The 57,671-nt window shown below is 38.9% G+C and carries 39 protein-coding genes (1 of these 39 running past the window's edge); 9 read left to right on the top strand and 30 right to left on the bottom strand.

Features of this window, described 5'->3' with window-relative positions; genetic code table 11:
* From EFD62_RS12045 to arfA, 17 genes are all read right to left on the bottom strand, one after another.
* A protein-coding gene (locus tag EFD62_RS12045) for a carbohydrate-binding protein (RefSeq protein ID WP_128706200.1) crosses the window boundary here: on the bottom strand, positions 1-1,422 show its 5' portion. It extends 1,413 nt beyond the left edge of the window; only the first 1,422 of its 2,835 coding nucleotides appear in the window; the start codon lies at positions 1,420-1,422; its stop codon lies beyond the left edge, outside the window.
* Between the two features lie 61 nt (positions 1,423-1,483).
* The gene (locus EFD62_RS12040; protein WP_069195291.1) at positions 1,484-3,643 is read right to left on the bottom strand and encodes a carbohydrate-binding protein; all 2,160 of its coding nucleotides are present in this window, start codon (positions 3,641-3,643) and stop codon (positions 1,484-1,486) included.
* Positions 3,644-3,744: 101 nt separating this feature from the next.
* Positions 3,745-5,259, bottom strand: coding sequence for a carbohydrate-binding protein (locus EFD62_RS12035; RefSeq protein ID WP_128706199.1), 1,515 nt, complete (start codon positions 5,257-5,259; stop codon positions 3,745-3,747).
* Positions 5,260-5,398: 139 nt separating this feature from the next.
* Positions 5,399-8,296, bottom strand: a complete 2,898-nt coding sequence (locus EFD62_RS12030) for a carbohydrate-binding protein (protein WP_128706198.1) — start codon at positions 8,294-8,296, stop codon at positions 5,399-5,401.
* Positions 8,297-8,322: 26 nt separating this feature from the next.
* Positions 8,323-9,933 (bottom strand): family 43 glycosylhydrolase, encoded by a 1,611-nt coding sequence (locus tag EFD62_RS12025; protein WP_128706197.1) that lies wholly within the window; start codon positions 9,931-9,933, stop codon positions 8,323-8,325.
* Between the two features lie 28 nt (positions 9,934-9,961).
* A complete protein-coding gene (locus EFD62_RS12020) occupies positions 9,962-13,009 on the bottom strand; it encodes a carbohydrate-binding protein (protein ID WP_128706196.1) in 3,048 nt (1,015 codons plus the stop codon).
* 660 nt (positions 13,010-13,669) lie between these two features.
* Entirely contained in the window at positions 13,670-14,896 is a 1,227-nt protein-coding gene (locus tag EFD62_RS12010) for a DUF6688 domain-containing protein (protein WP_235832643.1), read from the bottom strand.
* A 106-nt stretch (positions 14,897-15,002) separates the two neighbouring features.
* Positions 15,003-15,677, bottom strand: a complete 675-nt coding sequence (locus EFD62_RS12005; protein ID WP_069195296.1) for a hypothetical protein — start codon at positions 15,675-15,677, stop codon at positions 15,003-15,005.
* Positions 15,662-16,525, bottom strand: a complete 864-nt coding sequence (locus EFD62_RS12000) for an ABC transporter ATP-binding protein (RefSeq protein WP_069195297.1) — start codon at positions 16,523-16,525, stop codon at positions 15,662-15,664. Before EFD62_RS12000 ends, EFD62_RS12005 begins: the two co-directional genes overlap by 16 nt.
* A gap of 40 nt (positions 16,526-16,565) precedes the next feature.
* On the bottom strand, positions 16,566-18,566 hold the full coding sequence (locus tag EFD62_RS11995; RefSeq protein ID WP_128706195.1) for an ABC-2 family transporter permease: 2,001 nt from the start codon (positions 18,564-18,566) through the stop codon (positions 16,566-16,568).
* A gap of 39 nt (positions 18,567-18,605) precedes the next feature.
* Positions 18,606-18,929: a hypothetical protein gene (locus EFD62_RS11990; RefSeq protein WP_235832642.1), complete on the bottom strand. Its 324-nt coding sequence runs from the start codon at positions 18,927-18,929 to the stop codon at positions 18,606-18,608.
* 386 nt (positions 18,930-19,315) lie between these two features.
* Complete coding sequence (locus tag EFD62_RS11985; RefSeq protein WP_128706193.1) at positions 19,316-21,328, bottom strand: FtsX-like permease family protein; 2,013 nt, start codon at positions 21,326-21,328, stop codon at positions 19,316-19,318.
* Positions 21,321-22,088, bottom strand: coding sequence for an ABC transporter ATP-binding protein (locus tag EFD62_RS11980; protein ID WP_069195300.1), 768 nt, complete (start codon positions 22,086-22,088; stop codon positions 21,321-21,323). Before EFD62_RS11980 ends, EFD62_RS11985 begins: the two co-directional genes overlap by 8 nt.
* A 162-nt stretch (positions 22,089-22,250) precedes the next feature.
* Positions 22,251-23,234: a sensor histidine kinase gene (locus EFD62_RS11975; RefSeq protein ID WP_128706192.1), complete on the bottom strand. Its 984-nt coding sequence runs from the start codon at positions 23,232-23,234 to the stop codon at positions 22,251-22,253.
* A gap of 1 nt (position 23,235) precedes the next feature.
* The gene (locus EFD62_RS11970) at positions 23,236-23,907 is read right to left on the bottom strand and encodes a response regulator transcription factor (RefSeq protein ID WP_069195302.1); all 672 of its coding nucleotides are present in this window, start codon (positions 23,905-23,907) and stop codon (positions 23,236-23,238) included.
* Positions 23,908-24,318: 411 nt separating this feature from the next.
* Positions 24,319-25,200 carry a hypothetical protein gene (locus EFD62_RS11965; protein WP_069195303.1) on the bottom strand — a complete coding sequence of 294 codons (882 nt, stop codon included), beginning with the start codon at positions 25,198-25,200 and terminating at the stop codon, positions 24,319-24,321.
* Positions 25,201-25,289: 89 nt separating this feature from the next.
* Complete coding sequence (gene arfA / locus EFD62_RS11960; RefSeq protein ID WP_069195304.1) at positions 25,290-26,801, bottom strand: arabinosylfuranosidase ArfA; 1,512 nt, start codon at positions 26,799-26,801, stop codon at positions 25,290-25,292.
* Positions 26,802-27,081: 280 nt separating this feature from the next.
* On the opposite strand from arfA, the gene EFD62_RS11955 reads away from it, so the two are divergent.
* Positions 27,082-28,119, top strand: a complete 1,038-nt coding sequence (locus EFD62_RS11955) for a ribosomal protein L7/L12 (RefSeq protein WP_069195305.1) — start codon at positions 27,082-27,084, stop codon at positions 28,117-28,119.
* A 308-nt stretch (positions 28,120-28,427) separates the two neighbouring features.
* Here EFD62_RS11955 and EFD62_RS11950 read toward each other — a convergent pair whose 3' ends face one another.
* The 3 genes from EFD62_RS11950 to EFD62_RS11940 all read right to left on the bottom strand — a co-directional run bounded on the left by EFD62_RS11950 (position 28,428) and on the right by EFD62_RS11940 (position 38,156).
* Positions 28,428-29,867: a S8 family peptidase gene (locus EFD62_RS11950; RefSeq protein ID WP_128706191.1), complete on the bottom strand. Its 1,440-nt coding sequence runs from the start codon at positions 29,865-29,867 to the stop codon at positions 28,428-28,430.
* Between the two features lie 74 nt (positions 29,868-29,941).
* Positions 29,942-37,288 (bottom strand): InlB B-repeat-containing protein, encoded by a 7,347-nt coding sequence (locus EFD62_RS11945; protein ID WP_128706190.1) that lies wholly within the window; start codon positions 37,286-37,288, stop codon positions 29,942-29,944.
* Positions 37,289-37,613: 325 nt separating this feature from the next.
* The gene (locus EFD62_RS11940) at positions 37,614-38,156 is read right to left on the bottom strand and encodes a hypothetical protein (protein ID WP_128706189.1); all 543 of its coding nucleotides are present in this window, start codon (positions 38,154-38,156) and stop codon (positions 37,614-37,616) included.
* A gap of 549 nt (positions 38,157-38,705) precedes the next feature.
* Between EFD62_RS11940 and EFD62_RS11935 the strand changes: the two genes are divergently transcribed.
* Positions 38,706-39,428 (top strand): LytR/AlgR family response regulator transcription factor, encoded by a 723-nt coding sequence (locus EFD62_RS11935; RefSeq protein WP_069195309.1) that lies wholly within the window; start codon positions 38,706-38,708, stop codon positions 39,426-39,428.
* Between the two features lie 7 nt (positions 39,429-39,435).
* On the top strand, positions 39,436-40,707 hold the full coding sequence (locus tag EFD62_RS11930) for a sensor histidine kinase (RefSeq protein ID WP_069195310.1): 1,272 nt from the start codon (positions 39,436-39,438) through the stop codon (positions 40,705-40,707).
* Here the strand turns inward: EFD62_RS11930 and EFD62_RS11925 are convergent.
* On the bottom strand, positions 40,700-42,511 hold the full coding sequence (locus EFD62_RS11925; protein ID WP_128706188.1) for a WG repeat-containing protein: 1,812 nt from the start codon (positions 42,509-42,511) through the stop codon (positions 40,700-40,702). The genes EFD62_RS11930 and EFD62_RS11925 overlap by 8 nt on opposite strands.
* A gap of 13 nt (positions 42,512-42,524) precedes the next feature.
* The gene (locus tag EFD62_RS11920; protein WP_069195312.1) at positions 42,525-42,989 is read right to left on the bottom strand and encodes an RNA polymerase sigma factor; all 465 of its coding nucleotides are present in this window, start codon (positions 42,987-42,989) and stop codon (positions 42,525-42,527) included.
* A 427-nt stretch (positions 42,990-43,416) separates the two neighbouring features.
* On the opposite strand from EFD62_RS11920, the gene EFD62_RS11915 reads away from it, so the two are divergent.
* Complete coding sequence (locus tag EFD62_RS11915; RefSeq protein ID WP_069195313.1) at positions 43,417-43,998, top strand: RNA polymerase sigma factor; 582 nt, start codon at positions 43,417-43,419, stop codon at positions 43,996-43,998.
* Positions 43,999-44,000: 2 nt separating this feature from the next.
* A complete protein-coding gene (locus EFD62_RS11910) occupies positions 44,001-45,404 on the top strand; it encodes a GerMN domain-containing protein (RefSeq protein WP_069195314.1) in 1,404 nt (467 codons plus the stop codon).
* A 201-nt stretch (positions 45,405-45,605) separates the two neighbouring features.
* Here the strand turns inward: EFD62_RS11910 and EFD62_RS11905 are convergent, their stop codons facing one another.
* The 4 genes from EFD62_RS11905 to EFD62_RS11890 form a co-directional block, all read right to left on the bottom strand.
* Complete coding sequence (locus tag EFD62_RS11905) at positions 45,606-47,345, bottom strand: methyl-accepting chemotaxis protein (RefSeq protein WP_069195315.1); 1,740 nt, start codon at positions 47,343-47,345, stop codon at positions 45,606-45,608.
* 19 nt (positions 47,346-47,364) lie between these two features.
* On the bottom strand, positions 47,365-47,880 hold the full coding sequence (locus EFD62_RS11900; protein WP_069195316.1) for a chemotaxis protein CheW: 516 nt from the start codon (positions 47,878-47,880) through the stop codon (positions 47,365-47,367).
* Positions 47,881-48,502: 622 nt separating this feature from the next.
* Complete coding sequence (locus EFD62_RS11895) at positions 48,503-49,015, bottom strand: DUF2812 domain-containing protein (RefSeq protein WP_069195317.1); 513 nt, start codon at positions 49,013-49,015, stop codon at positions 48,503-48,505.
* On the bottom strand, positions 49,012-49,329 hold the full coding sequence (locus tag EFD62_RS11890; RefSeq protein ID WP_069195318.1) for a PadR family transcriptional regulator: 318 nt from the start codon (positions 49,327-49,329) through the stop codon (positions 49,012-49,014). The genes EFD62_RS11895 and EFD62_RS11890 overlap by 4 nt, the downstream gene beginning before the upstream one ends.
* A 159-nt stretch (positions 49,330-49,488) precedes the next feature.
* Here EFD62_RS11890 and EFD62_RS11885 point away from each other — a divergent pair, with 159 nt between their 5' ends.
* Positions 49,489-50,670 (top strand): FtsH/Yme1/Tma family ATP-dependent metallopeptidase, encoded by a 1,182-nt coding sequence (locus EFD62_RS11885; RefSeq protein ID WP_128706187.1) that lies wholly within the window; start codon positions 49,489-49,491, stop codon positions 50,668-50,670.
* A gap of 118 nt (positions 50,671-50,788) precedes the next feature.
* Here EFD62_RS11885 and EFD62_RS11880 read toward each other — a convergent pair whose 3' ends face one another.
* Positions 50,789-51,619, bottom strand: a complete 831-nt coding sequence (locus EFD62_RS11880) for a hypothetical protein (RefSeq protein ID WP_069195320.1) — start codon at positions 51,617-51,619, stop codon at positions 50,789-50,791.
* Between the two features lie 272 nt (positions 51,620-51,891).
* On the opposite strand from EFD62_RS11880, the gene EFD62_RS11875 reads away from it, so the two are divergent.
* The 3 genes from EFD62_RS11875 to EFD62_RS11865 all read left to right on the top strand — a co-directional run bounded on the left by EFD62_RS11875 (position 51,892) and on the right by EFD62_RS11865 (position 54,329).
* Positions 51,892-52,743 carry a transporter substrate-binding domain-containing protein gene (locus EFD62_RS11875; RefSeq protein WP_069195321.1) on the top strand — a complete coding sequence of 284 codons (852 nt, stop codon included), beginning with the start codon at positions 51,892-51,894 and terminating at the stop codon, positions 52,741-52,743.
* Between the two features lie 67 nt (positions 52,744-52,810).
* Positions 52,811-53,521 (top strand): amino acid ABC transporter permease, encoded by a 711-nt coding sequence (locus EFD62_RS11870; RefSeq protein WP_069195322.1) that lies wholly within the window; start codon positions 52,811-52,813, stop codon positions 53,519-53,521.
* A complete protein-coding gene (locus tag EFD62_RS11865; protein ID WP_069195323.1) occupies positions 53,505-54,329 on the top strand; it encodes an amino acid ABC transporter ATP-binding protein in 825 nt (274 codons plus the stop codon). Before EFD62_RS11870 ends, EFD62_RS11865 begins: the two co-directional genes overlap by 17 nt.
* 852 nt (positions 54,330-55,181) lie before the next feature.
* Here the strand turns inward: EFD62_RS11865 and EFD62_RS11860 are convergent.
* The 3 genes from EFD62_RS11860 to EFD62_RS11850 all read right to left on the bottom strand — a co-directional run.
* A complete protein-coding gene (locus EFD62_RS11860) occupies positions 55,182-56,267 on the bottom strand; it encodes a protein-glutamate methylesterase/protein-glutamine glutaminase (RefSeq protein ID WP_128706186.1) in 1,086 nt (361 codons plus the stop codon).
* Positions 56,267-57,079, bottom strand: coding sequence for a CheR family methyltransferase (locus EFD62_RS11855; RefSeq protein ID WP_128706185.1), 813 nt, complete (start codon positions 57,077-57,079; stop codon positions 56,267-56,269). Before EFD62_RS11855 ends, EFD62_RS11860 begins: the two co-directional genes overlap by 1 nt.
* Before the next feature lie 154 nt (positions 57,080-57,233).
* The coding region (locus tag EFD62_RS11850; protein WP_206659757.1) for a methyl-accepting chemotaxis protein at positions 57,234-57,671 on the bottom strand (438 nt) is incomplete at its 5' end.

The following is a 57,671-nucleotide window of genomic DNA, read 5'->3' as shown; positions in this document are numbered from 1 at the left end:
AAAATCTCCGGTAACAGGCAGCTCCCAAATCCCGGTCTTGTCTTGGTTTCCGAAACTAACTTGAACGCTACTCTCGCTTGTGCTTGCTACACGCAGCGAGAGGTCGTAATAGCCTGGATGCCGAACTCGTATGGTATATTCGAGCCATTCTCCATCAGAAATCCATCCGACATTGTAACCACCACCAATATCTGAAGTCTTCTCAATATCTACCTCTTCATCCGGGCGGTACTGTCCTCCGATATTCACTGAATCTGTATCATAATAGGAGATACCATTTCCTCCCCAATCAAAGTCTTCAGCTTCGATACGTGTTGTACCGGTCAAAAAGTTATTGACCCATGTTGTGGTTTCCCTAGCCAATCCCCCATTACCGTGCACACCGCGTGCCACTGGCCAGTTCCCGTAGTCAGGAGTCCACGAAAGTCCGGCATTTTCAACCAATGCTGAATAGTATTCCGGCTTTGTAACATCATCGGACACACCGATAGGAGGAACATATTGGAAAGTGAGCCAAGAGACTCCCAAGCGCTCCAACTCGTAGGTAAGTTCGACGTCAAATCCACCCCTTCCGCTTCCCCAAGCACCTGCAGCATATTCAGTCATAAAGCAGGGATAACCAGCTTTTAAAAGCTCCTCCACTGCGATGGTGGTTTCTTCCCAGCCCGCATATCCATGAAACGCCACAGCCTCGTTAGTCCACACTGCGTTTTCGTTGCCAAAAACCGCCCTGTTGAAAGCACGTATATCCTTCAAGGCTTCGGTTGCTCCTCCCTTGCCCCCAAACACCGCATAGGAAAAGAGTAATACTGGTGTTTCCGGTGCATGAGTACGGATAGTCTTATAAACATCAATTTCCATATCAACCGCACCGGGAGGATTCGCTGTCGGAGAAGAGTACGGCGGCCCCCATGCCACAGGCTCGTTATGTATTTCATACAATACATGCGTCTCTTTTGCATAACGAGGCGCATAGAAGTTCCAGAAATCCTTGGCCCATCTTGCATTATGATTCCCATTGTTGGCACCGTTACCTATGGTTATTACCAGGTAAAGACCGGAGTCCTTTGTCCTTTGCACTATTTTATCAATTTCATTAACTGCATATCCTGGGGATGTACTTCCTGCACCAGGATATTTGGGGTCAAAGCACTCCGCGTACAGGTGCACAGCATTGAATCCTAGTTCCTTAATTCTCTCAAGCTGGTCATTGGGAGCTGCCGCCGTCCATTCCGTAGAAACGAATGGACCGCGTAATGGCTGCCCATTGTCGCCTACAAATGTAGTCATAGCTTCATTGAGACGTGGCCGTCCGCGCTGAGGGCTTGCATTCACCTGGTTTGGAAAAAGTCCAAGTATGCTTACAACAATTGCAATAATTGATACAAATGCAACTGTTCTAAGTTTCATATTTGTTTTCATAGATTTAGAAACCTCCCTAATAATAAAGCTTAATTTTATTATAGCACATTTTTACTGTGCTCTAAAAAACCGTTATAATGCGAAGTATATATCTTTTTAATAAAGTAAAATCGGTAGAACTTACTTTGCTATCTTTGTTTACATCGGCATTTAAAAGGTTTTCTCCTGTAAGCTCTATTATACCAAGCAAATGCCTTTTTAACAGCTGAAGGTCTGTCGAGTTTATACTTCCGTCACCATTTAAATCACCCAAATACCCATCATTGTTTCCTTCAATAAAAGTAAACCAATTCAGATTAAACAAGTATCCACTACCACCAGTAAATTTTAAATAAAGATCATGGGTTCCTTTTACTTCGCTAACATCACAAGTCACAGTGCTCCATGTCTGCCAATCTCCTGTTCCAACTACAGGACATGTCCCTATCAATGGACCATTAATACTATCAAGCCTAAGCTCAATATTACCTCCGTCAGCTGCACTGGCAACTCTGGCCTGAAAGCTTTCTGCACCACTACCGAAATCAATGTTTTTGTAGACAACATAATCCCCATCCTCTATATAACCTATATTCTCTCCACCTTCCGAACATTTTTCGATCTGAATCCCCAAATGATTATTGTAGCTTTCCGCTTCAATTTTCGTAAAAGCCTGTCTCGGACTGGGAGTCGGTGTGGGTTGGGGAGTGTGATTATCACCAGGTATATCATTTAACCGAAACCAATCAACATCCATATACCCGGAGCTTCCATTAGGGTTAAAATTCATAATGGCATACTGTTCTCCCTGAAATGTTCCATATTGCCAATCAAAGCCCATAGTTATTGATGGTCCGAGCTGTTGCCAATCTCTGTTATCATCTTTCCAAAAGAACTTTGCCTGCTTATTTATGAAGTTCATTTCTATCCTAAAATACAAGATATCAGAAGTTATATTGTTTACAGTTGCCTTTACAACCTCCTCCTCTGTCATTATTATACGTTTAGGATTCCTAGTAACGGCTATATAACCCCGTGGATCACCCAGCATTCCCAATCCGCATATATCTCCGGGCTGCATACCACTACAATCAATTTTAATGGTGCCTGTACTAATGGGCCCCTGACCTTTTTGAGTCAAGCTGTTTCTGGCATTCCAAAAATCCTTCGCAGTGACAGCTTTTAATCTCAATGAAGATCCGGTTAATGACCATTTTGAATTATCCGGATTATGATTCCACATCCACTGAAGTCCTAAAGAATCGGAGTTGAATTCATCTGAAGCTGCTGGAACTTTTATGGGTTTATCCTGTATTGGTTTTGTATATTTCGATTCAACCTGACCTATGAATCCCGGCCTGCCGAATTTAGGCCAGCCATCCTGCCATGTAATAGGGCATATTCTGGTGGGGCGACCGATTGCACCGTCATCTTGGTGAAGATAGCCCCAGTAACTGCCGTCGGGCAAATCCACAATACCCCCCTGATGTCCCCCTTTTCCGGCAGTGCATAGGGTTATAGTTTCACCATAAGGGCCCCATACATTATTTGCCCTTGAACATACCAATCTTTGTGCCGGTACGGCGTTAAACAAATAATACCTTCCGTTGACTTTCGACAAATGTGCGCCTTCAACATTTTTATAAGAAAGAATTACTCGTGGTGATCCTACTGTGACACTTAAGTCGGAATTCAACTGCACCATTCTTATCTGGTTCTCCCAAGCTCCGCCATAAACTAGATAAGCAGAGCCGTCATCATCAATAAACAAGCAGGGATCAAAGTAACTGCCCCCAAGAAGATTGTAATTCCACGGACCAGCCACATCTTTGGCGTAATAAATACGGGTTCTTTCCCCATTGGGAGTAACCGCCACATAAAATGTTCCGTTCTTGTAGGCTATGGAAGGAGCATAGCAGCCATTGCCGTACTTTGTACCTCCCTCTAAGTTGTACGCTTTGTCACCGGTAAACGAGGATATGCAATGACCGGCAATTTCCCAGTTAACTAAATCTTCCGATTTTAAAATAACTAACCCAGGTACACCTACAAAGGTAGAGGAAGCCATATAAAAATAATTGTCAACCCTGATTATACTCGGGTCTGGGTAATCGGCATACAACGGTGGATTGTTAAACGTTCCGTCTCCGTTGTCAGATTGCCAGCCATAGACAAAAATGCTTTGTAAAAGTAGCATACATAATACCAATAGAATCGCAGTGGCTTTTTTTGTAAATAACATATTAAAAACCCCTCATAAAAATTTTCTTACTCGGCAAGCATTTCTATTAACGCATTTTATACCGAGCTTTGGATTGCAATTAATTTGTAAGCAATATCTTATTAAGGAAAAACGGATATAATACGCAGTATATATCTTTTTAATAAAGTACAGTCGCTAGAATTTACACTTCCGTCTCTATTTACATCTGCATTTAAAAGGCCTGTTCCTGTAAGCTGTCTTTGGCGGAGTATATGCATTTTTAGCAGCTGAAAGTCTGTCGAGTTTACTTTTCCGTCATTATTTACATCACCCAAAAGCTGATTAGGTGTTGGTGTTGGTGTTGGCGTCGGGTCTGAATCGGCTGGAGTGAACTTCCACCAGTTCATATTGATTAGATAACCGCTACCACCCGTAAATTTTAAATAGAGATCATGAGTTCCGCTTAAGCCGCTGACCTCGCATGTTGCATCAACCCATTCCTGCCAACCGCCAGTACCCACAACCGAACAGGTCCCTACTAAAGGACCGGTAATACTGTCAATCCTTATCTCGATTTTTCCTCCACTGGAAGCACTCGCTACCCTGGCCTGAAATTTTCCTGCTCCGTCACCGAAATCTATATTGGTATAAGCAACATAATCCCCATTCTCTATATAACCTATATTCTGTCCGCCTTCACTGCAGCTTTCATTCTGTATTCCCAACATGTTATTGAAGTCTTCCGCTTCGATACGTGTAAAAGCTGACCTTGGGGTCGGTGTCGGTGGTGGTGGCGCATTATAATCTGTAAATCCCGCCTGTTCTGCCATTTGGAGGAAATTCCACAAACCCGGTTTCCAAACACCAAAATCGTGTCCTCCTCCCGGGATAAGCCAATAGGTATGGTTAATATTATTGGCAGAGCAATATTCGTGTACCCTTTGACCGAATCCCAACAGATAATCACTGGTTCCACATGCGATGAAGAATAATTTCAACTTTTGCCTTGCAGCAGCCCCTCCATCAGGAAACAGCCTCTCATTGGAATAGGTATTGGGAGCCGAAGAAATAGGACCTATATAGGCAAATTTGTCCAGATTCGTCAAACCAATATTAAAGGATTGACCTCCTCCCATTGAAAGACCGGCAATTGCCCGATGTTCACGGTCTGTATAAACGGAATAGCGCGATTCCACATAGGGAATAAGGCAATTAATTAAATCCTTTGTAAAGTTTTCGTAACCGTCACTTATCCCCGTTCCCGCTGCGTTAGTGTTGGGTGTAACTATTATCAAAGGCTTGATTTTTCCCTCAGCAATTAGGTTATCCGCAATTATATTGGTTCTGCCGCCCCCTTCCCAGAACCAATCGTTTTCACTTCCCCCTATGCCATGCAATAGGTACAAAACGCTATACCTTTTATCGGTCGAGTATCCCGGTGGCAGATAAATTTTTGCGGGCCGAGTACTGTTTGTTGCTGTAGAATAATAACTAATATTAACAACCTGCCCCCTTGGGATACCATTCCTTACCTGGTCATATCCCGATGGCGGCATACTTGGCAGCGATGCTGCCGATGAAATGTTTACTGTGGTGCCTAAATGTGTTATAAGCACCAAGCAAATTAATAATACGCTAAAAGCTTTTCTTGACATGTTTTGCCTCCCCTTTTTATTTTTATTTTTTATTAAAATTTGTCTTAATGAAAATCAGTTCCATCAACATTTGGTTTCACTTCTTCCATTTCATAGTTATTTATCCGTGACATAATACTTTTTATGTTCAAAATATGACTTAAAACTTAGGTATAATGCGAAGTATATATCTTTTTATTATAGTAAAATCGCTCGAATTTACTTTGCCGTCTTTGTTTACATCCGCATTTAAAAGATTTTCTTCTGTAAGCAAAGTTATGCGGAGTAAATGCCTTTTTAATATCTGAAGATCTGTCGAGTTTACCTTTCCGTCACCATTTAAATCGCCCAAATACTCATCATTGTTTCCTTCGACAAAGGTAAACCAATTCAGATTAAGCAGGTAACCGTCGCCACCTGTAAATTTTAAATAAAGATCATGAATTCCCTTTAGCCCACTGACCTCGCACGTTGCATCAACCCACTCCTGCCAATTTCCGTTTCCTACAACAGTACAAGTCCCTACTAAAGGACCGGTAACACTGTCAATCCTCAGCTCTATATTGCCTCCATCGGTAGCGCTAGCTACTCTTGCATAAAAACTTGCTGCCCCGTTACCAAAATCAATATTCTTATAAACAACATAATCCCCGTTCTCAATATACCCTACATCCTCTCCGCCTTCGCTGCACTCTTCGGTTCGGACTCCCGATTGTCCGTTGTAGCTCTCTGCCTCAATCCGGGTAAAGGCCGATTGCGGTTCGGTAGACGGAGGATTGGCAGAACCGCTCACTCTCAATATTGCTTCCGATTCTCCGATTTTTACACCTTGTGAATTAAGTATGAATAACTTGTACGTTCCGGCAGTGTACGGAGCAATAATAGAAGTTGCATCTCCTGCCGCCTTGGTCATGGTAGCACCTTCAACAAAGCTTGTTGTCCCAGAAGGCGCAAACCATACTGTATTTGAAGGGTCCCCGCTGCTCCTTATATTTATAATTGACCCAGCTTCTGCAGCACAGCTTGCAGGAAATACATAATCCTGTGTTGGCAGCAAGCCCTCGGGCATGATTCTTCTATATTCCTCTTGAATCCCCGAATTCAAACACACATTATACTGCTGCAAAGGCCATACATTATCCGAAACGGCAACAGGAGGGTCAATTTTGCTGTTTGGAGGGTTTATTCCCATTTTGCTTACCGTTGCATAGGTCCTTAGGATTGTCAGATTGTGTTTTGCTCCAAAATCTTCGCAGTTGATGGTATATTTTACTCCCGGGTCAATATCCAGTACGTTGTCATTTTCAATTATATATGCAGTACCTTCATCGTTATGCAAGCCATAAGTGGGACCGTATACCGCCGGAGGAATACCCTTTATATAATTCTCGTTGATATTTGTACCCGGCATCTGACCTATAGTATATATTGCTCCGCTGTCATGAAGCCTAGATAAAGTATCAATAACCCTGTTGTTATTTATTGTGTTGTTTTTGCACGTAGTCGAGTCGGTAAAATTACACCATCCCCATCCCAAATGTATACCATTGTAGGCTGTCTTTTGAACATGGTTATAGGTTATTTCAAGACTGTCTACAAAGTACGCTGTTATGGCGGCACATCCCCCGAACCCCGGGACCATGCTTATGTCGTACAATACATTATTTGAAATGGTATTATTCTTACAAACACCTTCAACTCCAGAAGGATATTTTGCACGGTTTGCACGGTTTCCACCGTCTCCTATATAAACATGCTGCGGATGACCTACTGTTATCCCGCTTGATGTGATATCGGTAATATAGTTGCCGATGAGCTTGGAGTTTATAACATCGTTTACCATGGAAATCCCGTCGGCACCGCTATGCTTTACTACATTTTCAATAAAATCTATGGAATCACAATTCCTTAGATTGATCATTCCCGGTAATGTATCAACAAGATCATATTTGGTGTTGTGCCAATTATCGTTATAAAAGGCTATAAAAGCTTGTGAAGCCTGGCATGTTGATTTACCCCGTGAACCTCCAACATCTACAAGGTTATAATCGGTATGTGCAAAGGTGATGCCCTGGAAGGTTATATTTTTAACCCTGTTTGAAGTTGATGTTCCGGCAATCTCAATGAGTTTTTCAACCACCGGTACCCAAACATCGGCAGTCTCCATATTTTCCCCCGGCCGTATATAGTAATAAAGGGTTTTTTCTGTCTTGTCAAAATAGAATTGTCCCGGATAATTTAGAAATTCAAAAGCATTATAAATTGTATGGGTGCCGGAAGCAGTAAAAGCCGCGCCCCACCCAGGGGTCTGTGCTATTGATCCATAAGGCTGTTGCAAAAGAAGCACCCTGTAACCATTGGCTGTAATTACGTCTCGGGTACAAACAATATTCTCATTCCATGTAGTACCGTTTACTATCTCAAGATCATCCTTGTTACGAGTAATTTCAGGTACTTCTGACAAATCGTACCTCACCCCATCACTCTTGCTGCCACTTGTCCATGCCCAAGGGGCTTGTCCGGCAGTAACGGAATAAGTTCCATGTCCTCCTCTGGCAGTTACCCTCTTGCTGGTCATCGAAGCCCTGGCATCATTTACATACAAGTTTCGCAATTTTGTCGAACGATTTAACTTTGCCTTGTATATATTGTCACTATGCCGCGTCCAACCTGTAACCTTTGTTGCACCGTTTAATACAGGCGTTTCTCCAGGATATGCCTTGTAATAAATCCTATATCCGTTTGTTCCCGAATCTTGAGGACCAAACGTAATTGTATCGGTAATATTATAGGTGCCACCCCGAAGATATACATAAATGTCTCCTGTCATATTACTATTAATGGTTCGAACTATGTCTCGAGCCTTGGTTATTGTCTTAAAGGGCGCATCTATAGTGCCTGGATTGCTGTCGCTTCCATTGGGTGATACATAATAGATCACCGGTTCCGCCGCGTTTACTGTATGTATGGATAATAATCCGGTTGAGAAAACGGATACCAAAAACAGTAAAACTATCACCCCTATTATATGCCTTTTAATTGCGATTCTAGATAACATAATTCCACTCCCAAACTAATTAATATTTAACCTTCAGGAAAAACAGTTATAATCCGTAATATATATCTTTTCATTAGAGTAAAGTCGGTAGAGCCTACTTTGCCATCCTTATTTACATCCGCATTTAAAAGGCTTGTTCCTGTAAGAAGGTTTATACGGAGTAAATGCCTTTTCAACAATTGAAGGTCTGTAGAGTTTATACTTCCATCACCGTTTAAGTCGCCCAAATGCTCATTAGGTGTTGGTGTTGGTGTGGCTGATGGTGTCGGGTCTGAATTAGCTGGACTGAACTTCCACCAGTTTATATTAAACAGGTAACCGCTACCACCCGTGAACTTCAGGTATAGATCGTGTATCCCGTTTGCACCGGAGACCTGACAAGATTGAGTCTTCCAAGTCTGCCATCCGCCAGTTCCTGTAACAGCACATGTTCCGACCAACTTTCCCGTCGGGCTGTCAAGACGAATTTCTATGTTTCCGCCATCAGTTGCCGATGCTACTCTCGCCTCAAAGGATACCGCACCGGAACCAAAATCCACACCCTTAACCTTTATGTAATCTCCATTTTCAATAAAGCCTACATCCATTCCACCTTCGCTGCATTTTTCCGTCTCAATCCCTGAGCTCCAGCAGATGGTTTCAGCTTCGTTTCTTATATATGGATTTAAAGTGCCTATCTGCGCAGGTCCTTCTTTAGTCATATTAATCTTAGGGATTGTTCCGTCGGGATTATATTCAAACTGTTCCACGCAAACAGAACGGTGGAAACCTCCTCCTCCCGGCAAAGCAGCATTGTGGTAAAAGAAGTAAGATTTTCCTTTGTAATCAATTATCCCGGGATGATTTGTGAAGCTGCCTCCCTGAGTCGGCATTATTACGCCGCGATAGGTCCACGGTCCGGTAGGACTTGTGCTTGTTGAATATGCAATATGTTCGGGTATAGGACCTGCTGCAAACACCATATAATATAAATTGTTACGCTTGTAAAACCACGGACCTTCCTCATATGAAGTCGCTCTATCGTCTTTACTTCGGGTCCCGAAGCCTGATGTGGTAAGAGGCACTTTGACAATACCCCCCGAATACGAAATCATGTCCGGATTTAGCTTCACATAGAAAAGATCCGGGTTTCCCCAATACAGGTAAGCCTGTCCGTCATCATCAACAAACACGGTAGGATCTATATCACCCCAACCTCGGTCTATCAATGGCTTTCCCAGGGCATCGACAAACGGACCTGTAGGGCTATCCGATACTGCAACTCCAATCGCCTCTCCGCCGCCTTTCTTTGCCAGAGGAACGTAAAAATAAAATTTACCGTTTCTTTCTACACATTGCCCGGCCCATGCTTTACCGCTTGACCAACTGAAGTCTGTGTAGGACAGCACAGAGCCATGATCGGTCCAGTTTACCATGTCTACCGATGAGTAGCACCTCCATTCATTCATCGTAAAGAAGTTATCTATAAGAACATCCTCGTCATGGGTGGTATACAGGTAACATCTCCCGTTATATACCATCGGAGCAGGGTCAGCAGTATAGATTGTTTGCACTATCGGATTGTCCGCAAAACATGATGAAATATTAAGAGTCATAATCAAAATACTTGACAACAGCATTAAAAAAATTTTTTTCATTTTTCAAAATCCCCCCTTAAAATTAGACTTAATTATCAAAAGAAGATATTAGCTTCAATATATATCTTTTCATTAAAGTATAATCGGTAGAATCTACTTTACCATCTTTGCTTACATCCGCATTTAAAAGGTTTGTTCCTGTAAGAAGGTTTATACGGAGTAAATGCCTTTTTAACAGCTGAAGGTCTGTCGAGTTTACTCTTCCATCACTATTTAAATCGCCCAAATACTCATTTCCACTTCCTTTATCAAACGTAAACCAGTTCAGATTAAATAGATAACCCTCGCCACCTGTAAATTTTAAATAAATGTCATGGATTCCCCTTAGCCCTGTAACCTCACATGTTGCATAATCCCATGACTGCCAATCTTCAGTGCCGGTAACCGGACAAGTACCCACTATAGGGCCATCAATACTACCAAGTCTAATCTCAATATTACCTCCGTTTGTAGCGCTGGCTACTCTGGCCTTAAAACTTGCCGCCCCGTTACCAAAATCAATAGCCTTATAGACAACAAAATCTCCGTTTTCAATATATCCTACATCCTCCCCGCCTTCACTGCATTCTTCAGTTTGGATTCCCGATTGAGCATCGTAACTTTCCGCTTCGATTTGTGTAAAAGCCGACCTTGGAACAGGAGTCGGTTCAGGCTCTCCTCCGGTTGTCTCAATAATCACTCTGTCGGATGCCAATCCGTTCGAGTTGGCTGTTACTATAATAGTCCCATTGGTTTTGGTCGCTTGGACTATCACAAGGCACTTGCCACTAAAAGCCTTACGGCTGTTTGCCTTGTAGGGTTCTAAGCTTGTAGGATCTCCATTGTCGACTCCGACAATCACTCCCGGTCCGGATATGGAGAAATTCACCGTATTGTTTGCCGTCGGGACAGGCACATCGTTGCTGTCTACAATATTGGTTTCTATATATACCAAATCCTTACCATCAGCAGTAATAGATGTTCTATCCGGTTTTAACTGAATTTTTGCGGGATTCCCGGCAGTAATAACCTCGTCATAAACCACTGTCCCGCCTTTGATTGCTTTGGCACGGAGGGTGCCCGGAACCCAAGGAACATTCCACGAAACGTGGCCGGCATTTCCCATACTCTTTATTCCAAGGGAAGTGCCATTTAAAAATAACTCCACCGAATCGCAGTTGCTATAAGCCCATACCTCTACATTAGTCCCGTTCGACCAGTTCCAATGGGGCAGGATATGCACCATTGGCTTGTTACTCCATTTGCTCTGATAGAAATAATAGATATCTTTAGGAAATCCGCATGTGTCAACGATTCCAAAATACGAGCTTTTAGCTGGCCACTTGTAAGGTGTTGGTTCACCTATATAGTCAAATCCGGTCCAAACAAATTCTCCAAACATGTAATCTCGCCTGTTGATTTCGTGATATGACGATTCTGCACTGTTACCCCAGGCAACCACGCTGTTGTCATAAGACGAGCACTGGTTGTCCTTGTCGGTCAGTATATTTTCATTGGTGGGAGTTTTATAGACACCCCGGCTTCTTACCGCCGAACTTGTTTCACTGCCAAACATTATCCATTCGGGATGCTCCTTGTGTCCTTGGTCATACATAAAGGGAAAATAATTGTATCCCACTAAATCAAGAACACTTGCAACCTTTTTATAAGTTTCATCCCCCATATTAATGGCAAAACAACCCCATGTAACTGGGCGGGTAGTATCAATTTCCTTCACCCAATTTTTTAGCTTAGTGGCAGTTTCAACAGTAGCCGAAGGAATCTCATTGCCTATACTCCACATAATAACCGAAGGATGGTTGCGGTCTCTTTTAACCATATCCTGAAGATCCCTCTTGGCCCAATCTTTAAAATACAGATGATAGTCATTGGCAGTCTTTCCGGTTTCCCAGCAATCAAAAGCTTCATCCATAACCATTAGGCCTAATCTATCGCATATTTCCAACACTTGAGGATCCGGAGGATTATGTGAGGTACGAATAGCATTGCAGCCCATATCTTTCATAATCTGAAGCTGTCTTTCAATGGCACGGTAGTTAACTGCTGCCCCTAAAGCTCCCAAGTCATGATGAAGGCATACCCCTTTCATTTTCATATTTACACCGTTCAGAGAAAATCCTGTTGTGTTGCTAAAATTAAAATAACGGAATCCCATGGTGGACTTATAGGTATCAACCACATTTCCATCGACAACTACCTGAGTTTGAACGGTATAAAGGTATGGAGAATCAGGAGACCATAAATTAGGATTGGATACTGTAAGGTTCTGGCTAAATGTATTGTCACTACCTGCCGGTATGTTAACTGCTGATGATATATCGGATGCAACTTGATCGCCATTTGAATCTATAATTGTAGTCTTCAGGGAAACTGTTTTGCTCGAGCTGCTCTCGTTTAGCACTTTCGTGCTGACGTTGGCTGTAGCTGAACTTCTGCTTACAGTCGGCGTTGTTACAAACATTCCGCAATAATCAACATGGACTGGGTTCAGTACTGTCAGCCATACGTTGCGATAAATCCCGCTTCCCGAATACCAACGGCTGTTGGGCTGGTTGTTGTTGAGTTTGACTGCGATTACGTTTTTGCCACCTATGTTAAGGTATGGAGTCAAGTCATATTCAAAAGAACTATATCCATATGGACGAATACCCAGAAATGCACCGTTTATCCATACTTGGCTGTTCATATAAGCCCCATCGAATACTATGGAAACTTTCTTACCGGAATAATTTTGAGGCACGGTAAAGGTTTTTCTGTACCATCCGATTCCTCCATCTAGGTAACCCCCGGAATCTCCTGCTGGAGACCATTGATTAAAGGAATTGAAAATACTCCAATCGTGAGGCAATGTGACATCCGACCACTTGCTGTCATCATAGCTAATGCTATGACCATTGTTTACATCACCTTTATTAAACTTCCAACCTTCGTTAAAGCTTTGACCTCTTAATCCGTTGTAAATATCGGTTCCTTTTAATTCTACGTAAGCAGCCATTACCGGATATTGCAATTTAGGAATGCCTACCAGAATTAATGATAATGCTAAGAGGATAGATAGAATTGCTCTCTTTTTCATATAATTCCCCCTTAAAAATAATTATTTATGGCAAATATTTAAAATTGTATTGATTTCGCTACAACTCTTCTAGGATGTATAAATGAAGAATTCGGAAATAATATAGGTTCTCAAAAATATTGCATATTAAAACGTTGCTTGTTTGCCCCTGTTTTACTTTTACGAAAGTACTTATGTTTTTAAGTTGGGAATTTTAAGAGAATGTTAAATTTGATCTTTTTGCAGATAATAGGATTTTAGAATTATTAAGACTTGATTTGAATTTGGCCGATATTTTCTTTTTAATTTTGATAGCTTCTCGGATTTATGTTTGCCAAATTTTTCTTCTTGAAACACACTTAAAATTCACTATCCTTCACTGATATTATAATATATTTGAGAATAAGAGTAGCGAGACAGCCCATTAGCCATCTCGCTATCAAATTTAATTTATACTTGTTTTGTTATTTCCAAATTCGCAATTTCTATTTCCTAAAAACTGGTATCTGAATTTCAGTCAGCCAATCTTCCTCTTTTTTACCATTCCAAACACCGTCAATATAACTTTCCCTAGGGTTGCCCGCAACAGCATAGCCATTTTCCTCTATCCATCTAACACCTCCACTAATAGGAGAGTCAAGAAACAAATATAATAAATAATTTTAAAGAGGAGGCATGCCTTCAACGAGCTTCTATTTTAGTCCTTCCGGTATATTGCATTGCTATTCTGTTTTCAGGTTTGATATCAAAGGAATATAATACAATAAGGAAAAACCATTCAAGAGGTTTCATCAGAATATATACAATATCTGCCCTCCCTTTGGTTGTTATGTGCTTCGATAATGGATAGCCATACTTGTCGTATGCATACCTTATACGCTTGTGCAGCAAAGGGAACCTCTCCTGTATCAACTGTTCAAAAGCATTTGCAACACAAAGCTGCCTGTTTACCACTATTTTTACTCCATGCCTTATACCCATTCTTGTGGGTTTCACTAGCTTTTTATGTCCCTTTAGTGCAACTGTGCACAAATAATGCCCTGAGTAATCTTCAATTGGCGGCGGAGATATCTCTTGTGACAAAGTCCAATCACTGGTTTCAGTAAAAGCTTTTATAACCGAATCCGGTGACTGTCCGAACATTACAAGAATGACAAGCAATATTCCAAGTACAGGAATCATCAACACAAAAGCAGCCGTATACCACCCTATGCTTTTTGATAAAAACCTGTAGCAAAAATTCAACAACCTGTTCTCGTAAACACTTTCATTTTTGTTGCTGCTATTCATCTCCAAACTCTGCTGATTGGCGTCAAATTTATATTCACAAAACTCATCTTCTTTTTCCTCTGGATTCTTTATTTTCAACGCTATTATTTGCCTTATTAGTCTAATAGAACATAAAATATAATTTAAGGGGAACAACGTTAAATACAACGCCTCGTATGGCAGTAATGCACTTGCCGTAAAAATATTTTTAGAGATTTGGATAATAAAAATTATTCCTAAAGCCATCCCCAAATACATGGACGAAATACATAAAAGGGTTATAAAAGGAGGCAACTTTTCTTTTTTTATTCTCAATATCCAATATCCGATTATTGCAACAGCTGCAATTGCTAAAACAGTAGGCATATGCTTATATGAAATCGGTGTATGCAGTGTAAATTCATCTCTACCAAGAATGATCGGTTCCGTATATTCTTTAGCTTCCCAAGCGCCAAAAAGGAAGATAGTTAATGGTATGCCAAGAATAAATGTTAAAACATCTATAGCAAACTCCAGTATTTTTTTCTTCTTTATCAAATTCACTGTATTAAAAATAGTTATTAAGGCTGGTACCAAATATAAAAGACATAAAATTACCAGCAAAATTACTATTAATACGTATTCTAATACGGATTCCAACTTATTTAGCCTCCTCATCCGAATTAACCATAATATTACAATGCCACAAGGCAATTCACTATACAAGTACCCGCCTTCCGCAAGGACAAGGATATCTTTAGAACATTTACCTCATAAGATACTTACGTTGCTCTATAATGAAAGCTGACATAACATATAACACTATCCCTGTTACCCAATGAGCTACAGCATATTTCAACGAAGACTCAAAAGGTTTTGGATTAATCCATTGACATGTGTGCCAAAACCAACTAGCTCCTCCTCTATAAAAAAAGCTTATAGCCACCCACAAAACTGGAATACCGAAACCTATTATAAGGTGTCTGCTCAGTAAAAAAGCTACCATTCCCAAACCTGACACAAAAAAGAGGGCCCCTGAAATTAAAAACATATCAATGATGCCGTATGCAAGCCTTTGACCATCACTTATAGAATATATGAAATACAGCAATAACAAGACAGAACCAGTATATACTGCAAACAGTCTCAATATCCTAAGAAAACCGTATCTAAACCCGTCAATGGGAAGTGATAATATCAGCTCTTTGCTTTCCGGCTGTACAATCTCCAAATAAGGGGTCAGTATCCAAACCAATACGCCAACAACCGATATTACAAACACTGACGTCTGAAGCGAAATATATTTTGTTACGGCTCCTCCCATAAGTACAAGGTGGAATATCACAGCCGCGGCAAAGGCAAGCAATATAAAATACCCAGCATAGCTTACCGTTTTTAAATCAAAACTCAAAGGCACCATCTTATTTACGCGTTTATCCATGTCAAATAACCTTCCTCCACCGTTGGTTGAACCGTTTCTGCATCTTCCGACGGCTTTTCTTCCGAATAAACCCGAACTTCCAAATCATTATCGGCGTTGGTATTTGTTGAAAGTATCTTGTATTTACCATCTATTTTATAAAAATCATCGCTGCTTACAATTACTTTCCACACTTTTCCTTTTGCCATGTTTTCCAATTCTTCAAAATTGTCAAACTGCTTAACTTTACCGTTATTTATTAATGCGAGTCCGTCGCAATTGTTTTTAATGTCTTCAATAATATGAGTAGACAGTAATACAACCCTGTTTGCAGCGACTCTTCTTATAAATCCTCTGAACCTGATACGCTCCTCAGGGTCTAGACCTGCCGTAGGTTCGTCAACCATAATAAATGCAGGATTGCCCAACATAGCTTGCGCAATTCCCAGCCTTCTTTTCATTCCTCCTGACAAAGCTCCGACTTTTTTTCTTGCCTCATTACTCAAATTAACCTCAACAAGAACCTGTTCTATTTGCTTTTTACGCTCTGATGTACTTATACCTTTCAAAACGCCTATTGTATCAAGGCATTCTTCCACCGTTATGCTCTTGTAGCATCCGAATTCCTGGGGCAAATAGCCTATCTTGTAACGAAATTTGTCCATATTCTTCAAGATATCTTCGCCGTCAAATTCAATCTTTCCTTCATCCGGTGCTACAAGTCCTGCAAGAATCCTCATCAGCGTTGTCTTCCCCGCACCGTTAGGCCCCAATAAACCGTAGATTCCGTTTGAAATAAATAAATTGACAGAATCAAGAGCTCTTTTCTTCTTGTAACTTTTTGACAACCCCTCTATTTTTAATCTCATGCCTTAAAGTTCCTTTCTATCTCAAAATAAAGCTTACAGTTTACTTTGACTTATTTACTGTTACCCATTTTCTTAGTATTTCATATGCTATTTTGCTTATTTCTTCCTTGGACTCTGCTTTTATGAGTCTTTCAATTTCGTATACATCACTAAGGTCATTTTCCCATACTATCTGTTTTTCCCTGTCCTCGTCCCACCACTGTGAATAGTATTCTTCTAAATCTTTTTTTTCACCAGTTTCAGCTATTTCAATTAGTGTTTGAAATAAACATGGCGCAACACTGCTTTCTACAAACTCGCCTGTCCTCCAAAAACACTCAAACGCAAGCATTGGTCTTAAAAACTCACAACTTCTTCTTATACTATCTTCAGAAGCCAAATGTACCCATGAACTGTAATCTAAATATACTTCATCGTGATTAATACGAATTGATTCATTCAAATTAACTAAAAATACTTTATTATATTTATCACAAAAATTATAATCAGTCTCAATCCCTAATGAATTTTCAAATTCCTTTCTATACTCCATAAACAAGTCAGGTATTATGCCTATATACTCTTTGTAGAAATGATATATTGAAGGTGGAGCAACAAAATGTATTCCTCCAATATTTCCGCTTTTATAATCTCCCTGTATAACTAAAGGTCCGGTTACTTGACCGCTAAATTCCGTATCCATATCGTAGGATAAATTAGTTATTACATCTCCCCTGTGGCTTTTGAGTACAATATCATAAGGTTCTCCGTTTGATAAATTATTAGGCAAATAACCATGAGTAAGCACAGGAAGCATTACTTTATGTTTCCCTAATACAGGATACCAAGGAAAATCTGGCATCAATAATAATGTGTGATCCGTTATTTCTCCAAGCAAATAGGGGAGTTTTCCAGAAACATTAATTTCAATTTCTAATTCTCCCTTTAGAGGTTCTTGTATAACAATCCAATCCCCATCCCGGATAAACTCATTATACTCAGATCCGTTAACCTTCACATTTTTAACAGCAAGACTTCTGTATAAAGTAAATATTACGGGTTCCTTTCTAACATTATCAATATTAATTTTGGCATAATACTCCAGTAAATCTCCTTTGCTATCTCCTAACTCCAAATGAAGCAACTTTATTTCACCATTACAATACTCCGATTCAAGTCTTTCTTTAGCCTGCTCGAGTATTTCATCATTCCAAACGCTATGACTTATCTCCCACATTTGCCCTAGGGAGTGAGGTTTAGATGAAAACACTGCTAATGGTACTGCACTTATAAATAATAATATCGCTGCTGCTCCCGCAATTTTAGCTTTTGCATTTTTTAAATTTCGTGTTCCTAAACTAATTAAATTTACAAGAACATATATTGACATACCAAACATTAAAAACCACAATTTTCTTGATAATAATCCAATATTAAGTTCAAGTCCGTAATGTAAAAGACGTGAATCGCCATAGGGATCTTCAACAAATTGATTTAACATAAAAGATATCCCACTCGTTCTATTTTTTATTGGTGAAATAATATACCATATTAACAGCAAAACAGGCCATCCTATTTTCGGATTAAACGTTTTTTCCACTGAATAGGCAATAAGCCAAGTGGATATCATGGGCATATAAAAATTTACGAATATATAGGGTACAACTTGCAGGCCATACTTTCCCAATTCCTTTAATCCGTTATCCACCCAAACAGTACAGAATATTGCAAGTATCAAACAATAAGCAAAAGAGCAGACTGCCCATGTAAAAACCTTTGCCATCAGGCGTGTCCAGGCAGCCGGCAATGTATTTAACACTTCCTCAAATTTGGCGTCTTTATCCTGTCTGGCATTTATAACACCAAAGCATATCGACAAAATTGTCAGAAACATCATAACGAAGCCACTAGTTCTTAAAAATGAGAAATTATCAAGTGCATCTTTCATAATATAATACCCATAAAACATGTATAAAAAAGACAAAAACATGGGAATAATCAAATAGTATTTTTTCATAAATAATTTCATTTCAAGTGTAAATATTTTTTTGAAAACCATCATGATGCACCTCACAAAGAAGCATGCGACTAGACCTTTAGTTCAAGTCTCATGCTGAATTATTATGTATTGCTTATTACTGACAACTTCGAACTCTGCTTTACTCATAGCAACTGTAGTCCCTTCTATTTTTGCATAATACCCAACATTAATTTCTGTCAAGTCGAAATAAGATGACCAACTTGACCAAGAAGTAGCAGTGGTAGCCATTGATTTAAGTTCCTTATCAAACCAATTCTTTTGTACCCTTATTGCCGTTGCTGTAACTTTCAGCCCATTATCATATTTAACTCTTTGTCTTCCCTTTCCCGATGTACTCCACAATGCAACTAGATTGCCTGTGTTTGATTTTTGAGAATCAGTCAATGTAACACTTGATACTCCAATTATTGTTGCTGCATCAACAACGCTAGCAACAATAATACAAGCCCCTATTAAGGTAATGTTTTTCCTATTCTTTTTTAGTGAAAATAAACTTATTAATCATACAGATTGATGTATAATACATAACGCTTAAGCATCTTTTTGGTAACCGCTGGAACCGCTCCTTTCAATAGCAATCAAAAGCTGTAACAATTTAACACTCTGTCCACGAATGAATATATTATACCATAATACGTTATTTTATCCAATGCAATTGTGTATAGCTATCCTTATTGATAAAGTGAACTAAACAAAAACATAAATCCACCTGCAAAACACTTAAAACATGTGGATTTAGTCATTCATAATATATATTTAAATCTACTGCTTCATTCAGCACTCACAATCTTATAATAAGTTCGTGCAGTCAGCCAATATACAATACCGTATATCACAGCAAATCCCAATAAAGTTCCCAAGGTACAAAGCATCGTAAGTCCATTGTTCGTAAGAGAAAACAAACTCAGAAGCCGTATCATCAATCTAAAATCAAAGGCCACATGAATTGCTGATACTACCAACGGTGCAAAGAAAACTATCAGAATCTGCATACTAATAGAATGTTTAATATCCTTCTTGGGAAGCCCAACCTTTTGCATAATCTCAAAGCGTTCCTTATCCTCATAGCCTTCAGAAATTTGCTTGTAGTAGATAATCAAAACCGTTGCCATGTTGAAAAGAAACCCTAAAAACAAGCCTAGGAACAAAAAGCCACCGGTCATCGCATAAACTTCATATGAGTTTTGTGCCCTTGTAGTTACGTAAAGGAAGCTATAATCTCCTATGCCATTTGCTGAAGATAGACTACTAATCTCCTCGGCACATTTGATTTGAATCTCTTCTTTCTGATCAGTATCAATTATTGCTATCCATTTTAAATTACTGGCCATTTCGCCATAGGCAGACTTCTGCCCCTCATACAATGTTTGAAGTACCGCCTCATCCTTCACCACTCCGTAGCCGGTATCGACTATTGAGGTTAGACCGCCAGTCGTAGGAAAACTATTCAAATGTTCTACTATAGTAAAGTCAAAAGAATAATCACCGGACTCTATGCGAATATTTTCTTTATCTTTCATCGTATCACTGAAAAATAAGATTTCATTCTCCTTCAATTCCACTTTCTTTCCTGTTAACTTCATATAGTCCTCTTCGGTTATAAAGCATAGCTGTACATAATCGGCATTTAAACTTTTTTCAACGTTTGTGTGGTAATAATTTTCGCCTCTGCCTACCACAAAGGACAAAAAGGTATACTCTTCCAGTCTGGTTATGCTGCCGTTGTTTTTGCTTATGATATCATTTATATTTTCTACCATAATATCTTTTTGAAAAACGTTTTCTGCTTCTGTATTTATGGTAATCTCCGATATAATTTGTCCCGGATAAAAACTGTCAAGCATGTCCTCCGTACCTAAATAAAGTGAAAGAGTGCCCGATACCATAACCAATACCATCGTAGACAATATACAAATATTTGCAAGACCGACAGCATTCTGCTTCATACGGTATAGCATTCCGGAAATTCCAATGAAATTTTTAGTTTTATAATATAGCTTTTTATTCCTTCGAAGCTGCTTTAATACAACGATACTTACAGCCGTAAACAAACAATAGGTACCTACTATCACAAGAAATACAGCTAAAAAATAGATTGTAAGTGCCTGAATTGCCGTCTTTGTAGTTAAGGCTATATAGTACCCGGCCCCAAGGGAAAGGACACCAATCAAAGCCAGAAGCCATTTAGTTTTTGGCTCCTTTTCTCCCGCGCTGGAGCTTCTAAGCAATTCAATCGGCTTGGCTTTTCGAATCCGCACCAGATTAAAAAGCAGAGTAATACCAATAATTGAAGCAAATAATATTGTCGATGCTTTTATAGCCGCAGTAGAAATCGTAAAACCAAAGGGTATATCGAACCGAAGCAGTTTAAATAACGCAAGACTTACCAACTTATGAAGCAGTATGCCGCAAAGTAATCCGCCAACAATCCCAATAAGTGCTACATATAGGGATTCGTAGCAAAGGATCCATGCAATATGCCGTTTTTCCATCCCGAGCATGTTATATAATGCCAGCTCCTTATGACGCCGCTTCATGAGAAAGCTATTGGTATATAGCAGAAAAATCACAGCAAATATACCGATAATATTTATACCCAAAGACATCATGAGTTCCACATACGCCGCACCTCGCAGTTTAGCTACCCCTTCGTCTGACGCAATGGCACTTATAATATAAAATCCTGTCACTGTGCCGATAATAGTTAAAATATAGGGTAGATAAAACTTACCGTTTTTACGGATATTCTGCAATGCAAGAGAAGGAAACAAGCCTTTACGCATTCTTGTCACCCCCGGTAGTAAGCAAAGTCAAGGTGTCGGAAATCTTCTGATACATCTCATCATAGCCGGAATTGCCCCTATAAATCTGATGATATACTACTCCATCCTTAATAAACAAAACACGTTTTGCATGGCTGGCTGCTTTCACCGAATGGGTCACCATAAGAATAGTGTGTCCATCCTCATTAATTTTGCCAAACAAATGAAGCAGCTGATCCGTTGATTTTGAATCCAATGCTCCAGTAGGTTCATCTGCCAGTATGATTTGGGGATTCGTAATAAGGGCACGACAAACTGCCGTTCTCTGCTTTTGACCTCCCGATACCTCATAAGGATATTTCTTCAGAATATCTGTAATGCCTAGTTTCTCGGCCAGTGGCTTTATCCGCTGTTCCATTTCCTTATAATCCTTCCCGGCCAATACCAAAGGAAGAAAAATATTGTCTTTGATCGAAAAGGTATCCAGCAGGTTAAAGTCTTGGAAGACAAAGCCTATATTATCCCGGCGGAAGGCTGCAATATCCTTATCCTTTATTTTTGTCATATCCTTGCCCGACAACAGTACATCTCCGCTCGTTGGTTTATCCAGAGCCGCAAGAATGTTTAAAAGAGTAGTTTTCCCTGAGCCGGATTCCCCCATGATAGAGACATACTCCCCGGCATCTACTGAAAAGCTCACATCGGTTAAAGCCTGTACATGATTACCGCCAAATCGCGTCGTGTATATCTTTTTGAGATTTTTTACTTCTAACAATGACATCATAACAACCTCCTTAAAACTTCTACACTTATTTTAGCGGCAATAGCATACCTTCTTCCATCGATTTACCTTACAATATTAGTCCGTTCCTTACCTTTTTGTAAGCTTCAATATTTTAAAGGCAGGCTTTTTTATCCGAATCCGGCATTAAGTCTTATGATACTATACTTTGATACTTGTTCCCATTTCAATACGAACTGTAGTCCCTTTCCCAATTTCAGATTCAAAGGAGATCCGATGTCCCAGCTTAGTCAATATCTGCTTGGTAAGATATAAACCGATGCCTGACGCCCTTTTGTCAATTCTTCCGTTATAGCCGGTAAAGCCCTTTTCACAAATGCGAGGTAAATCCTCGGGAGCAATACCGATTCCCGTATCACTAATTACCAATGTGGTCTCATTCTCTGAATCGATTAAGATATATCCTTCATTTGTATACTTAATAGCATTAGATAGTATCTGCTCTATTGCAAAACAAAGCCATTTCTCATCGGTTAATACCTTGCACTTTAGTCTTCCCAGCCTTACGCTGATTTTTTTACGGATAAACATCGGTGCATATTTGCGCACCGATTGTTTTACCATCTCTTCCATATCGTATTCTTTCAGTAGGAAGTCAGTACTGTTGCTACCGAGACGAAGATAGGCCATAACCATCTCTACATACTGCTCAATCTTAAATAGCTGATCCTGTAGTTCATGATACTGCCGAGTCTCTTCACTCTGAAGAATTAGCCGCATGGCCGCAATTGGTGTCTTTATTTGATGAACCCATAGGGTGTAATAGTCCAACATTTCTGCTTTTTCCCTGTCACTTTTGGCCATATATTGTTGTTTATCATTAAATAAGGCTTGAACTAAAGCCATGTAGTCCTGTTCAATCTGATTCACATCCGCCGGAAGTTGATCTATTGAAATGGCAATATCTGCTTGAAGTTCAGATAACCTAAGATGCTTCTTTAAAAATATAATATAGTCATAAATCCCAAATATCAACATAATAACAAAGCATAGTAGACTCGCATAACCTACTGCCTCGATAGGTAAATCATATAGAGAGAATACTGCAGCAAAAATTATTACAAAAATAAAAAGCATTATTAGCAATTTTCTTTTTGATTTCAAATAAGCCAATAGTATCCCCATGTCATTCCACCGTATAACCCAATCCTTTTTTTGTAATAATAAACTCCTCTATCCCCACACTGGCAAGTTTCTTTCTAAGTCTTGCTATATTTACGGTCAAAGTATTCTCATCTATAAAATCATCCGTCTCCCATAGACGATACATTAAAGTGTCCCGACTTACCACTTTGCCCCTTTGCTCAAGCAATACTTGTAAAATTCGATGTTCGTTCTTAGTCAAATCCAGTTTATTTCCTTGATACATAAGGGAATAGTCCAATAGATTTAAAATTACTCCCTTGTGCTCCAATATATCAGTCCCATAGGTAAAATCATAGGTTCTCCGAAGGAGGGCCTGAACCTTTGCCACCAAAACCGCCAAATCGAAGGGCTTGGCGATAAAATCATCCCCTCCCATATTTATGGCCATGACAATATTCATATTATCCGATGCCGAAGAGATGAAGATAATCGGTACCTGAGATATCTTTCTAATCTCACTGCACCAATGATACCCATTATAAAATGGCAGTGATATATCTATAAGAACCAGATGGGGAGAAAACTCGGCAAAATCCGAAAGTACATTCTGAAAATCTGTTACGCAGCGGGTTATCATCCCCCAAGAAGCCAGATGTTCTTTAATTATGTTAGCTATTGTCGTATCGTCCTCAATAATAAGTATTTTATGCATCCTTTTTCACCCATGCTATTCACTTTGTTTAGTATTTAGATACTTTAATATTTTCCTGTTACTAATAGCAATATTTTATTTGTTATTATAAAAGGCGTCAATCTTCTCTTTATCTATTAGCTTGCTTCACAATTTTCGTCCATATCCCATCTTCTAACTGTCCATTTCAACAATAAAAGAGCTTATGATTGATACGCATTTGTCCATTTCCCCTGTAGCCTTATTTTTGTCCAAAACAGGTTTAAAAGTGTATTTACAGGTTATTCCATATCTCCACTAAACAAAAATGTATTATATATAATTGGTATAAAAATTAAGTATATTCTTTTTCTGTAATCAACCAATATGACTTAACCTATCTAAAGCTACTGCCAACATAGCGGATTTGTATGGCATCAAAGTAAATAGCTCTTAATTATTAACCAACCTATAAAAATTATCAATTCCACCAAAATAACTGCAATCTGTATTTCTATTTTTAAACAGCTTCAATACCCTTTCCCCAAAAAGTTTGACACTCAGCACCAAAGTTAAAATGCTTGCCGGCTGTTCTTTTTCCAGTATCTTTTCTAAATAATTAATTACAGCATCAGTATTGTAGTTTAGTGAATATATAAGCAGCAAAAATTTCTCATAAGATAGCCACTGCAATCTTTCATCCAATTCATAATTCAACAATACATATTCAACTAGGGCTATTACCTCGTTATATAACCCATGCTTTTTGATGTTTTTAACTCCCATTATGCAAAGGCAATCACACAACAATGAAAAATAATCGTCATCATTATACCCAGGTTTAGTATAAAAGCCTATCAAATCTTCAATAATTGATAAATAACTTTCATACTTACCGTTGAAATATTCATAATTTAATGGCTTTTTTAGATAAACATCAGCATATCCCGATAGAGTCATTATAATGTAAATTTTTACAACAATGTATTCTCCAAAATCTGAGACAAGACTATTAATTAAATGTGAATCCATTTCCAGTTTTGCTTCCTTAGAAATCATGCCCAGTCTTTGATTCCACAAAAAAACAAAAATATATGGCAAAACAAGTTCCGAATCAGTGTCTTTTATTCTTGTTAGTAGCTCTTTTTCAGATAAATATATTATATCTTTGTAAATACCGCCATAATACTCATCCGTTGCTTTTTCATATTTGCTAACAATCTCTATCGCTGAATCCCTTGAAAAAAAGTATATTAAATTCTCATAAAAAAAATATAATGTCGGTTTTGATATAATGTTCTCATCTTTATCTAATGGATAAAAGGCCTCTCTCATACTAATCATCACCTCATTCCATTCACGATTTCCATGGGCTCATTCCCCTAGGATAAAACCTTTCCCCAGATATTTGAAATATGTGTTCGTTATTTCCCCAGTCGAATTACATTCCAAGAAGCTTTATGAAGCATACTGGTTAAAATACCATCATCCAATGAGGAACGATCTGAGTTTTTCGGCTGTACCTGCTCGCCATTTACACTATTGCGTATTTTTAGATCCGGATGCTCCAAAACAATATGCTCCAGTAGACGATAATTTTTCATACCTCTAACATCCGATACAAGAACAATATCCTCATGAATATTTCGATTAACTGCAAAAATCGTAATCTCTTCTTCCTCTTCATTATAAATTGCAATACTCTCAATGTCGGTAACATTTTCATGTTTTGAAGTATCATGAAGTGGTGTATTGATTACCGGTTGAAGTACTATACCTCTGCCATATTTTGAAGCATGCACAAACGGATAAAATATGGTCTGCCTCCAAGCCGCCCCGCCATTTCTTTCAGTCACAATAGGCGCAATTACATTAATTAGCTGTGCCATGCATGCAATTTTGATTCGATTGGCGTGTTTCATAAGGGTAATAAGCATCAAACCGACAAGTAACGCATCTTCAAAGGTATATATATCCTCCAGTAAAGGTGGTGCTACACTCCATGGTTCATTCTGCATAATGTTTGCATCTTCGTTATTTGAGTGATACCATACATTCCATTCATCAAAACTTAAGTATATATCCTTTTTGCTCCTTTTCTTTGCCTTTATATAATCACAGGTGGCAATGACAGAACGTATAAATTCATCTAAATCATCGGATTTTGCCAAAAAATCAGCTGTGTCATTTTCTTTGTTTCCATAATACTGATGTAATGATATATAATCCACATAATCATAAGCATAATCCAGAACGGTTGCTTCCCATTGGGGAAAAGTCGGCATATCTTTTGAGGAGCTTCCGCAGGCAACCAACTGAATTTTAGGGTCAATCATTTTCATGGCCCTTGCAGTCTCTTCAGCAATTCGCCCATACTCATCCATCGTTTTATGTCCAACCTGCCACGGACCGTCCATTTCATTGCCAAGACACCATACCTTTATGTTATGGGGCTCCCTTACGCCATGCTTTATTCTCATATCACTATATTTTGAACCTCCAGGATGGTTACAGTATTCCAGCAAGTTACATGCATCCGAGATCCCTCTGGTGCCAAGGTTTACTGCCATCATTATCTCAGCATTTACTTTTTTACACCATTTTGCAAATTCATTAATCCCAACTTGGTTGGTCTCTATACTTCTCCAAGCCAAATCCAAGCGCTTAGGTCTATCCTCTACCGGTCCGACCCCATCTTCCCAGATATAATTGGATACAAAATTGCCTCCCGGATAACGAATGATTGGAACATTTAACTCTTTCACCAGTTCAATAACATCTTTACGAAAACCATCTTCGTCCGACTTGGGATTTCCAGGCTGATAAAGTCCGTCATATACGGCTCTTCCCAAGTGTTCTACAAAAGAACCATAGATATGTTTGTCTATCTCAGCAATTTTATAGTCTTTATCAATGGTCATTCTGGCTTTTTTCATTTTGCGCCTCCAAAGAATTATTATTCTACTAAAGGATATTACTTGCTATAAGTTGTACTCAGGTATTATTTTTTATCCGTTCCATTTTATTATAACATCTTTCTAATATTCAACAGTTTCCAATTCTAATTATGTTGTAACAAACAGAAATAGCCAAAGCTTTAGGTTGCTCTGGCTATTCTCAAAAGTAAATTAACTTATTGAAGAAATAAATTTATTATGGTAATATGAAAAAACAAATATTTATCTAAAAATTATGAGACAAAAGGAGTATCTGTCGATGAAACGAAATATACTGATTTTTTTAATGGTTATCATATTAGCGTTGCTACCCACTGCTTGCAATAAGAAAAGTTCTGATGGTGAAGTAGGCAATGAAATGCCAACGCCGACTCCAACAATTGCCCCCACTCCCACCACAGTTATAGATAATACCTCTTTAGTGAGTGATGATTTCTTTATGGAGATAGAAGACACATTTAGTATTATAGAAGGAGGCATGGTGGTAACAGGAACCATTGCATCGGGCTTTGTATCAAAAAATGCCGAAATTGAATTGCTTGATATTGAAAAAGGTACAAAGACAGTAACGGTCGGCGGAATTGAGCAATTTCGCAAGCTGATCGAAACGGCAAATGCCGGTGACACGGTAGGTATTCTTCTAGGTGATCTTTCCAGAGAAGATGTAGCAGCAGGTCAATTTCTCACAGCAAAAGGAATTATGCCACCGATTAATCAATACACTGCAAAGCTAATGTTTTCCGATGAAGCCTTCTTGAAAGATAAAATTATTCAAGGTTCATGCTATTTTTATGAAACCGACTCAAGTGCATATATATATTTAACCTCCGATGTTCCAGATGCTGATGGCTATGTGACTGCATATATCAAAATGATGCATAGATTCCCAATGAAAAAGGGCAGCGAATTTAAAGTTGGTGAAAGTGGCAACTTAATTGCATTAGGAATCGTAGACGAGTTGGAGCCAACTGATTTCAATGAGGTTGTGGAAAATATAGCCGGGAGCAGTACGCCAGAAAATGCATCTAACCCCACTAATCAGACCGCTGGGCTTGAAAATTACCCTCCAGACACACGTGTTATTGTAGAATTAACCCATTGTGGCTCTGAAAAGGTAAAGCTTATTAAAAAGATAAGAGAGTATACTGGGCTTGGATTGGTAGAAGCCAAGGCAATTGTAGATTATGCTCCATCAATTATTACCGATAATATCACCAAAGAAAAAGCATTAGCTCTTCAATCAGAATTAAGAGAAATTGGGGCAACCGTCACTATTCGTGTTTTTGAGGAAGAATAACTTTGCTATCAACATGCAAGAAAAAACATAATAAAAGCTCGAGACAGAGGCTAAAATAACAAGTCCCATCTACGTGGTGGGACTTGTTGAATCTTATAAAAAAACATCGAAAGAATAAATAAATATAGCATCTTAAAATAATAGCCTTGAACATAACCATCACTTGTTCCTTTTGCCCCGGGCATATCATCATTTAATCTGTCAGCGCTTTCTTCTGATATTGTGATTGCTCGTACCGTTTTATTGGTTACTATATTGCTACTACTATCCTTATTTGTTTTTCTATCCTTATCAGAACTGCAGCTATCTCAATGTCCAACGTCTACACTGTGATAAAGGTACACCACAATATGAGCCCGCGGTGCTTCCCTCATTGGAATAAAGTCGGTTTGAGCGGTGGCAAAGAAGCCATGGATATCCGCCCAAGCCACCGCATCGGTATAATAGTGTTCCCCAAGTCCTGCTGCCAGTCTACTTCGCCCTGCTGGATCGGGACAGTTTTTGGAGCGCCATAGAAAAGTTATAATCTGCGCCTCATTGCAAGCTTCACTAGGACTAAAAGTTGTGTCCGAAGTTCCAGAGGTAATTTCCTTCTCTACTGCCCAAAGAACTGCTTTATAAAAATAATCGGTTTCAGCTACATCAATAAAGGGGTTTTCTGTAAGCCTCGGTTCCGGACATCCAGCAGACCGCCATAGGAATGCAACTGTCTGAGCACGAGTACAGCTCATATCCGGAGAAAAAGTGGTAGAAGTGGTACCGCCGGTTATTCCGTTTTTCAAAGCCCACTCTACTGCTTGTCTGTAATAAGCACCCTCTGATACATCAGAAAAGGGTAGCTGTTTCCCGCTTTCAGCCCGTAATTTTGCTATTGCAGCATCCAGATCCATAACACCCCAACCGGATTCCTCATCATAGCCTTCATCACAAATATCCCGGGCGGTATTGCGCAAAAGCTGCCGTAGCTGATAGGGAGTTAAAGTAGGGTCGATAGCCAGTAAAGCTGCCGCAGCACCACTGACCCAAGCTGTAGAGTAACTGGTTCCATTTACTGTTACAGCTTCCCCCTTGAGATTAGCAGTTTTCAACTTTATGCCCGGTGCCAGTAAATCCACACCGCTGTGGCGGTTGGAAAAGAGAGCCGAGCCATCTTCCGTTGAATTGACAGCTCCAGCGCAAAGAACGGTGGAAAAAGCCCCCGGATAATAGCCTGTACCGTCACCATCGTTACCAGCACAGGAAACCACTAGCACTCCTCTCTGCTCAGCCCAAGCTACCGCATCCCGAAGATCAGGGGTATCAACCCGGGCTCCTGAACTGATGTTAATAATACGGCAATCATAAACATCCACCGCATCCCGGATAATCTGTGCCAGCATGGATAGGTCGCCTTTTACCGCTGCATCGTTCCCGTTTTTGCTGTAATAGACCAGAGGAACCAGCACAGCTTCAGGATAAAGTCCGGTAATACCTGCAGCCTCGCTGCCTGCGATGATAGCTGCTACAGCAGTACCATGGCCAACAGTGTCTTCAGTGGTGGCACCCGACAAAATATAGTTGCATCCCTCATCCAAATTTTTTTCGCTTATTGCGACGGTGGAAATTCCAGTATCAATGACGGCTATGCGTATCGATTCAGGCTCAGCAGCATAAGAAGGTGCGGTAAAAAGCATGACTGCCAATATTGCTGCAAAAAATACACGTACTTTCATGTACTCATCCTTTCTGTAAGAAAAAACTGTAAACATTTAATCCTTCTCTGCTGTATTTTTCATACCAAAAGCTTTAAAAGGCGGGGTCTCCCCCGCCTCAATTTAAAGCTTTATTGAACTGTAGCAAATATATACTTGTAGTTCCGATACTGATATTCTTCAGTCTGTGTTATAGATTCTGCGTCTGTACCATAGTAGTCGGTACCGCCAATATAGGTATTAACCGCTGTAAGGAAGCCCGTATAAGGGAAATTAGGATCACCACAATATACCGCGCTATCATAGCCATGAGCTTCCAAAGTAGCTTCGTTCAAAAATAGCTTATATTCCATATCTAGTGGTCCAACACACGCACCATAGCTGCTGCCATTACTTCCAGCAGTACCTGCAAACACTTCCACTTTGACTCCAGTAATAGTTAAGTGAGCTCCCGAAAGGCCAGTTCGAATACCACAGTTAAATTTGTTTCCTCCTTGTCCGCTGGTAACAGTCAAAGTACCGGAACCTTTAATGTTTGCAATGCCGCTTATATAGATACCATAAACATTATTACTTGTATAAAGATCATCAAATGTGTTTGTCACAGTACTATTACCTTTGTTAACAATAGTCATGGAATGTGAAGTATAAATAGCTGCATTATTTGATGAGTAGTAACTTGTTCCTGATATCGTTGCGTTGTTAAGATACAGATTACCAGCATTAGAAACACTTCCGCTTGTAGTAACAACCGTTGAATTAGGATCAAATTGCACGCTTCCGGAACCGTCTCCAAGAATATCATTCATATTCTCAGTAGTTACTTTTACTCCGGCAACATAAATTGTCAAATTCGGATTAACACTTCCGGTAAAACCTGTATCAGCCCAACAAGCATACAAGGTATGATTAGCAGCAAGCTCAACAACTGTTTCGCTGGTGACCTTAGTTCCACCACTTTTTGCTGTATACCATCCAAGGAAGAACTTATCACCATTGGTTGGAACAGGCATCTCACCATAAGTCTCGCCTTCATATACATACTTGTCGGTTTGATCAACCGTACCACCGTTGGCATCAAAGGTTACTGTATAGGTAGGTACCTCATCCCATACAGCCACTAATATGATATCCTCTGCAGACATGGTGGTAAAGGTATAATTCTCTCCATTTAACTGCCAGCCCACAAATTTAAATCCTGCTTTAGTTGGTGCTGTAGGTGCTTTAACTACTGTACCGTAATCCTGCGTAATTGCTGCCACTTCACTGCCGCCGTCACTGTCAAAAGTAATGGTGTATTGTTTTGCTGTCCAACTAGCAATAAATGTGATATGTTCTGCAGGCATGGTCATGTTTACAGCATATCCGGACCATCCACTAAAGTTATATCCTGTTTTTGTAGGATTATTAACTGGACTGGCAATTGCCGCACCGTACTTAACACTGCCAGTGGTTGCGCCGGTAGTATCCACATCCCCGCCATTGCCATTCCATGTTACATTATAACTATTTCGTTTGTAGAACAACTTTAATACCAAACTACCATCTTCGGCAACAATACCGGATGAAACTGTGCCGCTTACATTAGGATCATAGGTAAATCCGGTATAACCCTTGGCATTTGCATTCACCACAGCTCCAGTCATTCCCTTCAAGTGATCAGTATCATCAGGCATTGAAGGATAGGTTCCGTCCAGTTTCTCCATATAGTATTCCACAGTATATGGAATATTGATATCAATCGTCCATTCAGCGACCAGAGTGATATCTTCAGCTGGCATTGTTGTAAATGTGTAATCTACACCATTCAACTTCCAGACAGCAAAAACATAACCTCCTTTAGTTGGATCTGCAGGAGCATTAACTGCTGTACCGTAATCCTGGGTAATTGCCGCTACTGCACTACCCCCATTACTATCGAAAGTAATTTTATACTGATTTACCTTCCATTCAGCAGTAAATGTTATATCCTTCGCAGGCATAGTCATGTTATTGTCATATCCCGACCATTCTTTAAAGGTATAACCCGTTTTTGTAGGATTATTTGTAGGACTGATAATAGTCGCACCATACTTCACACTTCCTGTGGTTGCTCCTGTGGTATCAACATTACCACCATTACCATCCCATGATAAATTGTAACTGTTTCGTTTGTAGTACAACTTCAATACTAAGCTACCGTCTTCCTTAACTATGCCGGAGGAAATTGTACCACTTACATTAGGATCATAGGTAAATCCGGTATAACCCTTGGCATTTGCGCTCACCACAGCTCCGGTGCTGCCGTACAAATGATCTGTTTCATCAGGAGTTGAAGGATAGCTTCCGTTCATTCTCTCCATATAATGTTCTACAGTATATTGTATATTACTGAGAGCTGTCCACTCGGCAATCAGGGTGATATTTTCAGCAGGCATAGAAGTAAATGTATAATCTGCGCCATTCAGCTTCCAACCTGCAAAAGTATAGCCTGCCTTAGTCGGTGCTGTAGGTTCTTTAACTACTGTGCCGTAATCCTGTGTAATAGCTGCTACTGTACTACCCCCGCTACTATCGAAAGTAATTTTATACTGATTCACCTTCCACTTAGCATGAAGAATAAGTGAAACATCGGGCATTGTTGCTTTATCCTCTAATGGTGAAGTCATCGCTTCATCTTTATACCATCCGACAAATGAGTAACCGGTACGACTAGGTGTATCAGGCAACTTAATAGTTGTACCGTATATCACATTTCCGTAGGTATATTCTCCTGTCAGAGAATTTCCTCCATTCACATTCCATGACAGGCTATTAGTATTACGATCATAGCATATCTCCACAACAGTGCTTCCGTCAGGCATAATAGTCTTTTGGTCAAATTTCTTAGCTGTAAATCCGGTGTATGTTCTTGCTTTGGCAGAAGTATTTTCTCCTGTGGTTCCGAACATTCCATCCACCTGTTCCAGCACATATTCACCGTTCAGTTCTTGTTTATAGTGCTTCACTGCGTATCGAGTATTTGTGCTTGCTGTCCACTTTGCAGTGAATGTCATCGCTTTTGCAGGCATTGTGCCAGGGATATCTGCATCCCAACCGGCAAAGCTATATCCTTCTTTAGTAGGATTTGAAGGTTTTACTATTTCAGCTCCGTAGGGCACTTTTAATGCAACATCGTTACTTCCGTTACCATATACATATTTTAAATCGTACAGATTGCGGTCATAGTAAATAGCAACTCGGGTAGAACCGTCGGGAGCGATGGTTTGCTGCTTTATGCTCTGTGCAGTAAAGCCGACATAGGACTTAGGTGCAGCACTAGTTTGCGCATCTACTTTCCCCTTATTAGTCTTGTCGGTTTCTACCAATACATATTGACCGTCCAGAGTCTTTTGATAATGCTCCACAATGTAGCTAGCATCGTTCGGTGTCCATTTGGCATATAGTGTGGTATTGCCCTTTGGCATGGTAGTAGCTGTGAAAGCATTGTTTAATTCTTTATCAGTATACCATCCGGCAAAGGTATAACCAAGTTTTGTAGGCGCTGCAGGCATCTTACCGCTGAGAGCCGTTCCTGCAAGTAAACGAAGCATTTGAACAGCTGAACCTCCATTGGAGTCAAAAGCAATAGTACCGGCATTTGCCTCGTTACTCCAGTTGAGCTTGATGGTTCTACTAAGAGTCTCAGAGGATGTGGACAGGGATGTACCCTTCCATATGATCTTCATTTCAGAACTTTGAGTTACTGCACCTGAAGAGGTGTTTATAGTAATTTTATTATTGACAGGGTTATAGCTAAACGCCGGGTTGGACAACTCCACAATAAAATATGCTTCGTCATCACCCTTTGGCGCAGTATTGCTATCGAAGTTTTTAATCTTGTCCTCTATTTCACCGGTCTTAAGATCCATCCAATACATATCGAAGACAGTCTTAGGAAGGGTGTAAGTATCAACATTCAAAATATTGAAAGTCGGGTCATCCTCATAGGCAAAGTCATAGACATTTTCCCGTTGTCCGGCCGACCATAATGGCCACTCTTTTGTATAGATGGACGGAGTGTAGGAGTATTTTCCATTGAGAGCCTCAGCAATAAACTTCACATCCAGATACGCACCAATTTCGACAAGAAGAGCACCGGAATAACCGCTATTTTTCTGCCATACACCTTTTACCTTCCAGTTTTCCAGATGATAATAGAAGTAACCCCACATTCGGGCGTAGGCCCCGGTTTCAAACTGTAACCCTATAGCGGCCAGTTTTGTGCTGAAGAGCCCTGCCGTAACCTTTACTCGGACACCAGCCCTGATACCAATAGTACCCATGACATAGAAGTCGAACTGGTAGCCATTGGTAGACAAGTCGATAGTTTCATTTTCCCCCTTCTTACTTAAAACAAGGAGTGTAAAGGAGTGACGCTTGAAGTTCTCATATTGGAAGGTCATTCCAATAGCCACATTCAGGTTGGCAGAAACCACAAAATCTACCTGAAGACCAAAGGCAAGGATATGGAGAGGATCCACCGCACTGCGTAAGTCTAAAATGCTAACTGAGACCAGATCTACCCACTCCTCATTGGCATCCTCCATAAACCGTGCATATTTCTCAGCTAGTCCACCGCTGGCAGTGGCTTCTTCTTCCGGGAGGACGGTCTCAATTTCTTCCATCAACTCCTTAATAGATTCACTCAGGCTAAAGATTTTTTTGGTAGCAGCCGCTTCCCTGGCACTTTTCGGCCATGGCATTCCCCAAGGTTCTTTGTCCTGAGTCAACTTAGCAGTGGCTGTGATACCAATACCAGTGTATGTGCCAATGTCTAGGTTACCGGTCAAGCGATAGTCGGAAATGTAAGGAATAATCTTCCACTTCCATTTCCAAACAGCACCACCACTAACGTTGAAACCGAAAGTAAACTCCTGCTCGAAGAAGGCAGTCAGATTGACTTCCATGATATTGTTATTGCCTTTTCTCTGAATCTTGAATTCATACGCTACTGCAACTTCCACACGTACCCCTGTTCCTACAACTTTCGGATCAAAATGGGCTGTTTTGGTTGAAATACTAAAGGAAACCTGTGGCTTTTTGCCTTTTTGATCCTTGTCTATTATGTTGCCCATCAGTGTCAGTTCATCTGCACCAAGAGGTGTACCGTCAGCATAGGTGATAGTACAGTTGGACAAAGTCAATCCATCCCCAAAGACTTCCCGAACTTCGTCAGTTTGGAGAGCTAGCTCTGCAAGATATTCACCGGCTTCATCAAAGAAGTTGCTCTCCATCAGCTGTGCCTCGACAATTTCTTGTATCTCGTTCTTTTTCTTATTAATGACTTCCGTGAGCTCTGCTTCGCTAAGCTGCTTTTCGTCGTACAAATCCATGGCAGACATGATCTTATCTTCTTTTACCTCTTTATATGTGATGGTAGTGGTACCATCTTCATTAGATGTGATTTTCGTAATTTCACCGTATGCTATATCCTGTGCGTTGTCATCTCCAAAGTCACCGGTATAAAACACCAAAAAGTCACCAACATCCACGGTGGTCTCAGCACTTAGACCCACGATTTCAAATTTTGTGTCAGAGAAGTCTAACTTACTGTTGTCGATAACCACCGATGTGCCTTTTTCTTTCCATCCGGTGGTTCCGTCACCATTATCCACATCAACAGGCAACACATCTGGCGTAAAGATAACATCCTCCGCTTCAGCTGCTACATAGTAATAGGTGCTTGTATCGATGTCAGTAATTTTCACATAGGAAACATCGCCGTTATTGGTTTTGTTTTCCGTTCCTTTTTCAGGCAAACGTTCTGTGGGCTTAGTGCCGGAATAAACAGCAACCGTATCACCCACCTGTATATCTTCGGTGCCAGTGTATGTAAAGCTTCCGCTGCCATTGCTTGCTGTATAGGTAGTATTACCCTGTTCATCGGTGCTGGCCAGATATAGACCGGCATATTCCATCAAGTTCATCCCATCAGCCTTACTCAGTTTATCTACTGGAATATACTTTATACCGCCGTCCAGCTTCAGATTCAGAGTTCCATCCTTTTCGATACTGAAGTTGAAGAAACGTACCTGGGCAATATCATATCCATTGATTGCTTTTAAATCTTCAAAAGCCTCGGCACTGTCTTCATAAATCACATCATCATTGATCAATTCAATTTGATAGGTATGCCCGGGAATAAATCCTCCGTTTGCAGAGGATATGATCCACAATCCATTGCCACCTTCGACCTTGACGCTTTCAATATTTGCCAAATCCTCCTCAGCAACCGCCCCTTCGGGTGTTTTGTCCGGGGAGGTAATATTGCGGAATTTAAAATCGGTTCCGACAATTGGTGCACTATCAGCCTTTTTCACAGCAACGGTAAAACTCGATTTCTGATCCAACGCACTTACGAAATTGGGGATACCGCCTTCATCTAAAGCAATACCATCCGTAAGCTTTGCGTAAAGTGTAATATCAGAGTTTAACCTATCGTTGCCGGCTACAGGATTAGTATATTCCGCATCATAATACCAGCCTAAAAATACCTTTCCGGAGAGCAATCCAGGACCTTGCAGGCTGCTTAGCAAGATATCTTTTTGATATAACTTCTCCTCCTTTGTAGAGTCAATCATAAAAGTTACCTTATAATAATTTGTCTTGCTTCCGTTATTGGAACTGCCCGTATTGCGTCCGCTACTAGAATCACCGGTGTTGCTTTCGCTGCCAGTATTTTCGGTGGAAGAATCCGATGTCTCAGGCTTCTGTTCTGCCTTCGGATCAATGCTCACTCTGTCAGACGGAACGCCAGGCTCCCTGTACCAAACCTTTACTGCCTTATCGGTAACCATACAAAGCGTAGCTGCCTGCGCACGACTTGCATTTCCTGAAGGATTGAAGTTTGTACCGTCACCGGCTAGCAGACCAGTTCTCCAGAGCTTTAAAACCATCTCTCTAGCCCATGGCGATACTGTGTCTAAATCTGCCGGAACAGTTGTAATATTGGCTCCGGTGTCAAAATCCACACCAAACTTTTCAAAGTAGCACACAAAAAACACGGCCATTTGCTCCCGTGTTACGATGCCATCCGGGTCAAATTTACCATTTCCAACACCGGCAGTGATACCATGCTTTGAGGCCCATGCTACAAAGGGAGCATAATAAGCGTCTGACGCTACATCACTGAAATCAGACTGTCCCTTGTATATTGTCTCATCCACACCAGCCATTTGTCCCAGCACGGTAACAAACATGCCTCGGGTCATTGTCCCATCGGGATTAAAGGTATTTGCACTGGTACCGCTAAAGAATCCATTGATGCGTGAATATAGTACCGCATCATAATACCAGCTCCCTTGTGGTACATCGATAAAGGGATTTTCATACTTCTTCCCTTGAACTGTATTGGCGGCTGTATTGACTTTATCGGCCATAACAGCCATTGCCTCCGCAGGAAGCATAGTGAACAACATGGTCACTAGAATGAAAATAGCTATCAATCGTTTTTTCATTTCAAACTTCCTTTCTAGTATTTATTTTTGTAACACATCGCAAAGTCCTGTTCCGTCTGTTTTCTTGCGGATATCAATATGTTTACTCTCAGTTTGCAGGAGTAAAAAGCAACTTTGCGTTTTCGGGTGCCGAACCGGTATGGGAGCAAACAATAACCTTTGTGCCGTTATCGCTCTTTTGTCCGGGAGCGCTGACGATTAGCTTTTGATTTCTGTAGCCACGAGTAGTGCAAAATTTGGTGTACTTGTTGATACTCCAAGGAATTGCTTAAGAGATTTGGATTTCCTTTTTCCTCTATGGCATCTGCATACAATGTAAAGCATATTAATCCAAAGAGATGCTATTGATAATATCGCTTAAATTGGTCTCCAGGGAGGTATTGGCCCCTGTGTTATACGTAAAGGCAATCTCTTGCGCACAAGCTTGACCGTCTATGGAAAAGAATAGAGTAATATAACAAACGGTATTGTTATTATCGCTGGTATTACCATCACCTGTGAACAGGAAGTACACAGCATCTACGCCGGCAATGGTAGCAGCATTATCAAATTTCAACACATTGATATTAGAATATCCGTCATCTACCAAATCAATCATATAGTCTTCGGTAATGTTTTCAATAGCTACATCCCTCTCAATAGTAGGAGTTATTACAATGCTGGCACCTTTAGCTTGAGCAGCGGCATAGCCGTCTACCTCTTGAAATTCGCTAAAATCACTGGGAACAAGTAAGGTGATGGAATTTGCTTTCCTGCTAACGAGTGTAACTTCCGAATCTGCCGCGTCTGTAGCGATTTCATTTCCTCCGCAGCCCACAAGGCTAAAAGAAAATGTCAGTGCTAGAATAAGTGCTGGTAATCTTTTCATGTAAACTTCTCCTCTCGTATAATAATCTCATACACGACTCACCAGTGCTCATGCATTAATTATTTTAATAACCAGTATTTAACTGGAAAATTGATTTCATAATTTGCATAGCAAATCAAATTTCATTTTATTTAAGAAACATAAAGACCGTGACCATTTTGCGGCCACCACTCGATAAACTTGTAGGCTCTGTTGACGATAAGTTACTTTGATGTCGTTTTGTTCAAACCACTGACAAGCTCAGAAAATACCTATCTGAGTTTATATAATACCATGCTCGTAAAGCTGTAAGATTAGCTTTACTCCGCTGTGCGAAGATCAAGGTTTCGTATTCAAAAAATTTTTTGTTTCCTTAAAACTACCTTGACATATTACCGAAATACTATATGTTAGTTTATATTAAGAAAAAATCTTAATGAATTAATTGTATCAATTATTATCGAAAAAATATGACTTTTGCATGAATCATTTTTTTTTCGACATGAAATAATGTAGTATATCCAATTTCTGTGTTCAAATGAATAATGAGAAAATGGAGGAATATTCATCATGCTACTGCTTGCACTTTGTGATGATAATATGAACGATCTATCCAATATGGTACATCTTTTAGAGCAATATAAATTATCAAAGCATTTGAATTTTGAATACACAGTTTTCTTAAACGGATTTGAGCTGGTTTCAGCTTTAGATAAGGGAAAGCGGTTTAATATATATTGCTTGGACATTATGATGCCGGGCTTTACAGGCATCGATTTGGCAAATGAAATCCGTCGGTTTGACAAAGTCGCGCCGATTTTATTTTTTACCTCATCATCTGAATTTGCGTTGGAAAGTTATTCCGTAAAGGCCACTGACTATGTATTAAAGCCAATCTCGCAAGAGAAATTATTTTTAACCTTTGACGGTCTGCTTGAGCAGATAGAATCCAAAAGCAATGAGGATGCTATTATCGTAAAGAGCAATGATGGCCTTCAAAAAATATTAATCTCAAATATAGTTTATGCAGAAGTTATTGGGAGAAATGTGCTGTACCACCTAATATCCGGAAGGGTAATCGAATGCACAGAATCTTTTTCTACTGTCTGCAATAATCTCCTGAAATACGGGCGTTTTCTTAAGACCCATCGCTCCTATATTGTGAATATGCAGTATATAGATGCCATAGGAAATCATCAACTGACTTTACAAACCCTTACTTCTATTCCTATCGCCCAAGGAAAGGCAAAGGAAATTAAACAGCAGTATCTGAATTATCAAATGGAGGGGTAATAATCAAATGATAGAAACTGCCATTGCATTCTCTCGTTATTTTATTTCATTGTTGTTCGGTGCAGCAATAGCTGTTAGTTTTGCCGGAATGGAGCGCACACGGAAAAACTATATAGCAGTTGGAAGCTTAACCATAGTTTTATTTATTTTGCAGTTTATCTGCTTGCAAATATGGGGTATGGTTGCGACGGTTAAATTATATCCTCTGCTTTCCCATTTACCGCTTGCTATTTTTATATTTACATATTTAAAGCGTCCATTGCTGATTTCACTAACCAGTGTATTTGCATCATTTCTGTGCTATCAACTCCCTCGCTGGTTTGGTACTTCTATAGGCGAAGTTTTTAACAGTGTCTCCATGGACCATATCGGCTATATTACAGCTGCTTTTCTGATATACTACTTCCTGCAAAAATATGCCGTGAAGTCTGTTTGTCATCTGATGGAACGCTCTGTTAGTTCCTGCCTGCTTTTCGGTGCTATGCCGGCTTTTTATTATCTGTTCGAATATTCCACCACTGTTTACACCGACTTTATGTACAGTGGCTCCCGAGTAGCTATACAGTTCATGCCCTTCATAACATCGGCATTCTACTTTGTTTTTGTCCTCCTGTACTATGCCGAAACGCAAAAACAGGCAAGCATCCAAAGGGAACGGGATATTCTGGATACTCAGTTTGTGCACGTGCAAAAAGAATTTGAATCGCTACGGAAGATGCAGCAGATTACAGCATCCTACCGACATGATATGCGTCATCATTTTGCTCTTCTACAGAGTATGGCATCCTCTGGAAATATGGAAGAGATCAAAGAATATCTACAGAATGTCCAGTCTGACTTAGACGCCATCACGCCTATACGCTTTTGTGAAAACGAAACCGTCAATTTGATTTTGTCCTCTTTTGCCGCCAAAGCAAAACAATCGGAAATCCTGTTGACCATAGATGCAAAGCTGCCTAGCTCTTATCCCTTCAGTGACACCGAGCTTTGTTCCCTTTTATCCAACGCATTGGAAAATGCCATACGAGCCTCGGAACAAATAGCCGACAGCGATAAACGTATCATAGAACTGCGGATATTTTCCAAGAATAAAAAGCTGTGCTTTGACATTCGCAATCGCTATGAGACAGAACCGATTTTCCATCAGGGCCTCCCTGTATCAAAAGAGCAAGGTCATGGCTTTGGCACAAAAAGCATGGCCCATATCGTGGAAAAGTACGGTGGTGTATTCCGGTTTTCGGTCAAGGATGGTTGGTTTATATTTCAAGCCACTACTTGATCTCTTCCTCTGCTTTATCTTCTGCCATTTGTAGAACATCGGAAGATGTAAACCTATTTCCTTGAAAAATATCAAGAGATGTAGATTGTTCCTTTGATGTGTATTTAATTTTCCCTAGGCTATCGAATACCTCCGCAACAAAAACAATCGTTTCCTCTGTACATTTTTCTTTAATCTTTCTAATGCCGACACCAACTCCACCGGAATACTTAATAACATTATAATATATAGGCTCAATAATCCACTTCTCCGTTTTTGGATCCACCAATCCGGTGTAGAATTCGTCCTCTTTCAAAACGGTTGCCAGAACATTCCCATCATCCATTAAGTGTGCCGTACGCATATTAGTACCGGGCATAAACTCATTACCGTCAGGGGTAAATATACTCCATGATACTATGCCCTTAGCAGTATCAACATCAGTGCCGCAGCGTATATAGTCTTTGGACAGGATTTCGATTTGATTGAATTTTCTACCGCCCAACAACTGGTTTCCCTTCAGGTCATATAAAGACATTACAACACCTACTCCGTGATATCCCCTTTCCTCAACAAAAACTACCATGTCGTCTTTGAAAGAAAACACACTGTAATGTATTGGTTCGTATAACCATGTTCCATCAACCTTTAATATACCACTATGCGGTCGACCGTCTTTTAGTACAGTTGCTGTAATCAACCCGTTTTTAATGCTACTCACCTCATAGTACTTTGGTTCTACAACCCAATTACCCTTTTCATCGATTACACCACACAAATTGCTTCCTGATTTATCAACGGGAGAAGCTAGTCTTAGCCCATCGGTTGCTTCAGAAATAAAGCTATAATCAAAGGGTAGCACTATATCTCCTTGCCTGTTTATAACACCTACCATACCAATAGACATATCTTCTTCACTAACCTTCTGAACAATTGCAGTTCCATCATCATCAAAACTTGATGAATCAAGTACCAAATTCCAAGGAAGTGTTATCACCTTATCGCCGGTTTTATCAATATAGTGTTTGAGGGATATTTGCCAGCTACCTTGCTCTTCAACAAATGCCAAACCATTAGAAAAGCTCTTAACCCTTTGATATTGAGGTTCAACAATTACATTACCGTTTTTATCAACAAAGCCCCACCGTTCAGTTTCCGAAAACAGTCCTACCGCTGCCATTCCTTCAGAGAAATCCATCGCATTGTCATAAATAGGCTGTACAACCCACTTCCCGGTAGTGTCTATAAAACCGTATTTCCCCTCTTTATTCTTTGCCTTTGCTAGTCCTTCATGAAAGTCACCAATATCCCAAAGGTTAAAGTCTGTCAACAACCCATTTAATCCCAATAGGCCATAGGTTTTTCGGCCATTAATATAATTCATGACAGTAGCCACACCATATTCGTTAAATTCAGATGCATAGTCAAACTGTGGCTCTATAACCATTTCTCCCGATAAATTCATAAATCCGAATTTATCGTCAGCACATACTACCAATAGGTCCCCAAATTCATGCAAGGCATTTTCTTTTTCTGAAGATGGATCATTCTCTGCAACTGAAGAATCAGTAATCTCAGGGTTGATAGGTAGTTTATCCCCACCAATTCCCAACCTAGGCATAACAAAAACGCATATTATCAAAGCTACAAGGCAACAAGATATACTAACAGCAAATTTAATAAAGTTAGGAATACGGTTATTACTCCTTTTTTTCAACAGTTCAAGGTCAGAAAGGTCTTCGTGCAACTTATGTAAAAAGTTTTCATCAACAGGAAGATATTTTTTTACATTCTTCAATTCTCTGTGAATTCTATGCTTTGCCATATTATCTCCTTTCCTAAAGCAGCTCTTTCAATTTTGCAAGACATCTGGACATACGTGTCTTAGCGGCCGCCACAGATATATTCATAACCTTCGAAATGTCTCTGTAAGGTAACTGAGCAAAATACCGGAGTGAAACCAATAATTGATCATCATAAGAAAGCTTATTTACAGCCATCACCAATTCTTTTGCCCTTTCCGAAGATATAATCGCATCTTCAACCTCATTTACATCCATAACAATATCTTGAATATCTTCCATCGGTTTTCGATCTCGGTAATAATTCTTTAATAAGTTTGAGGCAATGGTAAAAATCCAAGCCTTTGTCAGCTTTGTTTTAGAATTAACATTTCGAAAGGCTTTATAATAAACCTCTGCAACCAAATCCTCCGCATCTTGCTTTGATGACACCCGTGATATAAAAAAGCTGTATACCAAGCTACTTGTTTGTAAATAAAACAGTTCAAAATCCTGATTCATATTCTCTCCTTGCAATATAGTCCACTTATTATATAAAACACTTAATATATAAAAAGGTTACAAACTTATATAATACGTGTCTATTGGTCCCACTATAAATAATATAACGCTACGTACTTGTCAAGGTTAAAATTTGCGTAAGTACTGCCAATAATAACGATGGCTAAGATTTAAAACTCTTGAACTTTAGGTTGGTATTTTACTTGGACAAATTTATATTCAATAAATAGATATCACATGATTTCTCAAGGAAATAAAAAAATAAAATATTTTTGCCGTTACTGTGGGCAATTTAATGCGTATAATGATATAAAAGCATCACATAAATGATGAGAATCGTACGATTTTATAATTAACTATATCTTTTCGAAAAGCATCTTACTATCCTTTAGGATAAGGCGTATAAGCTTTTTGAAGAGAATAGCATATGGTTGGTGTGATAACTATGAGCAAAGAACGAGACAACATGTTGGTTGAAAGTACTTTAAAAGGCAATATCAATTCCTTTGAGGAATTGATAAGGTTATACCAGGGCAAGTTAATAAATTTTCTCTCAAAAATGACGGCCTCCCCAGAGGACGCAGAGGAAATAACCCAGGAGGTGTTTATAAAGGTATATAAGAACCTGTATAAATACAACAATAAATGGAGTTTCTCCACTTGGATTTACCGAATAGCTATAAACACTCTTAGAAGTGAATACAGAAAAGTAAAAGGTATAAAAAATGTTGACTATTACACAAACGTACCGGAACTACCTGCAAACTTTTGTGATTATCCTGAGATAGCCTACGAAATGAAGGAACGGCGAGGGGAAATAATTAGACTTATTGACGACCTTAAAGAGGATCAGAAAACAGCATTGCTTTTGCGATGTATACAGGATTTTTCCTTTAAAGAAATCGGCGATATATTAGGTATCTCGCCCGAAGCTGCAAAGATGAAAATACAAAGGGCTAAGCAGAGTATATGTAGGAAGTATGAAAAACTGGAAAAGGAGGGTAGATAAAAATGAAGTGCAATTTTAGTTTTGAAGACATAATTAAATATTCCGAAAATCAACTCTCCGATGAAGAGAAAAAGAGAGTTAAAGAACATTTGGATGCATGTGAAAGATGCAAAAGGCACTATGGTGTACTGAAATTTACAGAAACTTATGCAAAGGACAGTTCTTTGGCAAGTAAAAGCATCAGCAAAAATGTAATGGAGGCAATTGATGTGAATAGATATAGCAAAAATAAAAAGTTTTGGGTTGGCAGAGCATTTCATAAGGCAATGCCTGTTATTAAGCCAATTTTGGTATCTGCAGCAGTACTTGTTGTGGTAATGGTAGGTGTAACAAATTTTAGTAATCTCAGAGGATTAATTAATAATGGCAACAATGTGGAACCTAATCCAACCGCTTCGGTTACTAACCACCAAAATACCAATCCAGCTGTTTTACCTGAAAGTACAAACCCAGCAGTTCAAAATCCTGTAGAAAAGAGGACAATTACCCTTTATTATTCAAATTCCAATGCAGACAAAGTTGTAGCCGAAAAGAGGGAAGTTGAAATAATCAAAGACACACAAATAGAAAGATTAGTGTTTGAAGAATTGCAAAAGGGCCCGAAAAGCGAAGGTTTATATGCAACAGTACCTAAGGGGACAAGACTTTTATCGGTATCCACTGAAGGCGGTATCTGCACCCTTGATCTTTCTAGAGAGTTTGTTGATAACAATTCCGTGGGAACAGCGGGAGAATTAATGACTTTATACTCAATAATCAATACAATGACCGAGCTTCCCAATATCGAAAAAGTACAGTTTCTTATTGAAGGACAAAAGCAAGATGCATATATACATGCTGTATTAAGCGAACCCTTCAAAAGAAATGATAAGATTATCCAGAAGAGTTCAAGTGAGATAAAAGCTGAAGTTGAAGCCAAGTCTCAAACAGCAATTAAAGCTATTAAGGAAAAGGATATGGAAAAGCTGGCCTCATTGGTCCATCCTATGAAAGGTGTGCTGTTCTCCCCCTATTCCCACATTGAATTAGAAAAGCATAAAGTGTTTACAAAGGATCAAATAATAGGCCTGTTGGAGTCGGGAGAAGTGTATACTTGGGGAGAATATGACGGATCTGGTCATCCGATTGAATTAACCTTTGCACAGTATTACGACAGATTCATATATGACCATGATTTTGAGAATGTAGAAATAGTGTCATACAATGAAATAAAGCCCTATGGAAATACTATTGTCAATATTTTGGATATTTATCCTGACGGCAAATTCATAGAGTACTACTTCCCCGGGACCGCACAGCCCGAACCTTATGATAGTGCGGATTGGGCAAGCCTGAGGTTGGTTTTTGAAGAGTATGACGGCCAGTGGTATCTTGTATGTATCGCCCATGGTCAATGGACTATTTAAATAATCGCTTTTCAGTTATACCGTTCCTTGGTATTAGCCAAGAACGGTATATTTTTTTATAATAAAAGCTCGGGACATCGAGTCCCTTCGCCTTTGCCTCTTTCATTTCATTCCAAGAGGCCAAATAAAAAATCACCCCGCCTCCAATTAATAAAAGAGGCAGGATGATTTGAAACAGAATACTGTCCCCCGTTTTACGTATTAATATTTGCCAAACTCATTTTCATTCAGCACAATTTTTTTGGAACTATTTGATACCAGTTCTTTACTTTTTTCACCAGTTGATTTTTTAGCGACTTTGTCTTTATCTATCATATCCTCAAGCATTTTTAAAATACCAGGATTAATATCGTTCGCTTCTTTATAAGAAGCTGACCTGATAGTCTTTCTAAGTTTAAACTTGGAAACCTGCTCTTTTAATACTTCTGCCTGGCCTGCAAGTTGTTCGCTTGCAGCAGCACTCTCTTCAGAAGTAGCAGATGTTGTCTGCACCACCTGCGATATCTGAATAACTCCTTGATTTATCTGTGAAATTGCAGTAGCCTGATTATTTGATGCTGTGGCAATGTCATTTACCAGCTCGGTTACCTTTGCAATATTATCAACTATTTCATTAAGGGCATCTGCTGTCTCTTTTGCAATCTTAGTGCCATCTTCTACTTTATTAATAGAATCTTCAATCATTGTTGTAGTTTCCTTTGCTACATTTGCAGACCTTTGTGCAAGGTTTCTTACTTCCTCCGCTACTACTGCAAATCCTTTACCGTGCTGGCCTGCTCTTGCAGCCTCAACTGCTGCATTTAAAGCCAGTATGTTTGTTTGGAATGCAATCTCATCAATAACTTTTATAATCTTAGATATACTCGCAGAAGAATCATTTATTTCATCCATAGCTTTTAGCATCCTGCTCATATGTTCATTACCTTGAGAAGCATTTAATTTTGCATTTTCAGCAAGCGAATTAGCCTGGTTTGCATTCTCTGCATTTCGTTTTGTTTGCGATGAGACTTCTTCAATAGAAGCAGAGAGCTCTTCTGTGGAAGTTGCCTGCTCGGCAGCTCCCTGAGAAAGGGATGTACTGAAGTCGGAAACCTGTCTGGAACCCGATGCTACCTGTTCTGCAGAAGAGTTTATATTAGTCATAACTTCATTTAGATTTTCAGTCATTTTTTCAAATGCTTCTGCTAAAGCACCTATTTCGTCTTTATAGTACTTATTGTCTATTGTTACACTCAAATCACCCTCTGCAATATTTTGTGCCACCATTTTTATTTCATTTACAGGACGAGTAATCATCCTTGTTATGAAAAATGCAATTGCCAGTGCTATAAGGACTGAAAGAGATGTTCCTATAATGATAACCATATTCGTTTTTGTTTTTAGATCTTCCAATTCTTCTGCGCGAGTATCCAACAATGTCCTTTCAATGCTTTCAGACTCCGCAATAATTTCTCTGAATTTGTCAAAGATTTCTTTACCCCTTGCAGCCTGTTCATCCCTTATAATATCATCCATTGTATTTGTGCCGTTTAACACATTCCTTCTAAGGCTTATGCTGGCTTCAGCTATTTTAAGCCACTCCTGCTGTGTACTTTTAAGAGAGCTCAAAAGCTCCTGCTGCTTTGGGTTATCGGCTGTCAGTTCTTTTACAATGTTGAAATGCTTTTCAAACTCTTCTTTACCGGTATTAAACGGTTTTAGAGATTCTTCTACTCCAGTTAGGGCAAATCCACGCTGACCGGTCTCCATATTTATCATTTCTTTCAGCATAGATTCCAGTTCAACTATAACTTCATATGTATGTGTGTTCCAGTTTGTAGTTTCATGCAGCTTTGAAAAATTTGTAAATGTTATTGCTGATAATGCTATAAGAATTACCAATACTGCTGCAAAGCCTGAATACAGTTTTTTTCCCAAGCTTAAATTACCGAAAAAATTCATAATTTAGATTCCTACTGGATTATTTGATGTTTTCTAGATTTTTAAACTCATCTTTACTTAATAATTCATTGCAGTCCAACAAGAGTTTTACGTCATTTTCTACTTTTGCAATACCCTTGATATATTTGTTGCTAAGACCTTGGTTCATATCTGGAGGAGAAACTATATCTTCTTCCTGAATTCCTATCACTTCAGACACACTGTCAACGATAAGGCCAACAGAGGCATTTATTATGTTAACAACAATTATGCAGGTTCTTTCATTATACTCTCGAAATTTCTTTTTAAATCTCAATCTCATATCTACCACCGGTATGATTTTGCCCCTTAAGTTAACTATTCCGCGGATGTAATCCGGGAGCTCAGGAACTTCTGTAATCGGTTGAATGCCAATAATTTCAGTCACATTTTTTATTTCTATACCATATGACTCTTTGCCTAATACGAAGGTAAGAAATTTATCTTTTTGAGTGTCTTCTTCCTGTCCTATGATTTCAAGTTCTTCTGTTTCGGTCACCTGTAAACCTCCTTTCATGTTTTTATGTAATTTTTTTAATGTTTATACTACCAAATCTCAAAATGTCTAATAGTCTTAGGGCATATAAGAACGCAATTTCATTGTGGGAATGGCTACACCACCTCCTTAAAAAGGAAAAAAACTATCGACAGTTCTTTGTTCTACGTTATGTAAATCTCATTAGTTGTCAATCCGGCCAACTCCGACAGCTGTCATTATGAACTCTCTTTCGATTCCCTTATGTATCTTAAAATGTCTTTGTGGATTCTACTCTTCTCATTGTGAAAAGAAGACAATTATACATTAGACTGTTCTAACACTACTGACTTGCCAATGCCATTAAACTCTTTGAACTTTTAAACACCCGTTTTCCTTTTCCCTGTAATCATTTCCAAAGCATAGTCTACATAAATAACCTTTGCCTCATATATATATTCGTCATAATTATTCCGTTTATATATATTAATTTTTTTCCCATTTATTATAACGGATTTAAATATTAGCCACAGCTTCTTCGCAGATTTTCACATAAAAATCGGAGCTGTTGCAAAACTAACTTGTTTCAGCTAGTTTTGCAACAGCCCCTTTTTAATGATGCCGTATTTAATTTACGAAGTAATATATAAAGTATGTATCTCCCTTACTTTCCCCGCTGTAATTGCTCTATTTTCCACTGGCATCTCCATACTATCCGAAGAAAGGCAATAGCAACAATACCTATCAATATTGCAAAAATCCAAAACAGTGGCCTATTTGTTTGCAGTGCTGCATTAATTTCTATAAAAAAACATCCAATCTCCAATATCAATGCAGCTAGAAAGAAGTTCTTTATTCTATTGTACTGGTTTATTTTAGATTCAACATCCGTATACATCTCAAAAGGACCATCCTCAGCTTTTTTCCTGAGGAAAACCCATCTATACCACTGTGAAACCACTTCAACCCCGCTGTCCTCCATAAAGGCAGCAAAATCTTCTTTGTCTCCGTCCCAATTTTCAAGCAAATCAATTTGATAGATATATTCTCCCGGCTTACATGGAACGAAAGTATATACACCCAGAAAAAATTTCTTTAATGCCCACCCTTCCGATGACATTTTTTGTAGCCAATCCTGTTCTCTATCTTTATCATAATACAATCTAAACTTCTTCATGCCAATCCCTCCATCAATTTTGCATTCCGGACAAGCTCTTCCAATCTCTTTACCTCTTTTAAAAAAACTTCTATACCTTCTTTTGTAATGAGATATTCCTTCTTTTTTCTAGAAGCCACGTCTTCGCTATATAGCATTATCCATTTTTTCGATAGTAAAGAATTTATGGCACCGTATAATGTACCGGGACCGAGTACCACTCTACCTCCTGTAATCTCACTAACTTCCTGAATAATTCCATATCCGTGGTTGGGTTTTCGTACAGCAAGAAGAATATAGAATATAGCTTCGGTCAATGGTAAATTATTGTCCACATATATCACCCCTCAATCTATCGTGCCCCGATATATATAATATATCACCTCCCGATATATTTGTCAATATAAAAATGGGGATAAAATTCTCTTTGTATAATAAAAGCCATTTTGTTATAATTGAGTTTAATATAAATTTTTAGTAAGGGTGAAAGACTGATGAAAAATAGAAAAAAGGTACTTGTTATTTCTATGGTTATACTTGCAGTCATTATCGGTATAACTCTTTATTTTGAAAGGGATACGTCTCAATATTTGCCTTATTCCGATTTTTACAGTTACGTGGAGGAAGGTAAGGTAGTTTCTGCAAAAATAGGACATGATGATGTAAGGTTTTACTTAGACGGCGATCAAACAGAATACAGTACCGATAATCCGGAACTGGATTCCTTTAAAGAATTTTTGCTCCTTAACAGAGTTAAAGTTGTCTCGGAAAAAGGTATGGATGAGTTTTTAGTTACAGTTACCGATATGATTTTTAACATCATTTTTTTCGGGATAATAATATTCGGTCTATATAAGCTTTTTGGTTTTTGGAAAAACACATTTAAAGTTATTCGTAATAATAATACGAAATTCTCTGATGTTGCAGGCATGGAGGATTTAAAAAGAGAAATGCTTCAGGCTGTAGACATCTTAAAACATCCAAAGGAGTATGCCGCAAAAGGAATACGCCCGATAAACGGTATTATGCTCGAAGGAAACCCCGGAAATGGAAAGACGTTGTTTGCAAGGGCCTTGGCAGGCGAAGCTAATGTCAATTTCATTGCAACTAAAGCAACGGATTTTCAGAGCGCAATTATGTCTATAGGGCCAGCTAAAATTAAATCCCTATTTAGAAAAGCCCGTGCCAATAAGCCTTGCATCGTATTTATTGATGAGTTTGATGGAATAGGTGAAAAGCGTAATTATTCCGGGACAGGGATTGATAAGGAAAACAATAGAATTATTACCGCAATGCTAAATGAGATGGATGGCTTTACCCGTGAGGACGGTGTTATGGTTATTGCCGCAACCAATAACTATAAGGCTCTTGATGAAGCGTTGGTGCGGGCAGGAAGGTTTGATAAAAAATACACTGTTCCCTATCCTGATTATAAAACCAGAATCGAGTTGATAAACATATATACAAGGAAAAAAAGATTGTCGGAAAGTGTATCAATTGAGCAAATGGCTACAAAATTCGATGGCTTGAGTTGTTCCCAGATAGAAACAATACTTAATGAAGCCGCAATGGTTGCCACCAGTGAAGGACGGGGAGATATAACCGAAAGTGATATTATCGAAGCAATAAAAAGGATATGCAATGTTGCATCAGCCAAAGAAGCAAAAAGAAGATAATAAAGTGCTTGGCAAAGCGCTAGCCAAAGGGGGACTAAAATCCCCCTTATATATATTTTTCCATAAACCAAAATAAAAGCTCGGGAAATCGAGTCCTTTCGCTTTTGCCCCTTTCATTTCATTCCAAGAGGCGAAATACAATTCTTTCAAACGGGTTCATCGCTAACCAAGATAAGTCCTCCGAATAAATAATATCTTTATAAACGTCCTTTAGTTGATTTGCCATGCACGGTACAGAATTAGTAAAGTCCAGGGCATCTAGGCCAGTGTGGGCACTGCCGTAAATACCCATAATACTTTCTCCGTTTAAAGCATCATATTCCCGTATAAAATTTTCTACCATCTTATTTTCACGATATACATCATCATCGTTTTCATAAAAATATTTTCCTTGTTCTATTGCTTCCTGCGCTAATTTATATTGTTCTGTATCTTTGAGATTATTCTCTTCAAGATACTTCAAGAATCGTTTCCCGGTACTATCGTATTGGTGTCCAACATCTGTGCCATGAAAAATCGTCTCAGGGCATTTACTCTTAATATTCTTATAAAACTCCTTTGTATAAGGATTATGTGAAGCAGTGCCAATCCAATCATTATAAATCTCATCCAAAATATCGTCACTGTCTGACTCCATCCAAAGGTTCAAAAACTCTGCAGTATAATAAGAAAGCTCAACGAATAAATGTCTCATATTCTTGTTGTTATAATATTCACACCACAAATCAAACTCTTTATCCAATATTTTTTCTACCCCATGCCTTTCTCCATATAGATAAATCTGTTTTGCGGACTTATCTTCAACGGTAGAATCAGAGTTTTTGGAACAAGCTGTGAATGTCATTAACAAGATCAACATCATGACAAGTGAAAAACCTAGAATCTTATCCTTTCTCCCTTTTCCCATATACTTACTTTTCATATTTCCAGACATAAAATACTTTTTCATTAATCCCCCATCCTATCCAATCGCATAATTATGCGAAGAAAACACTACTTATACATTTTTCTTCATAAATTATCGCATCAACAATATATTGATTATACCACGATTGGAGTTTTCTTTACAAAACATCCTATCGCTCTAGTGCAGCCTTTATTCTTGTTAAAAAGATAACATACTTTATGTTGACAAAAACGCCGGGATACGATAATTTATATTTATAACAATGTATGCATAAGATATATGAGTTTATAAAGTTTTTTGAAGGAGAATGTTTTATGAAAAAAGGTTTTATTCTAACTGTTGCAATGCTGATGCTTTGCAGTTTTATTCTCACAGGCTGTAATTCAGGCAGCGAAAGTTCCCGCGCTAAAGTTATTGATATACCATTAACTGAAGAAGAATATGCTTTTGGTGTAGATAAAAACCAGCCGGAACTACTTTCAAAGGTAAATGAATTTATTTCGCAAATCAAATCCGATGGAACCCTCGAAAAAATAAGCAATAAATACTTTGGCGATGGGGAACCTGAACCTGTTACATCGGCAGTACAAGATAGCAGCAAAGACCAACTTATTATAGCTACAAATGCAGCATTTGAGCCCTTTGAATATATTATAGGCGATAAGTATTATGGTATTGATATGGAAATTGCTGCACTTCTTGCAGACCATCTTGGAAAAGAACTCGTAATCAATAACATGGACTTTGATGCTGTTTGTCTTTCCGTAGGTCAGGGAAAAGCCGACATCGCAATGTCCGGTCTTACAATAAAAGAGGACAGAAAAGAGTATGTTACCTTCACCGACAAATATTATAACGCTTCCCAAAAACTTATCGTTAAAGAAAACGACACTACATTCGATAACTGTAAAACTGCTGCTGATGTTGAAGCAATCCTTTCAGGATTAAGCAGTGATACAAAAATTGGCGTTCAGATAGGTACTACCGGTCAATTCTATGTTGAAGGCGATGAAGATTGGGGCTTTGAAGGTTATAATGTTAAATGTGTAGGTTATAAATCAGGCTCTCTTGCCGTTCAGGATATGCTCAACGGCAATATCAGCTATGTTATTATCGATGAGGCTCCTGCTCAAAGTATAGTAAGAGCAATTAACGAACTCAACTAATTTTAATAGTAGTGGTACAATACTCTTTAGGATATTTTTCGGGTATTGTATTATATAAGGGATTGTTATGGGAAATTTTGATAAAAAACTATTGAAGTTCTGGGAAATTTTTTATGAATATAATGGCTACACCAAAGTCCTCATGGGTCTTAGAAATACCCTTTATATCGCAATTTTGGGACTTGTATTGGGAATCATCATTGGAACATTAATTGCTATTGTTAAAGTAGTGCCCAAATATAAAATATTACCTAGAATATTAGATGTTCTATGTGATTTTTATGTTGGATTATTCAGGGGCACACCGGTTGTTGTGCAGCTTCTGGTAGCCTATTATGTAGTTCTGCCTCTGCTTGGCATCAATATGTCTTCACTTTCTGTCTGTGTGTTGGTATTTGGTCTCAATAGCGGTGCTTATGTTTCTGAAATAATGAGAGGCGGAATTATGTCTGTAGACCATGGTCAGATGGAGGCAGGCCGCGCTCTTGGCCTCAGTTACCGCGTCGCAATGCTTAAAATAGTTGTCCCTCAAGCTGTCAAAAACATACTTCCTACTCTGGGAAATGAATTCATAGCCTTGATTAAGGAAACTTCTGTCGTAAGCTTTGTCGGTGTTTCTGATTTGTATGTTGCATTTAATTATATAGGCAACAATAGCTATGAATTTATGGTTCCGTATTTTGTTATGGCAGTTATTTATATTGTATTGGTTATGATGATAGCAACGTTCATAAAAGTAATGGAAAGGAGGCTAAGAAAGAGTGATAGACGTAATTAATTTAAAAAAAAGCTATGGCAATCTTGATGTGTTGAAAGGTATTACAATAAGCATCAAAGAAGGTGAGAAGGTTGCCATCATAGGTCCGTCCGGAAGCGGAAAAAGCACCTTTCTGCGCTGCCTCAATTGTATGGAAGACCCTACAAGCGGTTCAATAATATTTGAAGGTGTTGATATTGCAGATATGAGAGTAGATATCAACATTCATCGGCGACATATGGGTATGGTTTTTCAGCAATTCAATCTATTCAACAATAAGACTGTTATTGAAAATATAATGCTTGCACCGGTATATATAGGAATACATGATCTTAATTCAAAGAAGTTTAAGAATTTCTTTATAAGGCTTCGTAATATTTTTAGTAAAGAAAAAAAGCCTTTATATGAAATTAATACTACCCGTGAAAAAATAAAGGCAGATGCAAGAGAAAACGCCCTGCGTCTGCTGAGAAGAATTGGACTTGAAGATAAAGCCAACGTCTATCCATCAACTCTTTCCGGTGGTCAGAAGCAAAGAATAGCTATAGTTCGTGCCCTTGCCATGAACCCAAAAGTCATTCTGTTTGATGAGCCTACTTCAGCACTTGATCCGGAGATGGTCGGAGAGGTTCTTGACCTTATCAAGCAGCTTGCTGCCGAAGGAATGACTCTGGTTATCGTAACTCATGAAATGGGGTTTGCAAGAGAAATAGCTACTAGAGTTTTGTTTATGGATGAGGGAAGGATTCTGGAGGAGAATACTCCCGATGAGATCTTTTCAAACCCTCAAAATATCAGAACTAAGGAATTTTTGTCGAAAGTATTATAAATATACCTCATTAAGTATTGTTTCTATCTGCGAATAATTTTAGCCATCAAATTTGGTGGCTATTTGATTAATTGATACGTTCTTTGCTCAAAGCTAAATCTATCCCTCTCATTTTTTGTTGAGTATATTCCTTTTGCTGCTTACTCCTGTGGATGTTTTAAGAAGTCCACAGCCTTAAGCATTTCTATTTTAATTGCCAATCACCTATATTCAGACCTTGAGATTCTTCAAACGCATAACTTTGCAATGTTTTGCACTCAAAGTACAATTAATATTGTTACTGCTGTTTTAAGTTTCCAGTTGAAGATTTGAACCCAACAATAACACCAACACCCACGCGAGTTCCTACTCCTACGCCTACAGAAACTAATGAAGGAGTCTTTAAAAGATAATTATAATATTGTTGTTGATTGAGGCGACGGCACAACAAGCAAGATAACTGGTATGAGCAGTGTTTCACTATTCATACCAGTTATCTTGCTTGTAAAGAATATGTTTAATGTTGACAGATATTTGGAATACAATCATTTGCATTAATATTAATTGATACACAAAATGTATAAGTTTATATAGATTTAAGGAGAATGTTTAGAAAAGCTGCAACTACAGTATTCGAGCCCTTTGAATATACTGCAGGTGATAAGTAATATGTTTCATTCCGGGACAAATATTATTATGCTTCATAATAACTTCCCCTTAGGGAAAACAACAATACATTTGACAATTGTAAAACTGTAGCTAATATAAAAGCAATTCCTTCAGGACTGATTTACAAGACAAAACTAGTAGAGAAATAATATATAAGAATGACTTTAGTTAAAAAAAGACAACCGGATTACCTGACATTCATTATCAGATATAGCGCATTATTTTATTAAAAATGTTCGATAGAGGCACTTGAACATCCGCAAGCCCTGCCTCATAAACTACCCTGGGCATACCATATACAACGCAGGATTCCTCTGCCTCAACAATTATCCGTCCGTTATATTTTTTTACCGACTCACACCCAACAAGTCCATCATTCCCCATCCCTGTGAGAATAACCGACAGCAATCTTTCTTTATAAATAGGTGCTGCTGAATCTAAAGTTACATTAATAGATGGTTTGTAAACCGATTCGACGAACGGGCAGTCTTCTATCCTTAAAGCTATCGAACCATCTGTTTTTTTATCAAGGAAGGTTTGGTAGCCTGCTGGAGCTATGTAAATATTGCCAGCCTCAAGAATATCTCCGTCCTCAGCTTCTTTCACACGTAAATTGCAAATAGTATCAAAACGTTCAGCCAACGGTTTCGTAAACCCTGGCGGCATATGCTGTAGAACAACAATAGGTACATGAGTCTCTTTCGGGAAACGTGGGAGAATGGACTGTAACGCAGAAGGTCCTCCCGTAGAACACCCTATTATTAATAAATCAGCCAATCCCGATTTTGCTTCAATCGAATCTTCAGGCATATTTAAGATGTTTTCAAGAATTTCGGATACATTTTCAGAATTAGATATCTCATCCTTTTCCTCAATTTCAGATTTTCTTGCTTTTTGGGCGATAGCTTTTAACCTATCTAAAAATTCCTTTATTATTTCCGGCTTTACAGTCTCTTCCAATAGTACCCTCTTTAAATAAAAGTCTGCAGCCCCCGCCTCCAAAGCCCGAAAAGTTGTTTCTGGATCCTTATCGGTTCGGTTACTCAACATTACAACAGGAACAGGGCAGTTATTCATAATCTCCTTTAACGCAGTCATGCCATCCATTTCAGGCATCTCTATATCCATTGTCACAATGTCAGGCTTTAGCCTCTGTACTTTTTCTATCGCTTCAATACCGTTTCTTGCAATTCCTATAATAAAAAGTTGTGGATCTTTCTCTATGATCAGGCTGATACATCTTCGCATAAAAGAAGAGTCGTCCACCACTAATACCCCATATTGCTGCATTAACGCTTTTCTCCTTTCCGATAATAAAATGTCGAGGGAGCATATATCGTTTCAAATCCAGTATTCATGCCCGTTATAGTCTCTGCATGGCCTAAAAACAAGTATCCACCAACTTTTAACGTATCACATAAAGAACTAATAACTTTATCTATTGCTTTCTTATCAAAATAAATCAGTACATTCCTGCAGAAGATTATATCTACCTTTCCAATCTTCTCTGATATGTTTTCCTCCAAAAGATTGAGCCTGCGAAAATTAACCTTAGCCCTTATTGAATCCTTAACCTTATAGTCCTCTCCAAATAGAACAAAGTATTTATCAAGCATTTCTTTTGGCATTGTACGAAAGGAAAATGATTTTTTATTATATAAACCCCGCGTAGCTTTTTCCAAAACCTTTTTATCTATATCTGAAGCGATGATCTCAATAGCCCCAGCTTCAAACAACCCTGTTTCTTCACTTAATATTGCCAAGGTATATGGTTCTTCCCCGCTAGAACAAGCTGAACACCATATACGCAAAGGATTATTCGGTGTACGGTCTTTATATTGAGGAAGTATGACCTTTCGAAATTCTTCCAAAAGGTTTTCTTCACGGAAGAAATAGGTCTCATTTACTGTAATGAGTTCAATAAGAGTATCCCATTCTTTCGGTTCAACCCTTAGATAGCCTCCATATTCCCAACATGAAAGTCCTAGCTCCTTAAGCCTCTCTGATATTTTAGCCTCAAGAGAGGAAAGATTTTTATAAAAGTCAATACCACAATATTCATATATAAGCTCTGCTAATTGAATTAAACCGAATGTATCCATACAAATTTGCTACACCCTCCCTAAAATAATCTGTGGAGAGGCATACCGCCTCTCCAATATAAATATAATGGTTGAAGTTGCTTCCTTTAATAAATAGAGGTACATTCTCCTTTTTTAAGTTAAATCAAGCTTCGATATTAGCCGATTTGAAACGCTATTGAGCTAATTCCTGTAGTGCATCTATAATTTCTTCCGAGTATTCCGTCAATTCTCTTGTTACTGCACAAGTGCGTTCAACGTCGTTGATGTTAAGATTAATAACGCGGTTGATCTCCGACGTATATTTTGCCAACTGTTCTACCTCATTTGCCTGAACTTTAGTTGCAGCAGTCACTTCATTAGCTTGAACAGTCACATCCTCAACGTTATTAATAATCCTATCGGCACTTATTGTCTGCTCCTTTATGGCTGTTGTAATCTGTTTTACTTGTTCTCTTGCATTAGCCACACCTTTAACTATATCCTCAACACCATGTGCCTGTTCTTTTGTTACATTGGTAATTTGAGCAGCCTGGTTCGTGACATTTTCAACTGCAGTAACTATATTCTGGCCCTGTTTAGCCTGTTCTTTCACTGTATCGGTAACCTGACG

It is taken from the genome of Acetivibrio mesophilus (assembly GCF_004102745.1).
In the GTDB taxonomy this organism is placed as follows: Bacteria; Bacillota; Clostridia; order Acetivibrionales; family Acetivibrionaceae; genus Hungateiclostridium; species Hungateiclostridium mesophilum.
This window is presented reverse-complemented; position numbering and strand designations above follow the sequence as displayed.

Coding starts and splice junctions, on each gene's coding strand:
- EFD62_RS11925 (WP_128706188.1), bottom strand. CDS start 42,511: ATGGCAAAGCATAGAATTCACAGAGAATTGAAGAATGTAAAAAAATAT.
- EFD62_RS11880 (WP_069195320.1), bottom strand. CDS start 51,619: ATGAAAAAGTATTTTATGTCTGGAAATATGAAAAGTAAGTATATGGGA.
- EFD62_RS11995 (WP_128706195.1), bottom strand. CDS start 18,566: ATGATGGTTTTCAAAAAAATATTTACACTTGAAATGAAATTATTTATG.
- EFD62_RS11970 (WP_069195302.1), bottom strand. CDS start 23,907: ATGCATAAAATACTTATTATTGAGGACGATACGACAATAGCTAACATA.
- EFD62_RS11860 (WP_128706186.1), bottom strand. CDS start 56,267: ATGCAGCAATATGGGGTATTAGTGGTGGACGACTCTTCTTTTATGCGA.
- arfA (WP_069195304.1), bottom strand. CDS start 26,801: ATGAAAAAAGCCAGAATGACCATTGATAAAGACTATAAAATTGCTGAG.
- EFD62_RS11935 (WP_069195309.1), top strand. CDS start 38,706: ATGCTACTGCTTGCACTTTGTGATGATAATATGAACGATCTATCCAAT.
- EFD62_RS11920 (WP_069195312.1), bottom strand. CDS start 42,989: ATGAATCAGGATTTTGAACTGTTTTATTTACAAACAAGTAGCTTGGTA.
- EFD62_RS11985 (WP_128706193.1), bottom strand. CDS start 21,328: ATGCGTAAAGGCTTGTTTCCTTCTCTTGCATTGCAGAATATCCGTAAA.
- EFD62_RS11965 (WP_069195303.1), bottom strand. CDS start 25,200: ATGAGAGAGGCCTTTTATCCATTAGATAAAGATGAGAACATTATATCA.
- EFD62_RS11895 (WP_069195317.1), bottom strand. CDS start 49,015: ATGAAGAAGTTTAGATTGTATTATGATAAAGATAGAGAACAGGATTGG.
- EFD62_RS11900 (WP_069195316.1), bottom strand. CDS start 47,880: ATGAAAGGAGGTTTACAGGTGACCGAAACAGAAGAACTTGAAATCATA.
- EFD62_RS11875 (WP_069195321.1), top strand. CDS start 51,892: ATGAAAAAAGGTTTTATTCTAACTGTTGCAATGCTGATGCTTTGCAGT.
- EFD62_RS12035 (WP_128706199.1), bottom strand. CDS start 5,259: ATGTCAAGAAAAGCTTTTAGCGTATTATTAATTTGCTTGGTGCTTATA.
- EFD62_RS11915 (WP_069195313.1), top strand. CDS start 43,417: ATGGTTGGTGTGATAACTATGAGCAAAGAACGAGACAACATGTTGGTT.
- EFD62_RS11945 (WP_128706190.1), bottom strand. CDS start 37,288: ATGAAAAAACGATTGATAGCTATTTTCATTCTAGTGACCATGTTGTTC.
- EFD62_RS12040 (WP_069195291.1), bottom strand. CDS start 3,643: ATGTTATTTACAAAAAAAGCCACTGCGATTCTATTGGTATTATGTATG.
- EFD62_RS11910 (WP_069195314.1), top strand. CDS start 44,001: ATGAAGTGCAATTTTAGTTTTGAAGACATAATTAAATATTCCGAAAAT.
- EFD62_RS11950 (WP_128706191.1), bottom strand. CDS start 29,867: ATGTTTACAGTTTTTTCTTACAGAAAGGATGAGTACATGAAAGTACGT.
- EFD62_RS11980 (WP_069195300.1), bottom strand. CDS start 22,088: ATGTCATTGTTAGAAGTAAAAAATCTCAAAAAGATATACACGACGCGA.
- EFD62_RS12030 (WP_128706198.1), bottom strand. CDS start 8,296: ATGTTATCTAGAATCGCAATTAAAAGGCATATAATAGGGGTGATAGTT.
- EFD62_RS12005 (WP_069195296.1), bottom strand. CDS start 15,677: ATGGATAAACGCGTAAATAAGATGGTGCCTTTGAGTTTTGATTTAAAA.
- EFD62_RS11975 (WP_128706192.1), bottom strand. CDS start 23,234: ATGGGGATACTATTGGCTTATTTGAAATCAAAAAGAAAATTGCTAATA.
- EFD62_RS12025 (WP_128706197.1), bottom strand. CDS start 9,933: ATGAAAAAAATTTTTTTAATGCTGTTGTCAAGTATTTTGATTATGACT.
- EFD62_RS11855 (WP_128706185.1), bottom strand. CDS start 57,079: ATGGATACATTCGGTTTAATTCAATTAGCAGAGCTTATATATGAATAT.
- EFD62_RS11905 (WP_069195315.1), bottom strand. CDS start 47,345: ATGAATTTTTTCGGTAATTTAAGCTTGGGAAAAAAACTGTATTCAGGC.
- EFD62_RS11885 (WP_128706187.1), top strand. CDS start 49,489: ATGAAAAATAGAAAAAAGGTACTTGTTATTTCTATGGTTATACTTGCA.
- EFD62_RS11955 (WP_069195305.1), top strand. CDS start 27,082: ATGAAACGAAATATACTGATTTTTTTAATGGTTATCATATTAGCGTTG.
- EFD62_RS11870 (WP_069195322.1), top strand. CDS start 52,811: ATGGGAAATTTTGATAAAAAACTATTGAAGTTCTGGGAAATTTTTTAT.
- EFD62_RS11930 (WP_069195310.1), top strand. CDS start 39,436: ATGATAGAAACTGCCATTGCATTCTCTCGTTATTTTATTTCATTGTTG.
- EFD62_RS12020 (WP_128706196.1), bottom strand. CDS start 13,009: ATGAAAAAGAGAGCAATTCTATCTATCCTCTTAGCATTATCATTAATT.
- EFD62_RS11940 (WP_128706189.1), bottom strand. CDS start 38,156: ATGAAAAGATTACCAGCACTTATTCTAGCACTGACATTTTCTTTTAGC.
- EFD62_RS12000 (WP_069195297.1), bottom strand. CDS start 16,525: ATGAGATTAAAAATAGAGGGGTTGTCAAAAAGTTACAAGAAGAAAAGA.